Source organism: Nocardioides sp. P4_G10, assembly GCF_056401175.1.
Genome location: NZ_JBFUJV010000018.1, coordinates 1 through 54779 on the forward strand (window position 1 = coordinate 1; position 54779 = coordinate 54779).

Consider the following 54779-nt stretch of genomic DNA (forward strand, 5'->3'; position numbering starts at 1 on the left):
CGCGCAACCAGCGCGAGGAACCGCCCGGTCGCTGCGCCGTAGCGCGAGGAACTGCCCGGTCACCTGAACTGCACCAGGGCGTGCTTGGTACGCCTCACCGCCCGGTCGCCCAGGTGGGGTGATCAGGTGCGATCAGTCAGTCTGCGCGACGACGCGGGTCGGCATAGTCCGACCACTCGTCGCCATCGGTATCGACCTCACTGGTGGGGTGAGTGTCTTCTCCGTGCAGCTCCTTCGCCAGCGCGCCGAAGTCCGTCTCGTGAGTCCGGTACTTCAGGTCGCGGGCAACCTTCGTCTGCTTCGCCTTCGCTCGGCCGCGCCCCATAGGGTCGACCCCCTCGCACACTTGGCCGGGGCTGTCGGAGAGCTGCCCGACGCGCCCGGTCTGATCGGTTACATATCGTGGGGACAACGCTACCTGAGCGGTGGGTGTTCCCGCACACCAAGACCGGGCATTTCGTGCTCGAAGTGCCGAATCTCATCACCAGCCGGGGTGCTGGCCCTCCAGCACGACCCGGCCGCCGTTGTCGGCGTCCGCCCGGGCCTCGCCCGCAACCCAGGCCCGGATGCCGTGTCCGGCCAGCACGGAGATCGCCGTGTCGACCGATTCGGGGGCGGTCAGCGACACCATGCCGACGCCGCAGTTGAGGGTCGCCTCCAGGTCGGCCTGGGGCACCCCGCCCACCCGGCGTACGACGTCGAAGACCGGCTGCGGGGTCCACGTCGAGCGGTCGATGCGCACCGACAGCTCCTCCGGGAGCACCCGCTCGAGGTTGGCGGCGAGGCCGCCGCCGGTCACGTGGGACATGGCGTGCGTCTCGGTGCGGTCGGCGAGGTCGAGGCAGGCCTTGGCATAGATGCGGGTGGGCTCGAGAAGCTCCTCGCCCAGCGTGCGGCCGAAGTCGTCGACCTGGCGCTCGACGGTCCAGCCTGCGCCCCCAGAATCGGTCGAGCCGAGCAGGACGTGGCGGACGAGGGAGTAGCCGTTGGAGTGCAGGCCGCTGGCCTCCATGGCGATCACGACGTCGCCGGGACGGACGCGGCCGGGACCGAGGAGCTTGCTGGCCTCCACGACACCGGTGGTGGCGCCCGCGACGTCGTAGTCGTCGGGGTCGAGCAGGCCGGGGTGCTCGGCGGTCTCCCCGCCGATGAGCGCGCAGCCGGCGACCACGCAGGCCTCGGCGATGCCCTTGACGATCGCGGCGATGCGCTCGGGGACCACCCGGCCGCAGGCGATGTAGTCGGTCATGAAGAGCGGCTCGGCGCCGCACACGACGAGGTCGTCGACGACCATGCCGACGAGGTCGAAGCCGATGGTGTCGTGGACGTCCATCATCTGCGCGATGGCGACCTTGGTGCCGACGCCGTCGGTCGAGGTCGCGAGGAGCGGCCGCTCGTAGCGGGTCAGCGCGGAGGCGTCGAAGAGGCCGGCGAAGCCACCGAGCCCGCCGATCATCTCGGGGCGGCGGGCCTTCTCCACCCAGCCCTTCATCAGGTCGATCGCCCGGTCGGCCGCCTCGATGGAGACCCCGGCGGCGGCGTACGCCCCAGAAGTGGATGCAGTGGGCTGGTCGGTCACACGGAGCTCCTCGGGTGGCGGCGTGCGCATCGGGTGCGGGTCAGGGGTTGTTGAGGACCGGCAGGGCCCGCCCCATGGTGGGCGACTGGAGCGTCGCCTCGAGCAGGTGCTTGCCGAGCAGGCTCTCGTCCGGCAGGTCGATGGGGTACTCCCCCGTGAAGCACGCCTGGCAGAGGCGCTCGGCCGGCTGGTCGGTCGACTCGATCATGCCCTCGAGCGAGATGTAGCCGAGGGTGTCGGCGCCGACGCTGGCGGCGATCTCCTCGGGGGTGAGGCCGTTGGCGATCAGCTCGGCGCGGGTGGCGAAGTCGATGCCGTAGAAGCACGGCCACTTGACCGGCGGGCTGGAGATCCGCACGTGCACCTCGAGGGCGCCGGCCTCGCGGAGCATCCGCACCTGCGCGCGCTGGGTGTTGCCCCGCACGATCGAGTCGTCGACCACGACGATCCGCTTGCCGCGGATCATGTGCTCGAGGGCGTTGAGCTTGAGCCTGATGCCGAGCTGGCGCAGCGTCTGGCTGGGCTGGATGAACGTGCGGCCGACGTAGGCGTTCTTGACGAAGCCCTGCCCGAACGGGATGCCTGACTCGGCGGCGTAGCCGGACGCCGCGGGGGTGCCGGACTCCGGCACGGGCATCACCAGGTCGGCGTCGACGGGGAACTCGCGCGCCAGCCGGCGGCCCATCTCGACGCGCGCCTCGTGCACGTTGCGCCCGGCGATGGTGGCGTCGGGGCGGGCGAGGTAGACGTACTCGAAGACGCAGCCCTTGCGGTCGGGCTCAGCGAACTTGTGGGACCGCAGGCCGTTCTCGTCGATCACGACCATCTCGCCGGGCTCGACCTCACGCACGACGCTGGCGCCGATCGTCGCGAGCGCGGCGTCCTCGCTGGCGACGACCCAACCGCGGTCGAGGCGACCGAGCACCAGCGGGCGGATGCCCTGCGGGTCACGGGCGGCGTAGAGCGTGTTCTCGTTCATCCAGACGAAGCAGTAGGCGCCGCGCAGCTGAGGGAGGACCTCCAGCGCGCGCTGCTCGAGCGTCGTGTCGGGGTGGTGGGCGAGCAGCGCGGTGACGAGGCTGGTGTCGTTGGTCGCGCCCTCGACGCCCTTGATCTCGAGCTCACCGGCGGGGCCGGGGAGGTCGGTGACCATGTCGCGCAGCTCGTGGGTGTTGATCAGGTTGCCGTTGTGGCCGAGCGCGATGGAGCCGTCCGCAGTGGGCCGGAAGGTCGGCTGCGCGTTGTGCCACGTGGACGCGCCGGTCGTGGAGTAGCGCGAGTGGCCGATCGCGAGGTGGCCCTTGAGGGAGTCGAGCGTCGACTCGTCGAAGACCTGCGAGACCAGACCCATGTCCTTGTAGACCAGGATCTGCCGCCCGTTGCTGACCGCGATGCCCGCCGACTCCTGGCCGCGGTGCTGCAGCGCGTAGAGCCCGAAGTAGGTCAGCTTGGCGACGTCCTCGCCGGGGGCCCAGACGCCGAAGACACCGCAGGCATCCTGCGGGCCCTGGTCGTGGGGGTCGATTGCCGTGGTCAGACGGCCGTCGCCGCCCATCCGCTTGCTCATCGGCTGGGGCACGCGTTGAGTCTACGGGCGAAAGCGCCCAGCGCCGCACCGGCGCCGTACGCCGGTCACCATCCGCCGACGAGGACCGAGCGGACGCGGTGGAAGGCGAGGTGCGCGGCAGCCTTGCCGACGGCCGGGAAGGGTACGACGGCGAGCAGGGCGTGGGTGCGCGTCCAGGCCGGGTCCGAGGGGAGCGCGCCCTCCGGGCCGGCGTACATCGGCGTCATCGCCCGCTCGACCGCCTCCTCGAGCCCGATCGGCGGTGTGCCGTGGCTCGGCTTCCACGTGTGGTCGAAGCGGCAGACCATGTCGTGGCCCAGTGACTCGATCAGCGACGTGACCGTGTGGAAGGGCGCGGTCGTGGTGAGGGCGGCGGCGAGCCCGACGAGTCCGGGCGGCACGACCGGCACCGGGACGCGGAGCCGGGCCAGGCCGGCCGCGCGGCCGCACACCTGCAGCAGGTCGGGGTAGGCGATGACGTCCGGTCCGCCGAGGTCGATGGCACCGCTCAGGGACTCGTCGAGGAGCGCGTCGTCAACCGCCCTCAGCACGTCGGAGACGGCGACGGGCTGGACCGAGCTGTGCATCCACGTCGGCACCGGCTGCACGAGGAACAGGGTCGCGACCTGCCGGATGATCTCGAACGAGGTCGACCCCGCCCCGATCACGACGCCGGCGCGCAGCGCGACGGACCCGTCGATGGCCGCCAGGAGGATCCGCTCGACCTCCAGCCGGGAGGCGATGTGGTCGGAGAGCTCCGCCTCCGGAACGTCGGGGACGAGTCCCGAGAGGTAGACGAGGCGTCGTACGCCGCTGTCGGCCACCGCGGCCGCGACGGTCTCGGCGGCCACCCGGTCGCGGTCGCTGAAGTCGCTGCGGTCGAGGGAGTGGACGAGGTAGACGACGGCGTCGACGTCCTCGACCGCCTCCGCCACGGTGGCGGGGTCGGTGACGTCGCAGCGGATCGCGCGGACCCGGTCGTCCCAGCCGAAGCGGTCGGGACGCGGCGGGGACGAGGACGCGGCGACGACGTCGTGGCCGTGCTCGAGCAGGTGGGGGACGAGGCGCGAACCGATGTAGCCGGTGGCGCCCAGGACGAGGACCCTCATGCTTCACCGAGGTGCTTGAGGAGGTTGCGGGAGAAGACGGTGCCCATGTGCTTCACGACACCGGACATGACGCGCTCGACCGCGGGCCGAGCCAGGCCGGGCAGCGGGAGGTTGCAGGCGATCTGCAGGTCGATGCTCACGTCGGTGCCGCCGTCGGCGTGGTCGGTGAGGTCGTAGGTGCCGTTGACGGAGGTCATCTCGTCGGGCCGTTCCGGGTCGTGCGTGAAGACGATCCGGTCCTGGGGGTGCAGCTCCATCACCTCGGTGAACTTCGGCGCCACGGAGAGGCCCAGCACCGGGATGGTGCCCATCCGCCAGGTCCACCGGTCGCCCTCGACGTCGATGCCCGTGACGTAGGGCGTGATCTTCGCGATCAGGTCGGCATCGGTGAGCGCGGCCCACACCTCGCTGCGCGGTGAGCGGAGCACGGCCGTGGAGCGGTCGCGGGCACGGAAGGTCGCCATGGCCGCCACGCTACCGACGGCGGCCACACGCGCGGACCACCCGGTCAGCGGTGAGTGACGCAGGTCTCGGGGCTCGGAAACCTGCGCCACGCACCGCTCGACGAGGCGAGAAGGTCAGCCGCGGGGCAGCTCGCCGAGGTTGCGGAGCAGGAGCGCCTCGGCCCTGACGACCTTCTCGAACTCCGCGAGGTGCAGGCCCTCGTTGGCGCCGTGGGCGCGGGTGTCGGGGTCCTCGACGCCGGTCACCAGCACGCTGGCCTGCGGGAACGTCTCGAGGAACTCGGCGATGAAGGGGATCGAGCCGCCGACGCCCATGTCGACCGGGGCGGTGCCGTCCCAGGCCTCGGCGAACGCGGCCCGCGCGGCGTCGTACGCCGGACCGCTGGCGTCGATCTGCGTCGCCTCGCCGGTGTCGACGACGGTCGTCGTGAGGGTCGCGCCCCAGGGGGTGTGCTTCTCGAGGTGCGCCTGGAGGCACTGGACGGCGTTGGCGGTCGTGTCGCCGGGGGCGATGCGCATGCTGATCCGGCAGCGCGCGGCGGGTACGAGGGTGTTGGAGGCGCCCTCGACCTTGGGGGCGTCGAGGCCGGTGATGCTGATCGACGGCTTGGTCCACAGGCGCTCGACGACCGAGCCGGAGCCGATCCACTCGATGCCCTCGGCGGCGCCGGACTCGGCGCGGAGACGGGCCTCGGGGTACTCCACGTCGGCGGCGGGGCCGGCGTGGAGGCCCTCGACCGCGACGTTGCCGGCGTCGTCGTTCAGCGACGCGATCACCCGGCTGAGCGTCATGATCGAGTCGGGGACGAGGCCGCCCCACATGCCGCTGTGGACGGCGTGGGTGAGCGTGCGGACCTCGACGTCCATCCGGACCAGGCCGCGCAGCGACGTGGTGAGGGCGGGCTCGCCGATGTCCCAGTTGCCGGAGTCGGCGATGACGATGACGTCCGCGGCGAGGCGCTCCTTGTGGGCCTCGAGCAGCTCGACGAGGGTGTCGGAGCCGACCTCCTCCTCGCCCTCGATGAACATCACCAGGTTGACCGGGAGGTCGTCGCCGAAGACCCGGACCGCGCCGAGGTGGGCGGCGATGCCGGCCTTGTCGTCCGCGGCGCCGCGGCCGTAGAGCCGATCACCACGCTCCGTCGGCTCCCACGGCGGGGAGTCCCAGTCGGCGTGGTCGTTCTCGGGCTGCACGTCGTGGTGGGCGTAGAGCAGGACCGTCGGGGCACCCTCGGGACCGGACTTCTTCGCGATCACGGCGGGCGGCGCGCCGTCGTGGGCGCGCACGATCTCGCACTCGAAGCCCTCCGCCGCGAACAGGTCGCGGGTGGCCTCGGCGCTGCGCTCGACCTCGCCGGCGCGGGCCGGGTCGGCGGACACGGACTGGATGCGGACGAGGTCCTCGAGGTCACGGCGGATGCCGGGCATGATCTCGGCGAGGCGGGCGGAGATGTCGACAGTCATCCCGACAGACTAGGACCCCTCGCTCACCCGTCGAGAGACGCCCGGTCGCCGTGCCGGCGCTCCAGCATCAGCTGCCGCTCGCTGTCGGCGAAGCCGAGCCGGCGGTAGATCCCGATGGCCTCGCCGTCGTCGTCCGCGACGATCACGAGCGTCCGCGCGCCGAGGTGCTCGAGGGCGTAGCGCCCCGCCGCGTGCACGGCGGCGGCCGCCAGCCCCTTGCGCCGGTGGTCGCTGTGCGTCTCGACGCTCTGGAATCGCGCGACGCCCTCCTCGGTGGTGAAGACAGCAGCGGTGCTGACGACCTCGTTGTCGACGAGCACCCCGAACCGGGTGCCGCGGCCGGCGTCGATGAGCGACTGCTCCTGCACGTTGCGCCCGCGGGCGAACCGCAGGTGCGACTCCTCGTCGTCGCGCTCCTCGATCGCCAGGCTCAGGCGGGCGCGGCTCTCCCAGTCCGATGCGGACTGCAGCGGGCGGACCTCGGCCTCGACCTCGCGGGGCGGCTGGAGCTCGGACGCGGTGAGCACCGACGCCACGTCGACCACGAGCCCGGCCGCCTCGAAGGCCGCACGTGCCTCCGGGGTGAGGTCGGGGGTGTCGATGCCGATGCTGACGTGGCGCGCCTCGGGGAACTCGGTGTGGAACGCGCCCACGACCTCCCGCTCACCGCCGGGCACGGGCGGCCCGGCGAGAAGGATGAAGTTGCCCCAGTAGTACGTCGGGTTGTCCGGCGTGCGGACCACGAGGTGGGTGCCGCGGTCCTCCACGACGCTGCCGGAGGCGGTCAGCAGGGCGAGGTCGGTGCGGAAGCCGAGCGAGCTCACATTCATGGGGCGCACGCTAGAGGTTGTCGGCGCCCGTGTCGGGGTCGGCCGTCGTGGACGGCGATTCGCCGGGCTCCGGATCGGCACCGGCGTCCCACTGCCAGTCGCGCACCTCGGGGAGGTCGTCGCCGTGGTCGCGCGTCCACTGACGGGCCCGACGCCGCGTGTCGACCATCAGCTGGCGGACGGCGGCGGCGCGCGGCCCGAGGTCGGGCACACGGTCGATGACGTCCATCACCAGGTGGTAGCGGTCGGTGTCGTTCATCATCACCATGTCGAACGGCGTGGTCGTCGTGCCCTCCTCCTTGTAGCCGCGGACGTGGATGTTGTCGTGGTTCGTGCGCCGGTAGGTCAGCCGGTGGATCAGCCAGGGATAGCCGTGGTAGGCGAAGACCACCGGCTTGTCGGTGGTGAAGACGGCGTCGAACTCACGGTCACCCAGGCCGTGCGGGTGCTCGCGCTCGTCCTGCAGGCGCATCAGGTCGACGACGTTGACGAAGCGCACCCGCAGCTCGGGCAGGTGCTCGCGCAGCAGGGACACCGCGGCGAGCGCCTCCAGGGTGGGTACGTCGCCCGCTGCCGCCACCACCACGTCGGGATCCCCGTCGTCGTTCGAGGCCCAGTCCCAGATGCCGAGGCCGCGGGCGCAGTGCAGGTCGGCCTGCTGGCCGTCGAGCCAGTCGAAGCTCGGCTGCTTCCCGGAGACCACGACGTTGACGTAGTGCTCGCTCTGCAGGCAGTGGGACATCGTGGACAGGAGGGTGTTGGCGTCCGGCGGCAGGTAGACGCGCACGACCTCGGCCTTCTTGTTGAGCACGTGGTCGATGAAGCCGGGGTCCTGGTGGGAGAAGCCGTTGTGGTCCTGGCGCCACACGTGCGAGCTCAGCAGGTAGTTGAGGCTCGCGATGCGCGGACGCCACCCGATCTCGCGGGTGGTCTTGAGCCACTTCGCGTGCTGGTTGAGCATCGAGTCGACCAGGTGGATGAAGGCCTCGTAGCAGCTGAAGAGCCCATGCCGCCCGGTCAGCAGGTAGCCCTCGAGCCAGCCCTGGCAGGTGTGCTCGGAGAGGATCTCCACCACCCGACCGGACCGGGCGAGGTGCTCGTCGACGTCATGGAGCTCGCCCGCCCAGACCTTGTCGGTCACCTCGTAGACGGCGTCGAGCCGGTTTGACGCGGTCTCGTCGGGCCCGAAGATGCGGAAGTTGGTGTCGTTGTCGCGGACCACGCCGACGAGCCACTGGCCCAGGACGCGGGTCGGCTCGTGGATGGACGAGCCCGGACGCTCCACCTCGACGGCGCTCTCCCGCCAGTCGGGCAGGCGCAGCGGCCGCTTGAGCAGGCCGCCGTTGGCGTGCGGGTTGGCGCTCATCCGCCGGGTGCCCGCCGGCGCCTGCTGGCGCACCGCCTCCACCGGTCGGCCGTCGTCGCCGAAGAGCTCGTCGGGGGCGTACGAGCGCAGCCACTCCTCGAGCTGCGCGCGGTGCTCGTCGTTGTCCCGGGTGCCGGCCAGCGGCACCTGGTGGGCCCGCCACGTGCCCTCGACCGGCTTGCCATCGACCACCGCCGGGCCGGTCCACCCCTTCGGCGTGACGAGCAGGATCATCGGCCACGGCCGGCGCTCGAGGTCGCCGTCCTCCCGGGCAGCGCGCCAGGTCTCGCGGATCATGTCGTGGGCCTCGTCGAGCGCAGCGGCCATCTGGCGGTGCACGTCGGTGGGGTCGTCGCCCTCGACGGTGATCACGTGGTGGCCGTAGCCGCGCAGCAGGCTCTCGAGCTCCTCGCGCGGGATCCGGGCAGGGATGGTCGGGTTGGCGATCTTCCAGCCGTTGAGGGCCAGGATCGGCAGCACCGCGCCGTCGTTGACCGGGTCGACGAACTTGTTGCCGTGCCAGCTCGCGGCCAGCGGGCCGGTCTCGAACTCGCCGTCGCCGACCACCGCGGTCACGACGAGGTCGGGGTTGTCCATCGCGGCGCCGTAGGCGTGCGAGAGCACGTAGCCGAGCTCGCCGCCCTCGTGGATGGAGCCGGGTGTCTCCGGGGCGACGTGGCTCGGGATGCCGCCGGGGAAGGAGAACTGCCGGAACAGGCTCGACATCCCGTCGCGGTCGTCGCCGATCGCGGGGTACACCTCCGAGTAGGTGCCCTCGAGCCACGCGTTCGCGACCGCCGCCGGCCCGCCGTGGCCCGGCCCGCACAGGATGATCGCGTCGACGTCGCGCTCGCGGATCAGCCGGTTGAGGTGGGTCCAGACGAGGTTGAGCCCTGGTGTGGTGCCCCAGTGACCGAGCAGCCTCGGCTTGATGTCCTCGCGCTCGAGCGGACGCTCGAGGAGCGGGTTGTCGAGCAGGTAGATCTGCCCGACGGAGAGGTAGTTGGCCGCACGGAACCAGAGGTCGAGATCGCGGACCTGGTCGTCGGTGAGGGTGGTCGCCATGGTTCTTCGTACCGGAAACCTGCGCCCGTGTGTATCCCCCGTCGCGGACGAGGCCGGTGCTGCGCCCGCCTAGAGCGGGAGGTAGGCCGAGAGGTCGGTGCGCTCGCCGCTCGCGACGACCAGCCCTGCGTCGACCGCCTCGCCCCACGTCGTACGACCGGTGGCGAGGGCCAGCCAGGTCTCGCCGTCGGTCTCCACGACGGCCGGCGGGGTGCCCCGGGTGTGCCGCACGCCGGGCACGACCTGGACGGCGGCGAAGGGCGGCACCCGGACCTCGACCGACCGTCCGGGGGCGAGCACCTCGAGGCGCGCGAGGTAGTGCTTGACCAGCGCCCGGGTGTCACCGTCGGCGTGGGCCGTCGCGAGCTGGTCGGGGGTGAGGACCTTGAGTCGGGCGGGCACGCCCCGAGGCTAGACCGACCGCCTCACCCGATCGAGTCGAGGACCTCCACGCACGCCGCCCAGGCGTCGCTGTCGGTGTCGATCACGTCGAAGTGGCCGCCGGTGACCTCGACGAGCGTGGCCTCGGCGCCCGCGGCGGTCGCGGCGTCGACGTAGGTCTCGGCCTGGCTGAACGGGACGGTGTCGTCGTCACGGGCGTGCACCGCCCAGACCGGGACGTCGAGGGGCACCTGGGTGAGCGGGTCGGCCTGCTCGTACGTCGCTGCGTCGGGGTCGCCGAGGAAGGCGAGTGCGGCGCCGTCCCCGAGGTCGTCCGCGACCGCCGCCCGCAGGTCGAGCACTCCGGCCTGGCTGACGACGTGGGTGAGGGCCGGGCCGTCGGCCCAGCGGTCGAGGCGCAGGCGCGCGCCTGCCCAGGTGGCGAGGTGCCCGCCGGCCGAGTGGCCGAGCGTGACGACCGGCCCCGTGGCGTCGGCGGCCACCGCACCGATCGCGGCGTGGACGTCGTCGAGGGTCGCCGGGAAGCCGCCGCCGTTGCCGACCCGGCGGTACTCCACGTTGGCCGCCGTCCAGCCGCGCGCCACCAGGTCCTCGGCGAGCGGGGCGCCGTAGTCAGCGCCGTACTGCGCCTTCCAGAACCCGCCGTGCAGGACGATCACCAGCCCGCGACTGGCACCCTCGGGGACGTGGAGGTCGACCCACTGGCTCGGGTCGTCGCCGTAGGTGATGCGCTCGGGTTCGCTGGCCACGCCTCCCACCCTGCCGGACGGCTCGTCGGCGCACCCGGCCAGGACGGCCGACACGCCGACCACCCCCGCAGCAGCCAGCACGGCGCGGCGGCTCGGGCCCGTCACCCGGCGGGCTCGGTGGGATCGGTCGGCTCGTCGGGGTAGGGCTGCACCATCTGCACGAGCAGGTAGGTGCGGCGTTCCGGGTTGCGACCCCGGGTGCGGTCGGCCCACGCGTCGACGAGGTCGTCGATCTCCTCGCGCAGCTGGTGGGCCTCGGCGTCGGTGAGCTTGAGCGCGTGGTCGGAGGTGCTGAAGACCCCACGACCTTCCTTCCGGCTCATGGCGAAGGACCGGTCGACCACCTGGTGCAGCCAGGCGAGCTTGCTGGAGCGGTACACCTCGACGGCCGCCCTCCCGCCGGGCTCCTCCGCCAGCTTGCTCAGCTCGACCCGGTAGCCCCCCGCCGCGGCGGCGCGCCAGACCCGGTCGCGCTTGTCGCGCGCCTCCTCCGGGGCCTCCTCGACGAGGCCGTACTTCGCGAGCTGGCGCAGGTGGAAGCTGGCCTGGTTCGCCGGGATGCCGAGCTCACGGGCGATGTCGGCCGCCCGCGCCGGCCCCGAGGCCTGGAGCTCGTCGAGGACGCGGGTGCGGACCGGGTGGGCGATCGCCCGCAGCACGCGCGGGTCGCTCAGCGGTTGGGGCTCGACCATGACGGCACCCTACCGGAATTGCGCACGCACTATTGCGCAACATTGCTTGCGCAACATATGGTGCGGACATGCCCGGATACCGACAGCTCTCGAGGAACCGCGACTTCACCGTGCTCTGGATCGGCGACACCGTGAGCGAGCTCGGCAGCGCGCTGTCGATGTTCGCCTTCCCCCTCATCGCCTACGCCCTCAGCGGCTCGGCGCTCACCGCCGCCCTGGTCGAGGCCGCCTACCTCGGCGGCCTGTGCGCCACGCTGCTGCCGGCCGGCGTGCTCGCCGACCGCGTGGACCGCAAGCGGATCATGCTCGTCTCCAGCGCCACCGGCTGCGCGGCGTACACCTCGCTCGCGGTCGCGGGGGCGACCGGCAGCCTCACGCTCCCCCACCTCGTCGTGGTCGCCCTGGTCGCGGGCGTGGCCGCCGGCGCGTTCAACCCCGCTCAGCTCTCGGCGATCCGGTCGGTCGTCGCCACCGACGACCTGCCGACCGCCCTCAGCCAGAACCAGGCCCGGCAGCACGTCGCCTCGCTGCTCGGCGGGCCGCTCGGAGGCGCGTTGTACGCCGTCACGCGGTGGCTGCCGTTCGCCGTCGACGCCATCACCTTCGCGGTCGCGTGCGCGACGGTCAGTCGCGTGCGCACCGACCTGTCGGCACCGCATCGTCGGCGCGAGCCGCTGCTCCAGCAGCTCGGCGAGGGATTCCGGTTCATCTGGCGGCGTCCGTTCTTCCGCACACTGACGGCCTGGTCGGCACTGACCAACCTGGTGACCAACGCGATCTTCTTCGTCGTCCTCCTGCGGATGGTCACCGAGGGCGTTCCCGCCGCGCAGATCGGCCTGGTCTCGATGGCCGCGGGCCTCGGCGGCATCCTCGGCTCGGTGCTGGCACCGAGCCTGATCCACCGGATGCCGACCGGTCGCCTGACCGTGCTCATCGGCTGGATGTGCTGCCTGCCCCTCGTGCCGCTGACGGTGTCGTCGAGCGTGTGGACCGCGTGCGCGAGCACGTTCTTCCTGCTGCTCCTCAACCCGGTCGGCAACGCCGGCATCAGCTCCTACCGGATGGCCGTCACCCCGGCCCACCTGCAGGGCCGGGTGGGCTCGACGAGCCAGTTCGCGTCGATGTCGGTGATGCCCCTGGCGCCGCTGCTCGGCGGCTACCTGCTCGAGCACCAGCGCGGCACCACGGCGATCACCGCTCTCGTCGTGGCGTCCGCCCTGCTGGCTGTCCTGCTCACCTCGAGCCGGTCGATCCGGTCGGTGCCGCGCCCCTCGGAGTGGGCCACCCACGAGGAGTCGGAGCCCGTGCTGGCCGCCTGAGCCCGCCGGGGGGTAGTCCAGTGGGAAGTGGCTGCCCGCGAGCATCCAGGACAGCCATTTCCCACTGGACTACCCCGGCTCGCCGGCGCGGGAGAAGCGGGCGCCGACCTCGGCGACCCTCTCCGCCAGCTCGGGCGGCGACTCGACGACGAAGTCCGCGCCGGAGCCAGCCAGCACCATCACCGGCCAGCCGAGGTCGTCGACGTTCATCTCGAGCACACACCCGGTGCCGTCCTCGCTGACGGTCCCCCAGCGGCCCACCTGTGCGGCGAGGTCGGCGGCCGGCATCGCGAGCCGGACGCGTACGGCGTGGCGCTGGGGCATCCGGCGGATGCCCTGCTGCACGAAGGCGAGCGCGTCGTCGGCCGGCAGCTCACGCGGGCGGAAGCGCTGACCGGTGGGCTCGGGGTCGGCGACCCGGTCCAGCCGGAAGCTGCGCCAGTCCGTCCGGTCGCGGTCCCAGGCCACGAGGTACCACCGGCGACCGAGGGAGACGAGGCGCAGCGGCTCCACCCGGCGGTGGCTCACCTCGGCCTCACGCGCGGCGTAGTCGAAGCGCAGCAGCTCGCTGTCGCGGCAGGCCTGCGCCAACGTGGTCAGCACCGTCGCGTCGACGACGGGCGCACCCTCCCACGGCCCGGGGGCGTCGGTCTGGGACGCGACGGCGTCCATCTGCCGGCGCAGCCGCGGCGGCATCAGGGACAGCACCTTCGACAGCGCCTGCACCGACCGGTCGTCGGTCCCGGCGACCGCGCCGGCAGCCGCCGTGCGCAGGCCGACGGCGATCGCGACGGCCTCCTCGTCCTCGAGCAGCAGCGGCGGGAGGGAGCCGCCGGCGCGCAGCTGGTAGCCACCGGCGGCGCCCCGCACGGCGTCCACGGCGTAGCCGAGGTCGCGCAGCCGGTCGACGTCGCGACGGAGCGTGCGAGGGCTCACCTCGAGGCGGTCCGACAGCTCCGGGCCCGGCCAGTAGCGGTGGGTCTGGAGCAGGGACAGCAGCCGCAACATCCGCTCGCTCGTGCTCATGGGCCCAGATTAGATCGCAATGCGGACAGTAACTGACCGCATGGTTCCCTAGCGTCGGGGACATGACCTACCACCACCACACTGGACCGGCGATCGTGACGCGTGGCCTGACCCGCCACTTCACCTCGCGCAAGCAGACGGTCGAGGCCGTGCAGGGCCTCGACCTCGAGATCGGGCAGGGCGAGCTGGTCGCCTTCCTCGGTCCCAACGGAGCGGGGAAGTCGACGACCCTGCGCATGCTGACCACCCTGATCGCCCCCACCTCGGGCTCGGCGAGCGTCGCCGGCCACGACGTCGTCAGCGCCCAGCGCGACGTACGCCGGGCGATCGGCTTCGTCGGGCAGGGCAACGGTGCCGGGCACCGCCAGCTCGGCCGTGACGAGCTGGTCAGCCAGGGCCGCGCGCACGGCCTGTCCCGCGCCGACGCGCGGCGTCGCGCCGCCGAGCTGGTCGAGGACCTCGACCTCACCGCGGTCGCCGACCGCAAGGTCTCCTCCCTCTCCGGCGGCCAGCGCCGCCGGCTCGACATCGCGATGGGACTGGTCCACCTGCCGCGGGTGCTCTTCCTCGACGAGCCCTCCACCGGTCTCGACCCGCAGAACCGCGCCAACCTCCAGGAGCTGATCCGCCGGCTGCACGCCGAGACCGGCAGCACCGTCGTGCTCACCACGCACTACCTCGAGGAGGCCGACGCCCTGGCCGGTCGCGTCGTGGTCGTCGACCACGGCCGGGTGATCGCCGACGACACCGCGGCCCGGCTCAAGAGCGGGCTGGGCGACCTGGTCCGGCTCGGCTTCGGCTCGCCCGGCGACTCCGCCCGGGCCGCTGCCCGGCTGGAGCGGGTGCCCGACTCCCGCGTCGAGGTCGACGGCTCCTCGCTCGACCTGCGGGTCATGGACGGCTCCGCGATGGTCGGTGAGCTGCTCGCCGACCTGGCCGCGGACGGCGTACCCCCGACGCGGGTGGAGGTCGCACGACCCACCCTCGACGACGTCTTCCTCGACCTCACCGGTCGCAGCCTGCGCGAGACCCAGTCCACCGGCACCACCGGATCCACCCCCTCCACCACCGAGTCCGAGAGCGAGGTCGCAGCATGAGCACCTTTGTCACCGACACCTGGAACGTGATGAACCGCGAGCTCAAGCCCGTGTGGCGCGAGCCGATGGCGGTGGTCTTCGCGATGATCCAGCCCCTGGTCTTCCTCGGCCTCTTCGCGCCGCTGCTCCCCGAGATGGCCGACGGCTCGGCGCTGCAGTGGTTCGTGCCGGGCATCGTCGCCATGACCGCCCTGATGGGGGCGTCGTTCACCGGGGCCAACCTGATGGAGGAGATGCAGTCCGGCTCCCACGAGCGGCAGCTGGTCTCACCGCTGGGGCGTCCGGCGCTGCTGGTCGGCCGCGCACTCAAGGAGGTCGTGCCGATGCTGATGCAGGTCGCGCTCATCGTCGCGGTCGTCACGCCGTTCGCCTTCGACCTGCACCTGGGCGGGGTGCTCGTGGCCACGCTGGTGCTGTCGGTCTTCAGCGTCGGGGTCGGCGCGCTGTCGTTCGCGCTGGCGCTCGCGTCGAAGGGCCAGGACTGGATGTTCTGGACGATCCAGCAGACGCTGCTGTTCCCGACCCTCCTCACCGCGGGCGTGCTGCTGCCGGTCGAGGGGGCGCCGCGCTGGCTCGAGGTCATCTCGATGCTGAACCCGATGACGTACGTCGTCGACGCGACGCGCGCGCTCTTCGCCGGCACCTTCCCGGCCGACGTCGTCCTCCAGGGCGTGCTCGGCGCAGGCGTCGTCGCGGCCCTCGGGCTCGTCGTCGGGGTGCGGGCGATGCGCCGCTCGAGCTGACGTCCGAGGCGCGCGATCCCCGATATCCGGGGAACCTCCCGCCTTGTCGGCCGAAACTTCGGCCGACAAGCGGGAACTTCGGCGTCGAAGTCCGCCGGTCAGGAGCCGAGGACCGCCGGGAGGGTCGCGCGCCAGGCGGCCTTGGCCTCGGCGACGGGGAGGTCGAAGGCACCCTCGACCGAGATCGCGTCGCCGCCGGTGCGGCCGATCGGCGTGACGGGCACGCCGTGCTGCTGGGCCAGTGCGACCAGCGCGTCGGCCTGCTCGTCGGTCACCGTCACGAGCGCGCGGGCGGTGGACTCGGAGAAGAGTGCGACGAACGCGTCGTCGGCCACCGTGGCCAGCGAGATCGTCGCGCCGATGTCGCGGGAGAACGTCGACTCGGCGAGCGCCTGGGCCAGGCCGCCGTCGGAGAGGTCGTGGGCGCTGGTGACGACGCCGTCGCGGGCGGCGTCCTGCAGCAGTGTGGCGAGCGCCTGCTCAGCCGCGAGGTCGAGCGCCGGCGGCATCCCGCCGAGGTGGCCGTGCACGACGTGCGCCCACTCGGAGCCGGAGAGCTCGTCCCGGGTCTCGCCGAGCAGGAACACCCGCTCCCCCTCTGCGCCGAAGCCGGTCGGCGTACGACGCGTGACGTCGTCGATGACCCCGAGGACCGCCACGACGGGGGTCGGCAGGATCGCCGTCTCGCCGGTCTGGTTGTAGAGGCTGACGTTGCCGCCGGTGACCGGGATGCCGAGCTCGAGGCACGCGTCCTTGAGACCGCGGCACGCCTCGGCGAACTGCCACATCACGTCCGGGTCCTCCGGCGAGCCGAAGTTGAGGCAGTCGGAGACGGCGAGCGGGCGGGCGCCGCCGGTGGCGACGTTGCGGTAGGACTCGGCCAGCGCGAGCTGCGCGCCCGTGTAGGGGTCGAGCTTGGCGAAGCGGCCGTTGCAGTCGGTGGACACCGAGACGCCGAGGTTGGTGTCGGAGTCGACGCGCACCATGCCGGAGTCGGCCGGCTGGGCCAGGACGGTGTTGCCCTGCACGTAGCGGTCGTACTGGTCGGTGATCCACGACTTGTCGCAGAGGTTGGGCGAGGCGACGAGCTGGAGCAGGGTGTCGCGCAGCTCGGCACCGGACGACGGGCGGGACAACGCCTCGGCACCATCGGCCTGGAGGGCGTCCTGCCAGTCGGGGCGGGCGAACGGCCGCTGGTAGGTCGGACCGTCGTGCGCGACGGACCGCGGGGGTACGTCGACCACGCGCTCACCGTGCCAGTCGATGTGCAGGCGGCCCGAGTCGGTCACCTCACCGACGACGACGGCCTCGACGTCCCACTTCTCGCAGATCGCCATGAACGCGTCGACATCCGATGGCTCGACGACCGCCATCATCCGCTCCTGCGACTCGCTCATGAGGATCTCCTCGGGAGCGAGGGTGGAGTCGCGCAGGGGCACGCGGTCGAGCTCGACGTGCATGCCGCCGTCGCCGGCCGACGCGAGCTCGGAGGTGGCGCACGAGAGCCCGGCGCCGCCGAGGTCCTGGATGCCGGCGATCACGCCGGCGGCGAAGAGCTCGAGCGTGCACTCGATGAGCAGCTTCTCCATGAACGGGTCGCCGACCTGCACGCTCGGCCGCTTGGCCGGACCGGTCTCGTCGAAGGTCTCGCTGGCCAGCACGGACACGCCGCCGATGCCGTCGCCACCGGTGCGGGCGCCGTAGAGCACCACCTGGTTGCCGGTGCCGGTCGCGTTGGCGAGGTGGAGGTCCTCGTGGCGGAGCACGCCCACGCAGAGGGCGTTGACCAGCGGGTTGCCGGCGTAGGTCTCGTCGAAGACGGCCTCGCCGCCGATGTTGGGCAGGCCGAGGCAGTTGCCGTAGCCGCCGACGCCAGCCACGATCCCGGGCAGCACGCGCGCGGTGTCGGGGGCGTCGAGCGGGCCGAAGCGCAGCGGGTCCATCACCGCGACCGGGCGGGCGCCCATCGCGAGGATGTCGCGGACGATGCCGCCGACGCCGGTGGCCGCGCCCTGGTAGGGCTCGACGAACGACGGGTGGTTGTGGCTCTCGACCTTGAACGTCACGGCGTAGCCCTGGCCGATGTCGAGCACGCCGGCGTTCTCGCCGATGCCGGCGAGCATCTTGCCCACCGGCGTCTCCTGCGGGATCTCGCCGAACTGCTTGAGGTGCACCTTGGTGGACTTGTAGGAGCAGTGCTCGCTCCACATCACGCTGTACATCGCGAGCTCGGAGCTCGTCGGACGACGGCCCAGGATCTCGCGGATCCGGGCGTACTCGTCGGCCTTGAGGCCGAGCTCGGCCCAGGGCTGGTCGCGCTCGGCGTCGGTGGCCGCCAGGGCCACCGTGTCGAGGGTGCTCGTCGCGCCGGACGTCGTGAGACTGGCGTTCGTGGCAGGGCGGGACTGCGGGGCGGCGCTCGTGTCGGGCACGGCGCCAATCTACCGGCGCCGCGGACCCGGTCGGCCGCCGGTCCACCAGGTCGCGACCGCCCGGAGGCTAGGTCAGCAGCCCGTCGGCGATGACCTCGAGCATCGGACGCACGGTCGCGAGCTCGAGGTCGGAGGTGTCGGCGATGGTGGCGACCCCGCCGACGAGGCGCGCGACCTGCAGCGGCGTTACGTCGTCGCGTACGGCGCCCTCCGCCCGCAACTCGTCGAGCACCCGCCCGCCCGCCACCTGCAGCACCTCGCACTTGCTGCGGATCGGGGAGGTGTCGTCGCCCATGGCGCCCGTGATCTTGGCCGGGCCGCCCTTGTGCACGCTGATCAGCCGGACGTACTCCTCGAACCAGTGGAGGAGCCGCTCGCGGGGTCCTCCCTCGTGGGCGAGAGCCTTCTCGGTCGTCTCCTCGACGTGGTCGACCCACGCCTGCATGACCGCGTCGATGAGGTCGTCGCGCGTGGGGAAGTGCCGGTAGAGCGTGCCCGGTCCGACGCCCGCCTGCTTGGCGATGAGGTCGAGGGACGCGTCGTAGCCCTGCTCCCGGAACACCTGTCGAGCCACCTCGACGATGCGGTCACGGTTGCGCTGGGCATCGGCACGCACGGAAATTTCCCTTCGGTCTTGCTAAACGGAGACAGTCTCCGTATTGTCGTGGAGGAAGCGGAGGCATCCTCCGGATCTACTGTACCTCGGCCCCACAGGGTCAGAACAGGACTGCACCTCATGTCATCCACCACCTCCCTGCTCCCGCAGGGGTCCCGGCACGAGCTCCCGACCGAGCTGCCGCCGCAGGCCGGCCGCGCCGCCGCCGGCATCGCGATCGTCCTGGTCGCCCAGCTGATGATCGTGCTCGACGCCACGGTCGTGAACGTCGCGCTCCCGCGCATCGACGCCGACCTCGCCTTCGGCCCCGCGTCCCTCTCGTGGGTCCTCAACGCCTACACGCTCGCCTTCGGCGGGCTCCTGCTCCTCGGGGGGCGCCTCGGCGACGTCCTCGGCCGCCGCCGCACCTTCGAGGTCGGGCTCGCCGTCTTCACCGTCGCCTCCGCGCTCGGCGGGCTCGCCCAGACGCCGGGCCAGCTCGTCGCGACCCGCGCGCTCCAGGGCGTCGGCGCGGCCCTCGCTGCACCGAGCGTCCTCGCCCTGCTGACCACGAGCGCGCCCGACGAGGCGGCTCGCAACCGCGCCCTCGCCCTCTTCGGCGCGGTCTCCTCGGGCGGCGCCTCCATCGGCCTCGTCCTGGGCGGCCTGCTCACCGACGTCGGGTCGTGGCGGTGGACGCTCTTCATCAACGTGCCCCTCGGCATCGTCGTGCTGCTGCTCGTCGGCCGGTTCGTCGACGAGACCGCACGTCGTCCCGGACGCTTCGACCTCGTCGGCGCAGCGAGCGCGACGGTCGGCGCCGTGTCCCTCGTCTGGGCCCTCATCGGGGCTCCCGAGCACGGCTGGGGCTCGGCGCGCACCGTCGCCGGCTTCGTCCTCGGCGCCGCACTGCTCCTGCTGCTCGCCCGCACCGAGGCACGGCACCCGCACCCGATGGTGCAGCCGCACCTGGTCCGCAACCGCCGCCGCGTCGGCGCCCTCGTCGCGATGGCGCTGGTCGTCGGCGCGAACCTGTCGATGTTCTTCCTCGTCGTCCAGTACGCGCAGACCGTCCTGGGCTTCGGGCCGCTGATGTCGGGCGTGGCCTTCCTCCCCTTCAGCCTCGGCATCTTCGCGATGTCCCGCGTGACCCCGTCGCTGATCGGCAGGGTCGGTCCGCGCGCGATGGTGATGACCGGCACGGGCGCGCTCACCCTCGGGTATGCCTGGCTCAGCGCGGCGGGCACGGACGGCACCTACCTCGGCACCGTCTTCGGTCCGATGGTGATCGCGGGCCTGGCCACCGGCCTGGTGTTCATGCCCATCACGGTCACTGTCCTCGCCGGCGTCGAGCCCGAGCACGCTGGCTCGGCGTCCGGTCTCCTGCAGACCACCCAGCAGCTCGGCAGCGCCGTCGGCGTGGCCGTCATCGTCTCGGTGTACGCCGCCGGCGCGGTGCCGGGGCAGCTCGTGCCCGGTCTGCAGGCGGCCTTCCTCACCTCGGCGGGCTTCGCCGCGGTGGCGCTGGTCGTCACGGCGGCCCTGCTCCGGGCGCCCGCGACGCAGGTGGTCGAGCTGGTCGACGACCGCGGGCCGGAGGCCGTCGCCGAGGCGGCCTGACCATCGGGAGGAGCTCCGTCGGGGTGGCCGTGCGCCTACCGGCGGGGCTCGTCCGCGTGACCGCCCGGGGTCGGCTGGTGGACGACCCGCACGGCCTGACGCCGCTCGCCGCCGCCGGCGGGCTCGTCGTCGGTGTCCGCCCCGTCCTCGACGAGGTCGAGCTCGAGGACCTCGTCCGTCTCCTCGCCGTCGTCGTCGCGGCGCGAGTCCTTGCCGGCAGCCCTCGCCCGCGCCTCGCGCGCCACCTCCCGCTCGGCCTTGCGGGCGGCACGCTCGGCGCGCTTCTCCTCGAGGGCCGCCCGCTTGGCCTCGCGCACCGCCTCCTTCTCCCGGGCGGCGCGGGCGGCGGTCTCCTCCGACGCCGTGCGCTCCAGACGCGGGGTCTGCATCCGGGCCGGACCGCTGCGGCCGCTCGCCGTGCCGCGCGACATCGACCCGGCACGCGCGGCCATGCCGCCGGCCCCCATCCCGCCGATGGGCGGCGTGCCCGTGAGCGGCCGCTTCGCTCCGCTCCCGCGCCGGCCGAGCAGCCCGCCCGCCGCGGCCGCGGACAGCGACGTCAGTCCTGATGCGGAGAGTCCCGTCAGGTCGGGGACGGACACCGAGACCGGGGCCAGCGGTGGCAGTGCGGTGACACCGGCCTGGGCCGCTCCGGGCACCGAGGTGGACGGCGGCGCGATCGTGCCGACTCCCGACTCCTCGCCCCCGGGCCCGCCGAAGCCCCCGAAGCTGCCCCCGGTGAGCGTGAGCAGCTCGGTGCGCACGGTGACCAGCTCGGCGCGGGTCGACCGGAGCCGGGCGCTCTCCTGGTCGAGCGCGACCGTGAGTCGCTGGCGGATGTCGTCGGTCTCGGCCTGGCCACGGGTGACCTTGCCGCGGTCCTCGTCCTCCGAGGGCTTGAAGACCAGGTGACGCGACTCCCCGACCACCTCGTGGGGCACCGCCGCGACCGTCGTCCAGGCCCGGTCGAGGTCCTTCTGCGACGACGTCATCAGCGTGGCGGACGCGCGGAGGCAGTCGGCGATCCGGTCGGCCAGGGAGGTGAACCGGTCGAGGTGGGCGAGCACCTGCTTGCGGTGCTGCTCGTAGCTCTCGGCCGACGCCGCGTCCCACCCCTCGGTGGCGCGCCGCGCGGCGTCGACGAGCTCGTCACCGCGACGCGACACCAGCGCGCTGACCTCGGTCCACCGCTGGGCGGCGGCCTCGAGCGGCCGGACGTCGGCGCGCAGCTCCCACGGGTTGGCCGGCACGGTCAGCGACCTCCCGGTCCCGGCATCATCCCGAACGGCCCCTCGCCCAGCAGGTGGGTGGCGCGGTCGAGCTCGGCGGCGACCGTGTCGTCGGCGCGCAGGGCGTCGCGGGCGGCATCGACGAGCCCGGCGACGCCCAGCTCGAGGGCGCCGGCGAGCGAGGTCAGGACCTCGTCGGCGTCGGCCAGCGCATCGGCGTAGGACGCCGCGAGGTTGGCGGTGCCGGTCGCGTCGCCGAGCGCCACGCACGCCTCGGCGAGCTCGTCGACGGCGTCGGCCCAGTCCTGCCGCATCGCGTCGAGGACGCGCTCGGACGAGCCCGCCAGCTCGACCAGCCGGGCCGGCTCGACCTGCATCAGGGATCGCTTGCCGCTTGCACTCACCTCAGCGGAATACCCCCGACGGCGGGAGCCAAACACGGTCGCGGTGGACCTGTGGGCAAACATTCCGGCAGGGCCGGTTTCGCCGCGTCGCGTTCGGGGAAGACGATCGAGCACGACCCACCCCCGCCCGCCCTCGCCCGTTCCAGGAGCCGCGATGAACGCCGTGATGACCGTCGACCTCTCCGAGCTCGACGCCTGGTCCGCGCAGGTCCAGCGCGCCGGCGACGACCTCTCCGGCATCGCCCGCAACGGCGGCAACGCGCTCGTCCAGACCGACTTCGGTCCCATCCTCGAGACCATGATGGGCGCCTACAACGCCCTGCTGCCCTCGGTGCACCAGTCGCTGGAGGACAACGGCGCCGGGATGCGCGACCACGCCGAGGCGCTGCGGGCCACCGCCCGCGACTTCACGCTCACCGAGGACGGCGTCGTACGCCGCCACAACGCCACCGGTGTCGACGGCCGCGACGGGTCGAGCAGCTTCTGGGACGTCGCCGACACCACCATCCGGCGGGCCGGGCCCACCGAGAGCAGCCTTCCCCAGATCAGCTTCGGCTTCCCCTACGACACCGTGTGCGACCTGGTGCGGATGCTGACCGGCTTCGACATCCGCGCCGAGCTCGCGGAGAAGATCGGCGGCGACGTCGTCGGTGCGTCGAGCCAGGGCTCGTCCTTCGGTGCGCTCGGCCAGTCGATGCGCGGCGTCGCGTCCAACCTCCAGAGCGGGAGCTCGACGATCTCGCGGACCTGGCAGGGCGGCGCGTCCGACGCGGCCGTCAAGCAGATCGGCACGTGGGTCGGCTCGCTCGACGCCCAGGCCGGCCAGCTCGTCCAGATGGGCCAGACCGTCGTGCAGATCTGCCGCGACGCCTGGCAGACCGCTCTCTCGGTGGTGCAGTGCGTGAAGGCGGCGGTGCAGACCGTCTCCTCCGCGCTGGCGACGATGAGCATCCCCGGTGTCGGCTGGGCCCGCGTCGTCCAGGCCGTCTTCCAGGCCTTCCAGGCGGTGATGAAGGCCTACAAGGCGCTGATGAAGCTCATCAACATCCTCCAGCAGGTGAAGTCGCTCATCGCGACGGTGAAGAACTTCTTCGACGGCGACAAGGCGCCCGTCTCGACGCCCGGCGCCCCCGTCTCCACCGGCGCGCCGAGCAGCGTGACGCGCGACCCGAGCACCGTCACCACCCCGACGGTCGGCCAGCGCCCCGTGCCGGTCGCACCGGCCCTGTCCTAACCTCCCGCCATGGACGATCACCGCAGCCAGGCGGAGATCCTGGCGGCGATCAGTGAAGCGCGCGAGGACCTGACCGCGAGCCTGGCAGACCTCCAGGCCACCGTCGACCAGCTCAACGCGCGCCCACTGCTCACCGACGAGGAGAAGCAGGCGCTCGAGGAGCAGGCCGAGTCGGGCGAGCTCGGCGACGACATGAAGACGCTGGTGAGGAAGATCCGCGGCGGCGAGGACACCTGGGAGCAGGTCTTCTCCGGCCAGTCCCCCAACGGCGCGCTGCTCCAGGGCCACCTGGACCGGATGGTCGAGGAGCACCAGGACGACATCGCGCTGGCGTTCGAGGAGCTCGTCGAGGAAGAAGAGGCCAAGGGCAACTTCCTCCTCGACGACGTGCCGACCGCCGACTGACCCCGGCGAACTACAGGTCTGTAGTTCTGCCGAACGGCTGTTACGTGTGTGACTCATGTGGTTCTCTGGGTCCGCCTGCCCCGCGACACGCCCTTCCCCGCCTGCCTGGAGTCACCCATGCGCCGCGCCCGCCAGACCCGACCTCGTACGCTCGTCCGGACCGTGACGGCCGCCCTCGCGCTGGTGCTCGTCGCACCGCTCGCCGGGTCGTCGACCGCGACCGCCGACGAGCCCGCACCGCAGGCCCGCAAGCTCGCCTCGCAGGGCCAGGTCGCCCTCGCCACCCCGGGCGACTTCACCGGCTACGGCTTCGACCAGTGCGTCGCGCCGGCCCAGTCGGCGATGGACGCGTGGTGGAAGAAGTCGCCGTTCACCGCGGTCGGCATCTACATCTCCGGCGACTCCCGCGCCTGCCGCACCCAGCTCAACCTCAGCTCCACCTGGGTCGCCGCCCAGGTCGCCCGCGGCTGGCGGCTGCTGCCCATCGCCCTCGGTCCGCAGGCGTCGTGCCAGCCGCGCTTCCCGCGCTACAAGGACGACTTCAAGATCTCGCCGAGCCCCACTGGCGGCTACGCCACGGCGGCCGCGCAGGGTGCGACCGAGGCCGACAAGAACGCGGCCGACGCAGCGACGTACGGCATCGGCGCGGGCAGCACGATCTGGTACGACCTCGAGGGCTTCAACCTCAACGACACCCACTGCCGCGAGTCCGCCCTGGTCTTCACGTCCGCGTGGGTCACCCGGATCAAGGCGCTCGGCTACACCGCCGGCTTCTACTCCAGCGCGAGCTCGGGCATCAAGATGCTCGACGACGCCCGCACCCAGCGCCCGGGCCAGTTCGCCCTGCCGGACCGCATCTGGATCGCCCGCTGGGACGGCGCGGCGAACACCTCCACGACCTACATCCCCGAGGACGGCTGGCGGCCCGGCGGCCGGATGAAGCAGTACCTCGGCGGCCACAACGAGACGTGGGGCGGCGTCACGATCAACATCGACAGCAACTTCATCGACCTCGGCGCCGGCTCGCAGCCGCGTCCGGAGGGCCGCTGCCCCGGCACCCGGCTCGGCTTCTGGAAGTACCCCGCGCTCTCGCCGTCGTCCGCGAAGTCCACGCGCGTCAAGGCGCTGCAGTGCCTGCTCACCGAGCAGGGCACCTACTCGGGTCCGGTAAACGGCTCGTACGACGCCGCCACGATCGCCGGCGCCCGCGCCTGGCAGTCCGCCCGCAAGTTCACGCCGAGCAACACCTTCGAGAAGCGGCACTGGACTGCGCTGCTCGCCGCCGGTGCCCGTACGACGGTCAAGCGCGGGTCGGCCGACGAGTCGGTGCACCGGCTCCAGCGGGCGCTCAACGCGGCCGGCGCCGGGCGCTTCCGGGCGACCGGTGTGTTCGACGCGAAGACCGAGGCGGCCGTCCGGACCTACCAGTCACGCCTGAAGATCGGCGTCTCGGGCGTCGCCACCCGCCAGACCTGGAACAAGCTGCAGCAGGGTCGCTGACCCTCGGGCAGCCGTCAGGCGGGCGGGCCGACGACGAGCGCGACGCCCGTCAGGCCGGCCACGGCGACCAGGCCGACGAGCGCACCCTGGGCCGGGCGGCGGACCAGCCAGCCGGTGAGTCGCTCGAGGAGGCCGTGCGGAGCCTCGGAGCGCAGGCGCCAGGAGTCGCCCAGCAGCCCGGCGCGCTCGGCGTACCTCTCGAAGGGCACCGTCGCGAACGGCGGCACCGCAGCACCGAGGCCCAGCGCCAGCCGGCTGACGGGCCACTTCTGGTCGACGAACAGGAGCGCGGTCACCAGGCAGTAGGCGATGAACACGACGCCGTGGACCATGCCGAAGACCTGGACTCCGAGCTCGGTGGTCTCGGTGACGTACTTGAGGAACATGCCGGTCAGCAGCAGTGCCCAGGTGACCGCCTCGGCGACGGCGACGGTGCGGTAGAGCGTGCGGGGATTCATGCGAAGGCCTTCTCGGCGAGGGAGGTGAAGAAGCCGAGCCCGTCGGTGCCGGGACCGGTGAGGTCCTCGACCGCGTGCTCGGGGTGGGGCATCAGGCCGACGACGTTGCCGCGCTCGTTGGAGATGCCGGCGATGTCACGGAGCGAGCCGTTGGGGTTGTCGTCGAGGTAGCGCGCGACCACGCGGCCCTCTCCCTCCAGCATGTCGAGCGTCGGCTGGTCGGCGACGAAGCCGCCCTCGCCGTTCTTGAGCACGATCGTGACCTCCGCGCCCTCGGCGTAGGCCGACGTCCACGGGGTGTCGACGCGCTCGATGCGCAGCCGCTGGTCGCGGCAGACGAACTTGCGGTGGTCGTTGCGGATCAGCGCACCCGGCAGCAGGTGCGACTCGCAGAGGATCTGGAAGCCGTTGCAGATGCCGAGCACGGGCAGGCCCTTGCCGGCCGCCTCGATCACCGACGTCATCACCGGGGCGAAGCGGGAGATCGCGCCGCAGCGGAGGTAGTCGCCGTAGGAGAAGCCGCCGGGGAGCACGACCGCGTCGACGCCCTTGAGGCCGTCGTCGCCGTGCCAGAGCGCGACCGCCTCGTTGCCGCCGATCGTGACGGCGCGACGGGCGTCGACGTCGTCGAGCGAGCCGGGGAAGGTGACGACACCGACCTTCATGCGCGGCCGGCCTCGTGCGCGACCTCGGCCACCGAGTGCTCCTCGACGTGCACCTCGAAGTCCTCGATCACGGGGTTGGACAGCAGCGTCCCGGCGACGTCCTCGATCTGGGCGAGCACCTCGGGGGTGATCTCGCCGTCGACCTGGAGCTCGAACCGCTTGCCCTGTCGGACGTCGGTCACGAGGTCGAACCCGAGCCGGGGCAGCGCGCCGAGCACCGCCTTGCCCTGGGGGTCGAGGATCTCGGGCTTGGGCATGACGTCGACGACGACTCGGGCCACGGGGATGCTCCTGGGTGACAGGGTGGGACGGGCGGTGCCGATTCTACGGAGCCGCCGCGCGAACGCGCCCGGCGGGCATGACGGTGGACGCAGCGGGTACGCAAGGTGCGGCGGCACGGCGCGCGACAGGAGCTCGACATGGCACGGATCGGCATCTCCGGGTGGCGGTACGCCGGCTGGCGCGGCCACTTCTACCCGCCCGGGCTGCCGCAGCGCCTCGAGCTGGCCTACGTCGGCGAGCGGCTGACGAGCGTCGAGGTCAACGGCTCCTTCTACTCCCTGCAGCGGCCCTCGAGCTGGCGGTCGTGGGCCGAGCAGGTCCCCGACGACTTCGTCCTCTCCGTGAAGGGACCCCGATTCGTCACGCACATGAAGAAGCTCAACGACGTCGAGACGCCTCTCGCCACCTTCCTCGCCTCGGGCGTGCTGTCGCTGGGCGACCGGCTGGGCCCGGTCCTGTGGCAGCTGCCGCCCAACCTGGGCTTCCACCCGGACCGCCTGGCCGCGTTCTTCGACCTGCTGCCGCGCACGACGGCCGCCGCGTCGTCGTACGCCGCTGCCCACCACGACGCGGACAAGCTGAAGGAGCCCGCCGACACCTCGACCCCGGTCGACCGCCCGCTGCACCACGTGCTCGAGGTGCGGCACGCCTCCTTCCGCACGGCGGAGTTCTGCGAGCTGCTGCGGGCCCACGACATCGGGATGGTGGTCGCCGACTCGGCCGGCACGTGGCCGATGTTCGACGAGGTGACGAGCAGCGTCGCCTACGTCCGGCTGCACGGCGACACCGAGCTCTACGCCAGCGGCTACTCCGACGCGGCCCTCGACCGCTGGGCCGACAAGGTGCGCGCCTGGGAGGCCGACGGCCTCGACGTCTTCGTCTACTTCGACAACGACGCCAAGGTGCACGCCCCCTTCGACGCCATCGCGCTCCAGGAGCGGCTGGGGATCAGCCCGGCCTGACGTGAGCCGACCCCGCCTCGCGAGGTGGCGGCAGATCGCACGACCAGAGGCACCTCATCTGCGATGTGCCGCCACTCCCGGCCGGTCACCGAGCAGAGTGGCGGCAGATCGCACCTCAGAGGACCCCCAGGCCGCGATGTGCCGCCACCCCCACGAGACCCAGCCGCAGGGCGTACGTCACCCCCGCCGGCGGGCGGCGACGATGACCAGGGCGACCCCGAGGCCGGCGACGAGGGGCCCGAGGATCGCCCAGATGCTCTGGTCGGTCATCGGGCTGCCCTCGAGGTAGCCGAGGCCCTGGAAGGTCCAGACGGCGCCGGTGATCACCAGCACCGCACCGAGCGCGATCCCGAGGGCCCGCATCAGCCGAGCTCGCGCTTGAGGATCTTGCCGGTCGCGGTCATCGGGAGCGCGTCGACGAACTCGACGATGCGGGGGTACTTGTAGGCCGCCATCTGCTCCTTGCCCCACGCGACGAGCTCGTCCTCGGTCACCGTGGCGCCGTCCTTGCGGATGACGACGGCCTTGATCTCCTCGCCGTGGCTCTCGTGGGGCACGCCGATGACGGCGGCGAGCGAGACGTCGGGGTGGGTGAGGAGGACCTCCTCGATCTCGCGCGGGTACACGTTGTAGCCGCCGCGGATGATCATGTCCTTGGACCGGTCGACGATGTAGTACCAGCCGTCGGCGTCCTTGCGGCCGAGGTCGCCGGAGCGGAACCAGCCGTCGACGATCGCCTCGGCGGTCGCGTCGGGGCGGCCGTAGTAGCCCTTCATGATGTTGGGGCCCTTGATCGCGATCTCGCCGATCACGTCCTCCGCGTCCTCGACGTCCTCGCGCACCCCGGGCTCGGAGCTGATCAGCTTCATCTCGACGCCGGGGATCGGCTTGCCGATCGAGCCGACGCGCACGGGCTCGCCGTAGACGGAGAAGCTCGCGACCGGCGAGGTCTCGGAGAGCCCGTATCCCTCGAGGATCGTGACGCCGAAGCGACGCTCGAACTCGTGGTGCACCTCGACCGGCAGCGCGGACCCGCCCGCGACCGCGACCCGCACCTGGTCGGCGACCCGCTTCACGTCGACACCAGAGTCGTCGAGCGCGCCGAGCAGGCCCCAGTACATCGTCGGGACGCCGGCGAAGAAGGTCACGCCCTCCTGCTCCATCAGCGTCAGCGCCGGGCCGGCCTCGAAGCGCGGCAGCAGCACGACGGTGCCGCCGAAGGCGAAGCCGGCGTTCATGATCACGGTCTGGCCGAAGGAGTGGAACAGCGGCAGCACGCACAGCAGCGTGTCGGGGTTGCCGGAGTCGGCCCCGAAGAGCGCGTCGCTGGCGAGCGCGTTGCTGATCATGTTGCGGTGCATCAGCTCGGCGCCCTTGGGCTGACCGGTGGTGCCGGAGGTGTAGAGGACGACGGCGGTGTCGTCGGCGCCGACCTCACGGGACTCGAAGACCGGGGCCTGCCCCTTGAGCGCCTGGCCGAGCGTCTCGGTGCCCTCGATGGGCGAGTCCGCAGCCGGGTCGGCGGTGATGACGAAGAAGTGCTCGCACGAGTCGGTCTGCTCGAAGCCGGCGTGGCCCTCGGCACCGATCGGCAGCTCCGGGGTGCCCTGGAAGCAGAAGTACGCCTTCGCGTCCGAGTCGTCCAGGTGGTAGGCGACCTCGCGTCCCTTCAGCAGCACGTTGAGCGGCACGACGGTCGCCCCGGCCTTGAGGATGCCGTAGTAGACGATCGGGAAGTACGGCAGGTTCGGACAGCTCAGCGCGACCTTGTCGCCCGGCTCGATGCCGCGCGAGACCAGCAGGTTGGCGACCTGGTTGGCGGCCGCGTCGACCTGGGCGTACGTCAGGCGGGTGCCGCCCAGCACGACGGCCGTACGGTCCGGATAGGCCTCGGCGGAGCCTTCGAGGAGCGAGGAGAGGTTCGGCATGGCGCCAACCTACTCAGGGGTGGTCGATCGGTCGACGGGATCGCGCTGCGGGTCTTACCGTCCGCCATGGACTTCCTCGCCAGCACGGCCATCGTCATCGTCGGCGCCGTCGTGTTCCTGCCGTTCGTCGCGGTGGGCTTCTTCGGCGCGCTGGCGACGTCGCCGGGCTGGCGCTTCGGCGTGATGGCGTTCGGCGTCGTCCTGCTGGTGCTGGTGTGGTGGCTCGCATCCGGGCGTGGCGACGGTCAGCCGGCGGTGGTGTTCGGCGGACGGACAGGCGGCAGCGACGAGCTCGCCGACACCGACGGATCCCTCGGTGGCCTCTGGCTGCGCTCGCTGCTCTTCCACGCGGGGACCGGGGTGGTCATCGCGTGGCTGCTGGTGACGCTCATCAACGTGCGCAACAAGACGCGCGCGGGCTGAGGGGACTCAGTCGGCGCGCTGCGCGATCCGGTGGCCGGCGGTGCGGAGGTCGGCGGCGATCGCCCGCTTGGCCAGCAGCCCCGAGCTCCCCGCCGCGACGGCGTACAACCCCGAGCCGGACACCTCGCCGTCGGCGACCACGCGACAGCCGTCGCGGGTGCCGATGAAGCGCAGCCGCAGCGTCGCCTCGACGCCGCGCCATGCGCCGCGCTCGGCCCACGACCGGAACGGCTCGAACTCGACGACCTCCAGGCGCGGTCGTACGCCGACCACGGTCAGCTCGGTCCAGGTCTGCCCGAGGTGGGGCTCCTCGTCCTCGGGCACGTCGACCGACAGCAGGCTCGACTGCCACTCGGGGCGGCGACGCGGGTCGACGAGGTAGGCGAAGGCCTGCTCCGCCGAGTGCGGCAGCTCGATGGTCGCGGTGAAGCGCCTCGTCGTCAGAACGTCTCCCCGGTCAGCAGCTCGTAGGCCTCGAGGTAGCGCGCGCGGGTGCGGTCGACGACGGCCTCGGGCAGCGGCGGCGGCGCCTCGCCGGACGTCCGGTCCCAGCCGGACTCCCCGGTGAGCCAGTCCCGCACGATCTGCTTGTCGTACGACGACTGGGCGCGGCCGGGCTGCCACTCGTCGGCGGGCCAGAAGCGGGAGCTGTCGGGGGTGAGGACCTCGTCGGCGAGGATCGTGGTGCCGTCCGGTCGCCGGCCGAACTCGAGCTTGGTGTCGGCCAGGATGATGCCGCGCTCGCGGGCGATCGCGTGGGCCTTGTCGTAGACCTCCATGGTGAGCATCCGCAGCTCGGCGGCCGAGTCGTCGCCGATCGCCTCGACCACGGCCTCGTAGTCGACGTTCTCGTCGTGGTCGCCGAGGTCGGCCTTGGTGGCGGGCGTGAAGATCGGCTCCGGCAGCCGGCTGCCGTCCTGCAGGCCGGCGGGGAGCGGGATGCCGCAGACCTCGCCGGTGCGGGCGTAGTCGAGGAGGCCGGAGCCGGTGAGGTAGCCGCGGGCCACGCACTCGACGGGGAACATCTCGAGCCGCTCGCACACGACCGCGCGCCCGGCGACGGGTGCGGGCACCTCGGTGGAGACGACGTGGTTGCCGACCAGCCCGGCGAGCTGGTCGAACCACCACAGCGACATCCGGGTGAGGATCTCGCCCTTGTCGGGGATCGTGGTGTCGAGGACGAAGTCGTAGGCGGAGATGCGGTCGCTGGCGACCATCAGCAGCCGGCCCTCGTGCTCCCCCGCGTCGATCCGGTAGAGGTCGCGGACCTTGCCGGAGTGGAGGTGCGTGGTGCCCTCGATCGGAGGGGCTGCGGGGATGTTCAGCTCGGCCACGCGTCGAGCCTAGTGGCCGAGCGCTGCATGAGCAGTGCGAGTCCGGCACCCGCGACGCCCGCGACGGCTGCAGGGACGACCACGACGGGCAGCGGGGGCAGGCCCGGCGCGGCGCTCGGGTCCACGACCATGCCGAGGACGACAGCCACCGCCACCACCAACACGACGCCGACACCGAGGCCGGCGAGGGCGCTGCGCGCCGCCGAGGCCCGACCGGTGCGGGCCATCGCCCGCAACCCAAGGCCCACGGCGAGGCCGAGGAGCACCCCGACGGGCAGCATCGCGAACACCCCCAGGACCGCGCCGAGGACGGGTCCGATCTCCGGTCGTGCCTCGTAGTCAGGCGTCCGGTCGGACGTGTACGACACCAGCTGGCCGAGCGCCACGCCGGCCAGGACCCCGGTCGCGGCACCGCCGATCACGCCGGAGCCGACCCAGCCGAGACCGAGCCAGCCCGGATCGCGAGGCTCAGCAGACACGTCCCCCATGGGCGGACCCTAGCGGTGCAGCCACCAGTTCATCCGGCGCGTCATCCACGGCAGGAAGACGTACGTCATGAGCGGGGTCATCACCGACGTCACCAGCACCACGCGCGGCACCAGCGGCCAGGCCGAGATGGTGCGCGAGGCGATGAAGTTGGCGAGCAGGCTGAGCGGCAGGAAGACCATGAAGATGACGACCATCTGCTTCCACCGCGGCGGCGCGACCGGGGCAGCGCTGAGCGACTCGACCGAGGCCGGCTCGTCGAACCATCCCTCGATGCCGGTACGACGCTCGCGGCGGCGCTCCTCGACGCTGCCGTGCGCCGCCTCGAGCCACCACTCGCGCTGCGGGGAGGCCTCCCACGAGGCGAGGGAGTCGGTGTCGGAGAAGCGGTAGAGCATGTGCCACTCGGTGGAGTGCTCGCTCGGCCGCACCCACCCGGAGCCGAGGAAGCCGTCGAACTTCTCCGCCAGCGACGTGCCCGCCTGCACCCACGCCAGCATCTCGGTCGTGCGTGAGGGGTCGACGTGACGGGTGACGGACACGGTCACGGGGGCGCTCATGGTCTCCAGTCTCGGGCGCGGGCGGCCCAGGGGTGAAGCCGACGCCGACGAGATCCCGGCCACGCCGGCTCAGGTCTGAGGCACCTGCAGGCGCAGATAAGGCGTCTGCCCGATGTGGGGCAGGGGGCCTTAGCCGGAGCGTGGAGGCATCCACCCGCACCCAGCCAGGAGCCCGCCATGAACAACACCGCCATCGACACCACCGCCCGCATCGCCACCTTCCACCGCGCCGACGTCGCCCGCGGGGTCGCCGCGGCCCGAGCCGCCCGTCGTACCCGTCAGCCGGTCGAGCCGGTCGTCACCGAGGTCCCGTCGCCGCGCCGCAACGGGTGGAGCCGCTGGCTCCCCGCACCGCGTCCCGCGGTCTGATGTCGGCCGCGCGTGCCGACGAAGTCGTCGTGGCCATCGGGCCACTCGCCTGCGACCATCGCTTCATGGTCGGGAGGCTCGTCGGCCGCGAGGCCGAGCTGGACCGGATCGCCGGGGCTGTCGTGACCGCCCGCGGCGGCACCAGCCGGTGCCTGCTCGTCACCGGCGAGGCCGGCATCGGCAAGAGCCGACTCGTCACCGAGGCCGTGGGGAGCCTCGGCGAGGCGCTCGTGCTCACCGGGCACGCCGCCGACATGACGACGGGCGAGATCCCGTTCGGGGTGGTCGCCGACACGCTGCGCGACCTCGCGCGGGTCGCCGGCGTCGACGTCCTGCTGCCGGCCGAGCGAGAGGCGCTCGCCCCACTGCTCCCCGGCGCAGCCCCGCGGCTGCAGGTCGAGCGGGTGCAGCTGCTCTCGACCTTCCTCGACCTGCTCGAGCGGCTGGCCCGCGAGCAGCTCGTCGTGTGGGTCGTCGAGGACCTGCACTGGGCCGACTCGGCGACGCGGGACCTGGTCGGGCTCGCGGCGCGGACCCTGCCGGCAGGTCTGCTGATCGTGGCCACGGTGCGCACCGACGACCCCGAGCGCACGCCGGCGGCCGAGGCCACCCTGACGTCGTACGTCGCCGGGCTGGCGCGCACTCCCGGGTGCGACGTGCTGCCGCTGTCGCGCCTGGGCACGGACGCGGTCCAGCGCCAGCTCCGGGACCTGCTGGGATCGCACCCGTCGGCCGAGGTCGCCAGCCGCGTCGAGCGGCTCAGTGACGGCATCCCCTTCGTCGTGGAGGAGCTGGTGGCAGCCGCCGGGCGGCCGGAGCTGACGACGGTGGCGGCGGTCGCGGCCGGGCGGTTGGGCGGCCTCGGCCCCGAGACACGGCGGCTGGTCCAGGCCGCGGCGGTCGGTGACGGCCACCTGCGGATCAGCCTGCTCGAGCAGGTCCTCGACGTCACACCGGAGGAGCTCGACGCGGCGCTGGTCGAGGCGCTGCGCGCCGGGATCCTGACGACGGACCACGAGCGCGACGGGGTGGCCTTCCGGCACGCGCTCCTGCGCGAGGCGGCGGACCGCGAGACCGGGCCCGGGGCGCGGCGCGCGTGGCACCGGCGGTGGGCCGAGGTGCTGGAGGACAACCCGGGCGTGCTCCCGGCCGACCCGGCCCTCCTGGCCGTCGCCGAGCACTGGCACCAGGCGCGTGACGTACGACGTGCGCTGGCCGCGACCGTCGCGGCGCTGCCGGCTGCCGCGCGGGTGTGCCGGCCCGACGAGGAGACGGCCCTCTGGACGCGGATCCTCGGCGCGTACGCCGTCCTTCCCGATGCGTCCGAGGTCGCGGGGATGTCGCTGCGGGATGCCTATGCCCGGGCCCTCCTCGCCTCGGGCATCGCGTCCCACACGGTCAAGCGGGCGTGCATGGCGGCAGCCCCGGTCGACCAGCTCCCCGCAGCGATGCAGCTCATCCACGCCATGGTCGTGTTCGAGCACGGCAAGGGAGAGGCGAACATCTACTCCGAGGACCGCCTCACGGAGATTGCCGACCTCTTCGAGGACAGCGAGCCCGACCTGATGGCCGTCAACGCGTGGAGCAACACGGGCAGCCTGATGACGGCCGACCTCGCCCGCGGGGAGCGCCTCGCGGACCGCGCCAGGTCCGCGGCGCGCGCGCTCGGCGACATGCGGGCGTCGGTGATGGTGGAGTCACGGGACTCCTACCGCGCCCAGGTCAACGGCGACCCGGAGCGCGCGGCCGAACGGCTGCGCGAGGCGCTCGACGTGTTCGGCGACGAGCGCTGGGACGGCGTGTTCCACCTCTGGGGGAACCTCGTCTGGTGCGAGCTGATCTGCGGACGCCACGTGGAGGCGCAGCAGGCCGCGGAGGAGGCGTTGCAGCGACTGACCCACCCCCACCTGTCGGTCAACGTGTGGGAGCACCTCGCGGAGAACGCCGCCATGTCCTGGATCCTCACCGGTCGCTGGCGGCGTGCCCGCGAGCTCCTTCACGAGGCCGAACCGTGGTGGGAGGACGACGTTCGCACCAGCAACGCGCACCTGCACCTCCTCGAGCTGCTGCAGACGGGCCACGCGTCGGGGACCGCGCGGTGGCGTCGGCAGCTGGAGTCGCCCGCGGCCGGCGGCGCTCCGGTGACCGATGCCCGCGGGGTGCTCGCCATGGTCGCCATCCAGGCCGGCGACCTCACCGGCATGAGGGCCGAGCTCGCTCCCCTGTGGGGCATGGACCGCATGCTCATGTACGACGACCAGCTGTGGCGCCTGGTCCTCGTGGCGCTCAGGGCGGAGGCGGACGCCGCGCTCGAGGGTGCCCAGGACGACCAGTCCGCGGCCGCCATGCACGTGCAGGCCGTCGCCGACGCCGCCGCGCAGTTCCGTCGTTACGGCCGGCTCGGTGAGGTCTGGCCCCTCGACCTCGCCGCCCAGATCGACCGGTTCCACGGCCGCGACGCCCGCCCCGCGCTGCGGGCCGCCCTCGAGGGCTGGGAACGGATCGGGCACGTCCCCGACGCGGCTGTCACGCACCTGTCACTGGCGGAGCAGGAGGCGGTCCACGGGGCCCGCGACGCTGCCCGGCGCCACCTCGCGGCCGGACGAGCGGTCGCCGAGCGGCTCGACGCCGCGCCCCTGCTGGCGCGTGCCGACGCGCTCGCGGAGAGGTGGGCGATCGGCCCGCGCGAGCGTCGTACGGACGGCGTGCTGACCGGGCGCGAGGTCGAGGTGCTGCGGCTGGTGGCCGAGGGGATGACCAACGGGCAGATCGGCGTGCAGCTCTTCATGTCGCCCAAGACGGCCAGCGTCCACGTCTCGCACATCCTCGCGAAGCTCGGGGCGGCCAACCGCACGGAGGCCGCGGCGACGGCACGCCGGCAGGGGCTGCTCGGCTGACGACGGGCGTGCCGGGTCCGGTGCTGCGCGCTGGTTGTCCAGACACCGCCCCAGGGGTCTGGCGGAGCATTGTCTAGTGACTTAGTCTACTAAGTGACAGCACCTCACCTCCGGGAGGGACCGTGCCCCGAGCACCACGCCCCGACTTCCTCGTGATCGGCGCCCCCAAGGCCGGTACGACGGCGCTCCACGCCGCGCTCGCGCAGCACCCGGACGTCTTCGTGTCGGACCCGAAGGAACCGAAGTACTGGCTGTGCGACGGCGCGCCGCCACCGGCCTGGCGGGGCCCGGGCGACAAGCACTCGCAGCAGGAGTGGATCTGGCGCGCCGACCGCTACTTCCCGCTCTTCGCCCCGGCGGCCCAGCACCAGGCGCGCGGCGAGAGCACGCCGTTCTACCTGTGGAGCCGCGGCGCCCACCGCCGCATCGCCGAGGACCTTCCCGACGTACGTCTCGTCGCCGTCGTTCGCGACCCGGTGGACCGCGCCTACAGCAACTGGATGCACCTGTGGTCCGACGGCCTCGAGCCGGAGGCGGACTTCGTGTCGGCGTTCGGTCGCGAGGACGAGCGGGTCCGCGCCGGCTGGGCGCCCTTCTGGCGCTACCGCGAGCTCGGGCGGTACGGCGAGCAGCTGGCGCACCTGCATCGCTACGTCGACCCCGAGCGCATCCTTGTGATCCGCTACCGCGACCTCGTCGACGCGCCCGGCGCGACGGTCGACCGGGTGAGCCGGTTCCTCGGGATCCGGGAGGGCCAGGTCGACTCCATCCCGCGCGACAACTCACGCAACTTCGTCCCGCCGGGCTGGCGGCCGCGGTTGTTCGGGCCGGTCGTGCGCAGTGGCGCGCGGCTGGGGCAGTTCGCGCCGCCGCAGGTGTGGCGGGCGGTCCACCCGCTGTCGCTCGGCCTGCTGGGCGACCACCGGGACGCGCACCGCCCCCGCCTCGACGCGATCAGCCGGCAGCAGCTGATCGAGAGCTACGCCGACGACGTCGGGCTGCTCGGCGAGCTCACCGGGCAGGACTTCAGTGACTGGCTCAACCCGGAGAGCCGCGGCTCGTTCGCCCAGCGCTCCGCGACGGTGACCCGTCTCGTGGAGCGCGACGCCGACCCGGTGCGCCAGGTCGGGACAGCGAACGGGGCGGACCGCGGGGTCAGCGCACGCAGGTGACGAGGTCGTGCGCGCCGTCGGGACGCGCGGCCTCGACGTAGTAGCGCACCCGGCCGTCCGGCAGGGGCACGGCGGTGGCGTAGCGGAAGGCGCCATCGGCGTGCGGGGAGGCGATCGGCGGCTGCGCGGCGCGGGTCAGGGCGGTGCCGTCCCAGGTCGCCACCCCGGTGGTCTCGAACCAGTTGGACTCGGCGTCCGGCCGGCCGTCGTACAGCACCGTGCCGTCGGGCAGCACCGCGCTGACCCGAGCGCCACGGGCGTCCCACTGGCCCTCGCGGCCGGCGAGCACCTCGCCGTGGTCCTCCCACTGCAGGCCGTCGGCGCTGGTGAGCCGCCGGGTCGTCATCCGGTCCTCGTGACCGGGCTCGTCGAGGGGGTGGCAGCACAGCCACATCTCGTAGCCGTCCTCGCCCACCGTGATCACCGGGTCCTTGACGCCGGTGTCGCGGTCGCCCTCGTGCACCCGGCGTCGTACGCCGTCGGGCAGCCCCTCGACCGTGTCGGCGGTCAGGCTGTCCACCCACCAGTGCTTGGAGCCGGGGGTGGCGCAGGACAGGTAGAGCCGCCACCCGCCCTCGCGGAGCGGCACGAGCACGGGCCGCTCGAAGGACTCGGCGCCGAACGCCTCGCGCGCCACCTCGGCGACCGGCTCGAAGGTGACGCCGTCCTCGGAGCGGGCGACGACCACCGACACGCCCCGCCCGTCGGTCAGCGGCCGGCGGACCCGCCAGGTCAGCCAGAAGACACCGTCGACGAGGACGGCGCTCGCAGCTCCGGCCCAGTTGCCGGCGCCGGGGCCCGGGGCGGGCACCACGACCTGGACGTCGTCGTAGGTCGGCGGTGCTGATGTCACGGTCGTCATGCCCCCACGATAGTCGACAAGATCACTACAGTTCGAGCACGCGTCCGGCGCGGTCAGCCGGTGACCTGGAAGGAGGAGGCCCCGCTCGGTGCCGCGTCGCGGGCGGCGAGGTCGCGCACCCGCGCCGACGGCGGTCCGTGCCGGCACCACTCCACGAGCGCGTCGACGGCGTCGTCGTCGCCCTCGGCGTGCACCAGCACGCTGCCGTCGACCTCGTTGCGCACCCACCCGACGACGCCGAGCCGCTGGGCCTGCTCCTGGGTGTGCCACCGGAACGCCACGCCCTGCACCTGTCCGGTCACCCGCGCCTGGATCGCCTTCATGGGCCCATCCTGCCCCTCCCGTCGGGCGGTCCTCGGCGCTGGCGCCGGGTGAGAGGCTGGCGCGGATGACCCAGGACGAGCAGGCCGAGCGCACGAGCGGCGACGAGACGGCGTACGAGCCCGACCCCCGTCGCTGGCGGGTGCTCGCGGTGTCCCTCGTCGTCGGCTTCATGTCGCTGCTCGACGTCACGATCGTCAACGTCGCCGTGCCGTCCATCCGGGCCGGGCTCGACACCTCGGCCGCGACCATCCAGTGGGTGGTGTCGGGCTACGCGCTCGCCTTCGGCATGACCCTCGTCGCCGGCGGCCGGCTCGGCGACGCGCACGGCCGGCGCCGGATGATGACCATCGGGCTCATCGGCTTCATCGTCTCCAGCGCCGCCGTGGGGCTGGCGCCCAACGCGGCCGCCATCGTGCTCGCCCGCCTCGTCCAGGGCGCCAGCGCGGGCCTGCTCACCCCGCAGAACTCCGGCCTCATCCAACAGCTCTTCCGCGGCGCCGAGCGCGGCCGCGCCTTCGGGATGTTCGGCTTCACCGTGGCCGTCGCGTCGGCCACCGGGCCGCTCATCGGCGGCCTGCTGATCGGCCTGCTCGGCGAGGAGAACGGCTGGCGCTCGCTCTTCCTCATCAACGTGCCCATCGGCCTCGTGGCCCTGGTGCTGATCCGCCGGCTGGTGCCCGACAACCACGTCGGCGCCGGGCCCGAGGGCGCCGCGAAGGACCCCCGCATCGACCTCGTCGGCGCGGTGTTGCTGGGTCTCACCGTGCTGGCGGTGCTGTTCCCGCTGATCAGCCTCGAGGGCGGCGCCGGCCTGCCGCTGGTGGTGCTGGTCGCCTTCCCGCTGCTGGCGTGGGCGTTCGTGCGGTGGGAGGCGCGGACCGTCGAGCGGGGCCACCCGCCTCTGCTCGACGTGTCGCTGCTGCGGGGCCTGCCCGGCTACGCCAACGGCCTGCTCGTCGGCACCCTCTACTTCACCGGCTTCACCGGGATCTTCCTGGTGCTGTCGGTGCACCTGCAGGAAGGCGAGGGGTTCTCGCCGCTGCAGGCCGCCCTGCTGATGACGCCGTTCGCCGTCGGCGCCGCCACCACCTCGCCGCTCGCCGGGCGGCTCGTCGGCACCCTCGGCCGGCGGGTGACCCTGGTCGCGCTCGGCGTGATGATGACCGGCACCGCGCTCGCCGCGTGGCTGGTGACCTCGCCCACCGACACCCTGTGGTGGACCCTCGCGCCCGCGATGTTCCTCGCCGGCGTCGGCGGCGGTGGGGTCATCTCCCCCAACTTCACGCTCACCCTCGCCGAGGTGCCGCCCGACATGGGTGGCGCGGCGGGCGGTGCCCTCCAGACCGGGCAGCGGATCGGCTCCGCCCTCGGCGCCGCACTGCTGATGACCGTCTACCAGGCCGTCGGCACGGTGACCTCAGCGCCGATGGCCGCCCGCGCGGCCCTGCTCGCGGCGCTCGCGGTCCTGACGCTCGCCTTCGCCGCGGCCGTACGTTCCTGGCGGCTCGGCGACTGAACACCATGAAGGCGCCGCTCCAGTGATCCCCGGCTGACCGGGGATCGCTGAGCTTGTCGGCCCGTGCACGGCCTGACAAGTTCAGCGAGAGCCTGACAACCCCCGACGGAGCGGAGGTCGCCGCCCGGTCAGAGGATCGCGCCGGGCGAGTACGCCGCTGCGGCAGGGTGGGCGGCCGCGAGGGCCTCGATCCGGGCGACGACCGCGCGGGTCTGGGCCACGGCAGCGCCGGTGAACTCGATCGGGTCGGCGACGAGCGCGTCGATCTGCTCGCGGGTCAGGCCCAGCCGCTCGTCGGCGGCCAGCTTGGCGAAGACGTCGTTGTCGGCCTGGCCGGCGCGCATCGCGAGCGCGGTGCCCACGGCGGCCTCCTTGATCGCCTCGTGGGCGGCCTCGCGGCCGACGCCGTTGCGGACGGCCGCCATCAGCACCTTCGTCGTGGTGAGGAACGGGAGGTAGCGGTCGAGCTCGCGCTGGATGACCGCCGGGAACGCGCCGAACTCGTCGAGCACGGTGAGGAAGGTCTGGAAGAGCCCGTCGGTGGCGAAGAACGCGTCGGGCAGCGCGACGCGGCGTACGACGGAGCAGGAGACGTCGCCCTCGTTCCACTGGTCGCCGGCGAGCTCACTGACCATCGAGAGGTGGCCGCGGACGATGACGGCGAGGCCGTTGACCCGCTCGCACGAGCGGGTGTTCATCTTGTGGGGCATCGCGGACGAGCCGACCTGGCCCTCCTTGAACCCCTCCGTCACCAGCTCGTGTCCGGCCATCAGCCGCACGGTGGTGGCGAGGTTGGACGGGCCGCTGACCAGCTGCACCAGCGCGGAGACGACCTCGAAGTCGAGCGAGCGGGGGTAGACCTGGCCCACGCTCGTCAGCACCTGCTCGAAGCCCAGGTGTCGGGCGACCCGCTCCTCGAGCTCGTCGAGGCGCGAGGCGTCGCCGTCGAGCAGGTCGAGCATGTCCTGGGCGGTGCCCATCGGCCCCTTGATGCCGCGCAGCGGGTAGCGGGCGAGGAGCTCCTCGATCCGCTGGACGGCGATCAGCATCTCGTCGGCGACGGTCGCGAAGCGCTTGCCGAGCGTCGTGGCCTGCGCGGCCACGTTGTGCGAGCGACCGGCCATCACGGTGGCCTCGTGCTCGGCGGCGAGCCGGCCCAGGCGGACCAGGGTGGCGACGGCGCGGTCGCGCACCACCTCGAGCGAGCGGCGCAGCTGCAGCTGCTCGACGTTCTCGGTGAGGTCGCGCGAGGTCATCCCCTTGTGGATGTGCTCGTGCCCGGCAAGAGCGGAGAACTCCTCGATGCGCGCCTTCACGTCGTGGCGGGTGACGCGCTCGCGCGCGGCGATCGAGTCGAGGTCAACCTTGGCGACGACCGCCTCGTAGGCCTCGACGACGCCGTCGGGAACCGCGATGCCGAGGTCGCGCTGGGCCCTGAGCACAGCGATCCAGAGCTGCCGCTCGAGGACGATCTTGTGCTCGGGCGACCAGATCTCGGCGAGATCAGCACCGGCGTAACGGGTGGCCAGGACGTTGGGGACGCTCACGGCTCAGATCATCCCATCAGCGGGCGCCCAGCCGTCCCACGGTGCCCACCAGCGGTCGCCGCGATCGAGCAGGTCCGCGACCTCGGCGGCGGCGGCGAGCGTCGCCAGCAGCTCGTCGTGGGTGATGCGCCCGGACGCCAGGCTGGGGGCGAGGTCCTGCACGTCCTTCCACCGCCACGCGCCGTCGGGCGCGATCACGATGTCGAGCTGGAGGTCGTTGACCGCGACGCCGTCGGCGGTGCGCACGACGGGCGTCTCGAAGTTGACGTACCAGGAGAGCAGGCCGGAGGCGTCGAAGAACTTCCACACCGAGTACCAGTCACCACTCCGGCGCAGCTTGAGCACGGTCGTGCCGGTCCAGGCCTCGAGGTGCCCCCACGGGTGCGGCACCGGGTGCGGCGGGAAGACCATCGGGGTGCCGTCGACCTGGACCGTGGCGAGCACCGTCCCGTCGTCGCCGACGACACGCTCGTCCCACGACGCCCACTCGGCGTCGTGCAGCACCTCGCGGACGCGCACGTCGGACCCGCACGCGAAGGGGTCAGCCACGGGACGCGGCGCCCTCGACCACACCGAGCGGCTCGGCCGCGATGTCGCGGCGCCACTGGGCGCCCGGGAAGCTGACGCTCGAGATGCCCTCGTACGCCTTGGCGCGGGCGTCGGCGACGTCCGACCCGGTCGCCCGGACGGCGAGCACCCGGCCGCCGGCGGTCACCAGCCCGGCGTCGGTCCGCGCGGTGCCGGCGTGGACCACGTCGACGTCGTCCTCGACGGCAAGCGTCTCGGTGCCGACGATGACGTCGCCCGTGCTGGAGCCCTCGGGGTAGCCGGCGCTGGCCATCACGACCGAGACCGATGCGCCGTCTGCGAACGTCGGCGCCGGGACGGCCGCGAGGTCGCCGTCGGCGGCCGCGCGCAGCAGTGTGCCGAGCGGGGAGGTCAGCAGGGCGAGCACGGGCTGCACGTCGGGGTCGCCGAAGCGGCAGTTGAACTCGATGACCTTCGGGCCGGCTGCGGTCAGCGCGAGCCCGACGTACAGGCAGCCCACGAACGGCGCACCGCGCTGCTGCATCTCCGCCAGCGTCGGCGCGACGACGTCGGCCATCACGGTGTCGACGATGCCGTCGGGCAGCCAGGTCAGCGGGGCGTACGAGCCCATGCCGCCCGTGTTGGGCCCGCGGCCGCCGTCGAAGATGCGCTTGAAGTCCTGCGCCGGCAGCAGCGGTCGCCCGACGGTGCCGTCGCAGACGACGAAGAGGGAGAACTCCGGTCCGTCGAGGAACTCCTCGACGACGACCCGCCCGCACCCGGCCGCGTGGGCCAGCGCCTCGTCGCGGTCGGTGGTGACGACGACGCCCTTGCCCGCGGCGAGCGCGTCGTCCTTGACGACGTAGGGGGCCCCGAACGCGTCGAGCGCCGCGGCGACCTCGTCGGGCGTCGCGCAGGTGTGGGAGCCGGCGGTCGGCACGCCGGCGGCGGCCATGACCTCCTTGGAGAAGGCCTTGGACCCCTCGAGCCGGGCCGCGTCACCGGAGGGACCGAACACCGCGACCCCGGCCGCGCGCACCGCGTCGGCGACACCGGCGACGAGCGGGGCCTCGGGCCCGATGACCACCAGGTCTGCCCCGATCGAGGTGGCGAGCGCGGCGACGGCCGGGCCGTCCATCGGGTCGACGGGGTGCAGGGTGGCGACCTCTCCGATGCCGGGGTTGCCGGGCGCGGCGTGCACCTCGGTGACCGCCGGGTCGGCGGCGAGGGCGAGCGCGAGGGCGTGCTCGCGGCCGCCGGTCCCGACGACGAGGGTCCTCACCCGTGCACCACCACGGTCTGCTCGCGACCCGGTCCGACCCCGACGCCCCAGATCTTCGCGCCCGACATCTCCTCGAGCGCCTGGACGTAGACCTGGGCGTTCTTGGGGAGCTCGTCGAAGGAGCGGCAGCCGGAGATGTCGCTGTTCCAGCCGTCGAAGTACTCGTAGACCGGCCTGGCGTGGTGGAACTCGGTCTGCGTCATCGGCATCTCCTCGACCCGCTGCCCGTCGATCTCGTAGGCCACGCAGACCGGGATCCGGTCCCAGGAGCCGAGGATGTCGAGCTTGGTGAGGAAGAACTCGGTGAGGCCGTTGACCCGGCTCGCGTAGCGCGCGACGACGGCGTCGTACCAGCCGCAGCGGCGGGTGCGTCCGGTGGAGACGCCGATCTCGCCGCCGAGCGTCTGCAGCTGGATCCCGTCCTCGTCGAAGAGCTCGGTCGGGAACGGGCCGGAGCCGACCCGGGTCGTGTAGGCCTTGATCACGCCGATCACCCGGTCGATGCGGGTGGGGCCGATGCCCGCGCCGACGCAGACACCGCCGGCGACCGGGTTGGAGGACGTGACGAACGGGTACGTGCCGTGGTCGACGTCGAGCATCGTGGCCTGGGCGCCCTCGAACAGCACTGTCTGGCCGGCGTCGAGCGCCTGGTTGAGCAGCAGCGAGGTGTCGCACACCATGGGCTGGAGCCGGTCGGCGTAGGAGAGCAGCTCCTCGACGACCGCGTCGACCTCGATGGCGCGCCGGTTGTAGACCTTCGTCAGCAGGTGGTTGCGCACGTCGAGCGCGGCATCGATCTTCTCCCGCAGGATCTTCTCGTCGAAGAGGTCGGCGATCCGGACGCCGACGCGGTTGATCTTGTCGGCGTAGGCCGGGCCGATGCCGCGGCCCGTGGTGCCGATCTGGTTCTTGCCGAGGAAGCGCTCGGTGACCTTGTCGATGGTGGCGTGGTAGCTCGCGATGACGTGGGCGTTGGCGCTCACCTTCAGGTCGGCCACCTCCACCCCGCGGGCGAGGAGCCCGTCGAGCTCGCGGAACAGCGCCTCCGGGGACACCACCACGCCGTTGGCGATCACCGAGGTGGCACCGGGCGTGAGGATGCCGCTCGGCAGCAGGTGGGTGGCGTACTTCTCACCGTCGATCACGATGGTGTGGCCGGCGTTGTGGCCGCCGCTGGTGCGGACCACGAAGTCGATCGGGTCCGTGGTGGCCAGCAGGTCGGTGGCCTTGCCCTTGCCCTCGTCGCCCCACTGGGCTCCGAGCACGACGATCGCGGGCATCTCAGCCCTCCCTCTGTCATTCGGCAGAAACGGTCGGTGCAGGAAAAATGCAGGAGCCCCGGCACAAGGCACCGGGGCTCTTGCGACGCCACGCTATCGCACAGGGGTCGGCTAGGGTCCGGACGTGCGCTCCCTGCTGGTCATCACCAATGCCGACGCCGGCACCTCCGACGAGGAGCGGCTCGCCGAGGCCCTCGTCGTCCTCCGAGAGAAGGCCTCCGTCGAGGTCGCCAAGACCTCCAACCCCGGCGAGCTCGACGGCGTGCTCCACCGCGCCGGCGGTCGTACGGTCGTCGTGGCCGGCGGCGACGGCAGCCTGCACGCGGTCGTGACGGCCCTGCACAAGCGCCGCGAGCTCGACCAGACGACCCTCGCCCTCCTGCCGATGGGCACCGGCAACGACTTCGCCCGCGGCAACGACATCCCGCTCGAGATCGAGGACGCGGCCCGGCTCGTGCTGGCGGGCGAGCCCCGCAAGGTCGACCTCATCGTCGACGAGACCGGCAACGTCGTGGCCAACAACGTGCACGTCGGGGTCGGCGCGCAGGCCAGCCGCAAGGGCGCGAAGTGGAAGACCCGGCTGGGGGCCGTCGGAGTCGGCAAGGTCAACCTGGGCAAGCTCGGCTACCCCATCGGGGCCCTCCTGTCCGCGTTCCACCCGCCCAGCTGGCGCCTGCGCGTCGAGCTCGACGGCGAGGTCGTCAACGACGTCGACCGGCCGGTGCTGATGGTCGCCATCGGCAACGGCGGCAACGTCGGCGGCGGCACCGAGCTCAACCCCGACGCCGACACCGAGGACGGGCTGCTCGACGTGATGATCAGCCGCGCCGTGAAGCCGAGCGCCAAGCTCGGCTACGTCATGCGGCTGCGCAAGGGCGAGCACGACCAGCGCGACGACGTCGTCACCCTGCGCGGTACGTCGGTGAAGGTGAGCGGCGACGAGTTCTGGCTGTCGGCCGACGGCGAGATCTCCGGGCCCGAGCGCAGCCGCAGCTGGCGCCTCGAGCGGGCGGCATACACGATGATCCTGCCGCGCTGACCTCACGCTGACCTCACGCTGACCTCACGCTGACCTGACGCTGCTCCGCCGAGCCGCCCGCGGTCAGAGCCAGCCGCGCCGGACCGCCTCGACGCCCGCCTGGAAGCGGGTGTCCACGCCGAGCTCGGTCATCAGGGCCGCGATGCGGCGCCGGACGGTGCGCAGGCCGATGCCCAGGTTGCGAGCGATGACCTCGTCGGTCGTCCCGGCCATCAGCTGCTCGAGCAGGAACTGCCGTCCGTCGGGGCTCACCCGGCCGGCCTCGAGCTCGGGCATCGGCGCGGCCCGGTCCCACAGCGACTCGAACCACATCGTCAGGGCCGCGACGATCGAGCGCTGGCGCACGTGCACACGCGGTTCGTCGGTGAAGCCGATGGGCTCGGGGATCACGGCGTGGGTGTCACCGAAGATGAACAACCGGGTGCGCACCTCCGAGATGATCCGCACCTGCTCCCCCAGCCCGGCGCGCACGCGCAGCGCCTCGGGCGCCTCGGTCAGCGCGCGGGCGGGGTAGATCGCCCGGGAGCGCCGTCCCGTCGCCATCGCCTCGGCGAGCAGCTCGCTGACCTGTGACTCGCGCGGCATCGCCCAGGCGTCGGGGCGCAGCCACAGCATGTCGCCGCGGCTGGTGCGCAGCATCAGCTGCAGGAGCTCCAGCGGGTTGCCGCCCGAGCTCAGCTCGCCGTCGAGGGGATGGACCTCGGTGACGTGGCGCGGGTCGGGGCGCGTGGTCGAGGCCACGAGGTGCGGCACCGCGCTCGACAGCTCGGCCAGCATCGCCGCCGACGACGCCGCCGACCGCGCCTGGCGCAGCACGAGCTCGGAGACCGCCTCGGCCAGCGCCGGGACCACGATCCGGTCCTCGGACACCACCACCAGGCCGCGCTCGAGCAGCGGGGCGAGGCTGCGCATCAGCTGGTCGGGCCGCTGCTGCACCAGCTGCGCGACCCCGGTGACGGTGTGACCGGACACGGGGGCCAGGCGGAAGTAGAGCTGTTCGGTCCGCCGGTCGAGGCCGAGGGCCGCGAGGACGGAGGACGGGTCACCGGGCATGGTGGCAGTTTAGTGCCACCGGCACTCAGGATCCGCGTGGCAGCGAACGGCCAGTCGATACTGTCTGCGCCGGTCGCCGCGGGGGTGTGCGGCTGGCCGCTCCTCGGAGCACGGCGTCGGAGCCGCCACGGGGGTCGGCTCCGGCGCCCATCGGCGTCCCCTAGCCTTGCCCGCATGGCGCGAGGACGGCAGGGGCAGGGCGATCCGGTCGACTGGGTGACGCGGGCGGCGGACGACGCCGTACGCCACGCGGGCGAGGGCAACCTGGTGACGGTCGCGTCCGGTGCCTCCCCGAGCGGGCCCATCCACCTGGGCAACCTGCGCGAGTTCATCACCCCGCACTTCGTGGCCGAGGAGCTGCGACGCCGCGGCGTGCCGGTCCGCCACCTCCACTCGTGGGACGACTTCGACCGGTTCCGCAAGGTGCCGGCCGGCGTGCCCGCCGAGTGGGCCGACCACATCGGGCGACCGCTCACCGCCGTGCCCGACCCGTGGGAGTGCCACACCAGCTGGGCCGAGCACTTCAAGGCGCCGCTGCAGGACGCGCTGCGCGAGCTCGGCGTCGAGATGGAGGAGATCTCCCAGACGCAGATGTACACCTCCGGCGCCTACCGCGAGCAGGTCCTCGAGTCCGTCGCCCGCCGCGACGAGATCGAGGCGGTGCTCGCCAAGCACCGCACCAAGAAGGTCGCCCCCGCCGAGGACGCATCCGAGCAGGAGGCCGCCGACCTCGCGGACTCGGTCGCCAACGAGGACGACGAGGAGGGGGACCCGTCCGCGACCTCCACCGCCGACGCGATCGCCCGCTTCCCCTACCGCCCCTACTGCCGCCAGTGCGGGCGCGACACCGTCACCACGACGGCGTACGACGACGCCACCACGACGCTGACCTACACCTGCTCCTCGTGCGGCTTCGAGGGCACGACCAACCTGTCCACCGACAACGACGGCAAGCTCGTGTGGAAGGTCGACTGGCCGATGCGGTGGGCCTACGAGAAGGTCAACTTCGAGCCCGCCGGTCGCGACCACATGACCCCCGGCTCGTCCTACACCGTCGGCACCGAGATCGTGTCGTCGATCTTCGACTGGCGCGCCCCGGCCCGGGTCATCTACGCGTTTGTCGGCTTCGCCGGCGTGCAGAAGATGTCGTCGTCGGCGGGCGGCGTGCCGACGGCCACCGACGCGCTCCGCATCCTCGAGGCGCCGATGCTGCGCTGGCTCTACGTCCGCCGCGCTCCCACGCAGGCCTTCGACATCGACTTCGGCGCCTCCGTCGTGCGGCTGTACGACGAGTGGGACGCGCTCGGTCGCAAGGCCGCCGACCCGGCCAAGTCCGACGTCGCGACGCTGGCCTGGCACCGCGCCTCCGAGACGGCGTCCACCGGCCGGCTCCCCTCCCCCGCGGTGCCGGTCCCGTTCCGGACGCTGTCGTCGGTCGCCGACGTGACAGCGGGATCGGCCGACCTCATCTCGCGGATCATCGAGTCCTCGGGCTTCCCGCACGACTCGGTCGCCGACCTCGAGCCCCGGCTGACCAAGGCGATGCAGTGGACGGCCGAGCACGTGCCCGCCGACGAGCGCACCACCGTGCGCGAGACGCCGGACACCGAGCGCCTGTCCTCGCTCAACGAGGACGAGGAGCTGTGGCTTCGGATCTTCCTCGACCGGCTTCCCGACGACGGCGACCTCGACGCCGTCACGTCGGTCGTCTACGGGGTGCCCAAGGTCGCGCGCGGCCTCGGCCTCGACGACGCCCCCACCGACCAGGTGAAGGCGGACCAGAAGGACTTCTTCCGGCTGCTCTACCACCTGCTGGTCGACGCCGACCGCGGCCCCCGCCTGCCCACCCTGGTGCTGGCGCTCGGCCCGGCGAAGGTGCGGCAGCTGCTCGGCGCCTGAGCCGTGTGCCAGTTCAGCGGCGGAAGCCGACGGGGTCGCCGAGGTAGTGCTCGAGGTCGGCGCGCACGGCGTCGCTGATCGTCCACGCAGCCTGGGCACGGTGGTCCCACAGCACGTTGACGCACTCCCAGACCGCGGCCGGGCCAACACCCGTCTCGACCCGGAGCTCGGCGGCCACGGTGAAGGACGAACGGCCGATCCGCGAGACCCACAGCGAGGCCAGGAACGGCTGGTAGGGCACGAACCGCATCTCGGAGTGGTACTCGATCGTCTGCGAGGCGACCAGCTCGGACACGCCCGGGTCGGTGCCGTGCAGCAGCCCGGTCGCACCGGCGGGAAGGCCCGGGAGGAAGGCGAACCGGAGGAACTCGTAGCGCGCCTCGTCGAGCACCCGGACCGCCTCGACGTTGTCCACGTGACCGGCGAGGTTGATGTCGCGGTAGCGCGCCTGGATCTCGGTCGTGAAGGTCTGGCCCATGGGGCAAGTCTGTCCGACACCCGCCTAGGGTTGGCCCATGACCTCCGGTTTCAACGGCGGCGACCTGATGGCCGGTCCCCCGCCCACCCACCTGCCCGCCGACCCCGCCGACGCCGAGCTCGCCGGGGGTGACGCCCCCGCGACCGTCGTACGCAGGCGCCCGGACTCCCCGGCCGCCTGGGCAGCCCTGGCGCAGCAGGCGCAGGACGCGGGGGCCGACGACGTGACCGTCTACGCCTACGCCCGTGTCGGCTACCACCGCTCGCTCGACCGGCTGCGCCGCAACGGCTGGAAGGGCAACGGCCCGGTGCCGTGGGAGCACGAGCCCAACCGTGGCTTCCTGCGCTCGCTCGCGCTCCTCGCCCTCGCCGCCCGGGCGATCGGCGAGACCGACGAGTGGGAGCGGTGCTCGACCTTCCTCCGCGACTCGAGCCCGGCTGCGGCCGACGCGCTGCTGGGCTGACGCCTGACCGCTCGTCGCGCCAGACCGACCGCTGGTCGCGCCACCCCGAAGGGGGGGTGACGGTCGTCACCGCGCGAGTAAGGTCGCGCGGGTGAATTCCGGGAACACACCACCCAAGTCGCGCCCCGAAGAGGGCGTCCCCCCGACCGACAAGGGCAAGATGGCGCTCGCCGCCGTCCTGCTCGCGATCCCCATCATCGCGCTCCTGTGGGTGCCGTCCTACAGCAAGGACGCGCCGGAGCTGTGGGGCTTCCCGTTCTTCTTCTGGTACCAGTTCCTCTGGGTCTTCATCTGCTCCGCCCTCACCTTCGCGGCCTACCGCCTCACGCTCTCGGCCCGCGGGCTGACCTCCCACAAGGTGGGTGAGGACCGATGACACCCCACGTCATACCCGAGGTCACCCTCATGGCCGCCGACACGAGCGGCGTCAACGGCGTCGCGCTCGCGGTGCTGATCGTCCTGTTCCTGATCGTGACGGTGGCCGGCTTCATGGCCAGCCGCTTCATGCGCGCCGACTCCATGGAGTCCCTCGACGAGTGGGGCCTGGGCGGCCGCAAGTTCGGCACGTGGATCACGTGGTTCCTGCTCGGCGGCGACCTCTACACCGCCTACACGTTCGTCGCGGTGCCTGCGGCGATGTTCACGACCGGCGCGGTGGCGGGCTTCTTCGCGGTGCCCTACACGATCGTGCTCTACCCGATCATCTTCATCTTCATGGCGCGACTGTGGTCGGTGAGCCACCGGCACGGCTACGTCACGACCGCCGACTTCGTCCGGGGCAGGTACGACGACCGCGGGCTGTCTCTCGCTGTCGCGATCACCGGCTTCGTGGCCACCATGCCCTACATCGCGCTGCAGCTCGTCGGCATCCAGGCGGTCCTCGAGGTGGCCGGCCTCGGCGGCGGCGACAGCATCATCGCCAAGGACGCGCCCCTCTTCATCGCCTTCGCGCTCCTCGCGGCCTACACGTACTCCAGCGGCCTCCGGGCGCCGGCGGTCATCGCGTTCGTCAAGGACATCCTCATCTACCTCGTCATCATCGTGGCGATCGTCTACCTGCCCGGCCAGGTCGGCGGCTGGGACGCCATCTTCGGCGCCGCGCAGGACAAGATGGCGACCACCAACGAGGTCACCGGCAAGCCGACGGGGGCCTTCATCCCGGGTGCCGGCCAGTACTGGGCGTACGCCACCCTCGCCCTCGGGTCGGCGATGGCGCTGTTCATGTACCCGCACTCCGTGACGGCCTCGCTGTCGTCCAACTCGCGCAACACGATCCGCCGCAACGCGGCCATCCTGCCGGCGTACTCCTTCGTGCTCGGACTGCTGGCGCTGCTCGGCTGGGTCGCGATCGCGGCGGGCACGCAGCCCATCGGGCTCGACGGCGAGCCCAACGCGCAACTGGTGATCCCGCAGCTGTTCGAGGACATGTTCCCGTCGTGGTTCGCGGGCGTGGCCTTCGCCGCCATCGCGATCGGCGCCCTGGTGCCGGCCGCGATCATGTCGATCGCCGCGGCCAACACGTTCAGCCGCAACATCTACAAGGAGTGGCTGAACAAGGACGCGACGCCGGCGCAGGAGGCCAAGGTCTCCAAGCTGATGTCGCTGCTGGTGAAGGCGTTCGCGCTGATCTTCGTGCTCACGCTCGACAAGCAGAACGCGATCAACTTCCAGCTCCTCGGCGGCATCTGGATCCTGCAGACGTTCCCGGCCGTGGTGTTCAGCCTCTTCACCCGCTGGTTCCACCGCTACGCCCTGCTCGTGGGCTGGGCGGCCGGCATGGTCTACGGCACGATCGAGGCCTACCAGGTGATCAACCCGGTGACCGGCAAGCACTTCGGCGGCTCGCTCGGGATGATGCCGGGCATCGGCGAGATGGGCTACATCGCGATCACTGCGTTCACCATCAACGTCGTGCTCGCGATCGTCCTCAGTGCCGTGCTCAACGCGATGAAGGTGTCCAACGGGCGCGACGAGACCATCGCGTTCGACTACTTCGCCGACGCCGACGACCCGCGCGTGCAGAAGGACCTCGCCGAGCACGACACGCACGACGACCCCTACGGCGACCCGGACGACATCCGGGGCAACGCGGGGGCGCGCTAGCGGCGTACGCCACCACCGCCGTCACGCGAGCGGTGCGTGAGGGGGCGTCCGGAGACGGCTCCTCCTCGCGCACCGCTCGTGGTGCGTCGCGGCACGGAATCGATGTCGGCCCGCGGGTGTTCACTTGGATCGTGACCGCACCGACTCGGACCGAGGCGCCCATCGACGAGACCAACGCCTGGCCGGCCCTGTGGGCGCTGTGCATCGGCTTCTTCATGATCCTGGTCGACACCACCATCGTCAGCGTGGCCACCCCGGCCATCATCGAGAACCTGCAGGCCGGGGTGAACGAGGTCGTCTGGGTGACCAGCGCCTACCTCCTGGCCTACGCCGTCCCGGTGCTGATCACCGGCCGGCTCGGCGACCGCTACGGCCCGAAGAACCTCTACCTCGTCGGGCTGACGGTCTTCACCCTCGCCTCGCTGGCGTGCGGCCTGACCACCACGATCGAGGGGCTGATCGCCGCCCGCGTCGCACAGGGACTCGGCGCGTCGATGATGACCCCGCAGACGATGTCGGTGATCACCCGCATCTTCCCGATCGAGCGTCGCGGCTCCGCGATGGCGCTGTGGGGAGCCGTCGCCGGCGTCGCCACGCTCGTCGGCCCGATCCTCGGCGGCGTGCTGGTCGACACCCTGGGCTGGGAGTGGATCTTCTTCGTCAACGTGCCGGTCGGCGTCATCGCGTTCGTCCTGGCCTGGCGGCTCGTGCCGAGCCTCGAGACGAGTCGGCACCGCTTCGACTGGCTCGGCGTCGCGCTCAGCGGGGTCGGCATGTTCCTGCTCGTCTTCGGCATCCAGGAGGGCGAGCAGTACGACTGGTCGACCATCACCGGGCCGATCACCGTGTGGCGCCTCATCGTGGGCGGCGTCGTGGTGCTCGCCGCCTTCGTGTGGTGGCAGCACCGCAACCGCAACGAGCCGCTCGTGCCGCTCAGCCTGTTCGCCGACCGCAACTTCTCGGTGTCCAACCTCGCGATCACGACCGTCTCGTTCGCCTTCACCGCGATGGGCTTCCCGCTGATGCTGTGGGCCCAGCTCGTCCGCGGCTACTCCCCCACCGAGGCCGGCCTCGTGCTGGCGCCGATGGCGATCGTGTCGATCCTCGCCGCGCCGCTGGCCGGGCGGCTGACCGACCGGGTCCACCCGCGCGTGCTCACCCTCGGCGGCTTCGTCGCGCTCGGCGTCGCGCTGCTGGTGCTCAGCCTCGTGCTGGCGCCCGACACCCCGCTGTGGCAGCTCGTGGTGGTGTTCTCCCTCATGGGCCTCGGCAGCTCGTTCCTCTGGGGCCCCCTCGCCACCACCGCCAACCGCAACCTCGCCCCGCAGCGCGCCGGCGCCGGGTCCGGGGTCTACAACGCGACGCGCCAGGTCGGCGCCGTGCTCGGGTCGGCCGCGATCGCCGTGCTCATCGACGCCCGCCTGGTCGCCAACGGGCTGACCTTCTCGCCGTCCGAGGGAGCGGCGGGCGGCGGCGCGCTGCCCGCGCAGGTGGCCGCGCCCTTCACCGACGCGATGGCGCAGTCACTGCTCCTGCTGCCCGCCRTGCTGCTCCTCGGCCTCGTCGCGGTGCTGTTCTTCGAGCGGCCGCGCCACTTCGCCGCCCGCCCGGACGCGCGCGAGGAGGCACCGGTCGCCGCGGCCGGACCCGCCGCCTGAGCGGGTCGTCGTACGTCTTGCTCGCGCCGTACACGCAGACGAGCGGTGCGTGAGCCACCTTTCCCGACGTGGGAATGTGGCTCACGCACCGCTCATCGGAGGATCAGCCGCCCAGTGACGTCCCGGCGGAGCGGAGGTTCTGGCAGGCCTCGACGATGCGCTCGGCCATGCCGGCCTCGCCGGCCTTGCCCCAGGCGCGGGGGTCGTACTGCTTCTTGTTGCCGACCTCGCCGTCGACCTTCAGCACGCCGTCGTAGTTGGCGAACATGTGCGCCGCGACGGGGCGGGTGAAGGCGTACTGGGTGTCGGTGTCGACGTTCATCTTCACCACGCCGAAGTCGACGGCGTCGCTGATCTCCTGCGCGGTCGAGCCCGAGCCGCCGTGGAAGACGAGGTCGAAGGGGCGCGCGTCGGAGCCGAGGCCGAGCTCCGCGGCGGCGGCCTCCTGCGCGGACTTGAGGATCTCGGGGCGCAGCTTGACGTTGCCGGGCTTGTAGACGCCGTGCACGTTGCCGAAGGTCAGGGCGGTCATGTAGCGACCGCGCTCACCGGCGCCGAGCGCCTTGATCGTGGCGATGGCGTCCTCGGGGGTGGTGTAGAGCTGGTCGTTGATCTCGTTGGCGACGCCGTCCTCCTCGCCGCCGACGACGCCGACCTCGATCTCGAGGACGATGTTGGCCGCGGCGCACTTGGCGAGCAGCTCCTCGGCGATCTGGAGGTTCTCGTCGAGGGGCACGGCCGAGCCGTCCCACATGTGCGACTGGAACAGCGGCGCCTCGCCGCGGGCCACGCGCTCGGCGGAGATGTCGAGCAGCGGGCGGACGAAGCCGTCGAGCTTGCCCTGGGGGCAGTGGTCGGTGTGGAGCGCGATGTTGACCGGGTAGTTCTTCGCGACCTCGGCGGCGTAGGCCGCGAACGCGACGGAGCCGGTGACCATGTCCTTCACCGACGGGCCGGACAGGTACTCCGCGCCGCCGGTCGAGACCTGGATGATGCCGTCGGAACCGGCGTCGGCGAAGCCCTTGAGCGCGGCGTTGAGGGTCTGGGAGGACGACACGTTGATGGCCGGGTAGGCGAAGGACTTCTCCTTCGCGGCGTCCAGCATCTGTGCGTACATCTCGGGAGTGGCGATGGGCATCTGGAGATCTCCTCTGAAGCGGTCAGGCAGGCGCTCACAACCCTAGTGGCTACCCGCGAGTCCGCCCCGGGCCGACCGGTCGTCTCACCACCTGACCGGCGGGTGACAACCGGCGCCGCCTCCGGTCCGTCTCCCCGGGTGGAACACTCACCCGCGGGGGGACGCAGCATGAGCACCGACATCGACTGGCAGCACGAGCTCGACAGCTCGTTCGGCACGGGCAACGACGTGGAGGTTGCCCGCTACATCGCGGCGGGACGCACGGCCGTACGCCGACGGCGCGCGACCGCGGTCGTCCTCGCCGCCGCCGTGGTGATCGGGGGAGGCACCGCGTGGGCGTCCGGCCAGGGCTCGGCGGTGCGGGGCGACGCCCCCGTCGCGACCCAGGGCTCGGACAGCCAGCAGGAGGTCACCGAGCCCGACGGCGTCTCGGAACGGCTGGACAAGCGGATGAAGAAGCTCGATCGGATGAGGCGGCAGGCCGAGAAGCCCATTTTCCTCGGCGAGCCCGCGACCCTCGACGCCGACGGCCTGGTGCTCGCCCCCGGAGCCGGGCCGGTGCTCGAGCGAGTCGAGAACCCGATGGGCTACACCGCGGCACAGGGCCAGTCCCTGGGCATCCGGGTGAAGTTCGAGGGGCGGGAGAAGTACTCACTCCTGACCAGGGAACCCGACGGAGGGACCTCGATGGGCACGAACGACGCCACCGGGGACTTCGCCGGGTGGCTCGAGGGGCGGGTCGAGAGCCAGCGCACCCTGGACGTCGCCAACGGGGTCGTCGACGGGCCACCCGCCGCCCCCGAGACCGATCCGAGCAACTGGCTCCGCCTGCAGGGCGACAGCAGTGTGGTCGGAGCCAAGGGCGTGGTGGTGCTCGAGGTCGACGCCGACCCCGACCTGGGCGACTTCGCGCTGGGCGCCGACCGGACCGGCGCCGTGCGCGTGCTGGTGGACGAGCGGGCCAGGTTCGCGGCCTACCGCGTGATCAACGGTGAGCTCGAGGTGGTTGCGGCGCCAGGGTCCTTCGACTCCATGACCGCGTTCCTCAGCTGGGCGCGCCAGCAGAACTCCTCCGGCGAGGGCATGCGATGAGGGGCACCGACCGCGACGCGGCCTTCAGCGAGTTCGTCGCCGCCCGGCAGGCCCACCTGCGCCGGATCGCGTACGCCCTGTGCGGCGACT

General features: G+C 72.4%; 55 protein-coding genes (1 of these 55 running past the window's edge). 21 read left to right on the plus strand and 34 right to left on the minus strand.

What is annotated here, in order from left to right; all coding sequences use genetic code 11:
• Positions 1-136: 136 nt before the first annotated feature.
• The 11 genes from AC1DP1_RS17225 to AC1DP1_RS17275 form a co-directional block, all read right to left on the minus strand.
• Entirely contained in the window at positions 137-325 is a 189-nt protein-coding gene (locus AC1DP1_RS17225; RefSeq protein WP_191193375.1) for a DUF3073 domain-containing protein, read from the minus strand.
• A 156-nt stretch (positions 326-481) separates the two neighbouring features.
• Positions 482-1579, minus strand: a complete 1098-nt coding sequence (gene purM, locus AC1DP1_RS17230) for a phosphoribosylformylglycinamidine cyclo-ligase (RefSeq protein WP_477507863.1) — start codon at positions 1577-1579, stop codon at positions 482-484.
• Positions 1580-1619: 40 nt separating this feature from the next.
• Entirely contained in the window at positions 1620-3146 is a 1527-nt protein-coding gene (gene purF, locus AC1DP1_RS17235; protein ID WP_477507934.1) for an amidophosphoribosyltransferase, read from the minus strand.
• Between the two features lie 65 nt (positions 3147-3211).
• Positions 3212-4255, minus strand: a complete 1044-nt coding sequence (locus AC1DP1_RS17240; RefSeq protein WP_477507864.1) for an NAD(P)H-binding protein — start codon at positions 4253-4255, stop codon at positions 3212-3214.
• Complete coding sequence (locus AC1DP1_RS17245) at positions 4252-4719, minus strand: SRPBCC family protein (protein ID WP_477507865.1); 468 nt, start codon at positions 4717-4719, stop codon at positions 4252-4254. The genes AC1DP1_RS17240 and AC1DP1_RS17245 overlap by 4 nt, the downstream gene beginning before the upstream one ends.
• A gap of 114 nt (positions 4720-4833) precedes the next feature.
• Positions 4834-6183: a M20/M25/M40 family metallo-hydrolase gene (locus AC1DP1_RS17250; RefSeq protein WP_477507866.1), complete on the minus strand. Its 1350-nt coding sequence runs from the start codon at positions 6181-6183 to the stop codon at positions 4834-4836.
• Between the two features lie 23 nt (positions 6184-6206).
• Complete coding sequence (locus tag AC1DP1_RS17255) at positions 6207-7013, minus strand: GNAT family N-acetyltransferase (RefSeq protein WP_477507867.1); 807 nt, start codon at positions 7011-7013, stop codon at positions 6207-6209.
• 10 nt (positions 7014-7023) lie between these two features.
• Entirely contained in the window at positions 7024-9444 is a 2421-nt protein-coding gene (locus AC1DP1_RS17260; protein WP_477507868.1) for a phosphoketolase family protein, read from the minus strand.
• 69 nt (positions 9445-9513) lie between these two features.
• Complete coding sequence (locus tag AC1DP1_RS17265) at positions 9514-9846, minus strand: sterol carrier family protein (protein WP_457189618.1); 333 nt, start codon at positions 9844-9846, stop codon at positions 9514-9516.
• 23 nt (positions 9847-9869) lie between these two features.
• Positions 9870-10595: a prolyl oligopeptidase family serine peptidase gene (locus tag AC1DP1_RS17270; protein WP_477507869.1), complete on the minus strand. Its 726-nt coding sequence runs from the start codon at positions 10593-10595 to the stop codon at positions 9870-9872.
• Between the two features lie 101 nt (positions 10596-10696).
• Positions 10697-11287: a winged helix-turn-helix domain-containing protein gene (locus AC1DP1_RS17275; protein ID WP_477507870.1), complete on the minus strand. Its 591-nt coding sequence runs from the start codon at positions 11285-11287 to the stop codon at positions 10697-10699.
• A gap of 68 nt (positions 11288-11355) precedes the next feature.
• On the opposite strand from AC1DP1_RS17275, the gene AC1DP1_RS17280 reads away from it, so the two are divergent.
• On the plus strand, positions 11356-12606 hold the full coding sequence (locus AC1DP1_RS17280) for an MFS transporter (protein WP_477507871.1): 1251 nt from the start codon (positions 11356-11358) through the stop codon (positions 12604-12606).
• A 69-nt stretch (positions 12607-12675) separates the two neighbouring features.
• Here the strand turns inward: AC1DP1_RS17280 and AC1DP1_RS17285 are convergent, their stop codons facing one another.
• Entirely contained in the window at positions 12676-13632 is a 957-nt protein-coding gene (locus tag AC1DP1_RS17285; protein ID WP_477507872.1) for a helix-turn-helix transcriptional regulator, read from the minus strand.
• 62 nt (positions 13633-13694) lie between these two features.
• Here AC1DP1_RS17285 and AC1DP1_RS17290 point away from each other — a divergent pair, with 62 nt between their 5' ends.
• On the plus strand, positions 13695-14729 hold the full coding sequence (locus tag AC1DP1_RS17290; protein WP_477507873.1) for an ATP-binding cassette domain-containing protein: 1035 nt from the start codon (positions 13695-13697) through the stop codon (positions 14727-14729).
• Positions 14726-15472 (plus strand): ABC transporter permease, encoded by a 747-nt coding sequence (locus tag AC1DP1_RS17295; protein WP_477507874.1) that lies wholly within the window; start codon positions 14726-14728, stop codon positions 15470-15472. Before AC1DP1_RS17290 ends, AC1DP1_RS17295 begins: the two co-directional genes overlap by 4 nt.
• 98 nt (positions 15473-15570) lie before the next feature.
• Here AC1DP1_RS17295 and purL read toward each other — a convergent pair whose 3' ends face one another.
• Together purL and AC1DP1_RS17305 are read right to left on the minus strand one after the other, a co-directional pair.
• Positions 15571-17817, minus strand: coding sequence for a phosphoribosylformylglycinamidine synthase subunit PurL (purL, locus tag AC1DP1_RS17300; protein WP_477507935.1), 2247 nt, complete (start codon positions 17815-17817; stop codon positions 15571-15573).
• Between the two features lie 154 nt (positions 17818-17971).
• Complete coding sequence (locus AC1DP1_RS17305; protein WP_477507875.1) at positions 17972-18520, minus strand: TetR/AcrR family transcriptional regulator; 549 nt, start codon at positions 18518-18520, stop codon at positions 17972-17974.
• A 120-nt stretch (positions 18521-18640) separates the two neighbouring features.
• Between AC1DP1_RS17305 and AC1DP1_RS17310 the strand changes: the two genes are divergently transcribed.
• Complete coding sequence (locus AC1DP1_RS17310) at positions 18641-20119, plus strand: MFS transporter (RefSeq protein WP_477507876.1); 1479 nt, start codon at positions 18641-18643, stop codon at positions 20117-20119.
• Positions 20120-20154: 35 nt separating this feature from the next.
• Here the strand turns inward: AC1DP1_RS17310 and AC1DP1_RS17315 are convergent, their stop codons facing one another.
• Positions 20155-21369, minus strand: a complete 1215-nt coding sequence (locus tag AC1DP1_RS17315; RefSeq protein ID WP_477507877.1) for a hypothetical protein — start codon at positions 21367-21369, stop codon at positions 20155-20157.
• Positions 21370-21371: 2 nt separating this feature from the next.
• Positions 21372-21725 carry a hypothetical protein gene (locus tag AC1DP1_RS17320; protein WP_477507878.1) on the minus strand — a complete coding sequence of 118 codons (354 nt, stop codon included), beginning with the start codon at positions 21723-21725 and terminating at the stop codon, positions 21372-21374.
• Positions 21726-21906: 181 nt separating this feature from the next.
• Between AC1DP1_RS17320 and AC1DP1_RS17325 the strand changes: the two genes are divergently transcribed.
• The 3 genes from AC1DP1_RS17325 (at position 21907) to AC1DP1_RS17335 (ending at position 24891) form a co-directional block, all read left to right on the plus strand.
• A complete protein-coding gene (locus AC1DP1_RS17325; protein ID WP_477507879.1) occupies positions 21907-22986 on the plus strand; it encodes a hypothetical protein in 1080 nt (359 codons plus the stop codon).
• A 9-nt stretch (positions 22987-22995) separates the two neighbouring features.
• Positions 22996-23391, plus strand: a complete 396-nt coding sequence (locus AC1DP1_RS17330) for a hypothetical protein (protein WP_477507880.1) — start codon at positions 22996-22998, stop codon at positions 23389-23391.
• Positions 23392-23553: 162 nt separating this feature from the next.
• A complete protein-coding gene (locus AC1DP1_RS17335) occupies positions 23554-24891 on the plus strand; it encodes a glycoside hydrolase domain-containing protein (RefSeq protein WP_477507881.1) in 1338 nt (445 codons plus the stop codon).
• A gap of 14 nt (positions 24892-24905) precedes the next feature.
• Here AC1DP1_RS17335 and AC1DP1_RS17340 read toward each other — a convergent pair whose 3' ends face one another.
• The 3 genes from AC1DP1_RS17340 to purS are packed head-to-tail and all read right to left on the minus strand — an operon-like array spanning position 24906 to position 26295.
• On the minus strand, positions 24906-25349 hold the full coding sequence (locus AC1DP1_RS17340; protein WP_300047569.1) for a DUF3817 domain-containing protein: 444 nt from the start codon (positions 25347-25349) through the stop codon (positions 24906-24908).
• Positions 25346-26014 (minus strand): phosphoribosylformylglycinamidine synthase subunit PurQ, encoded by a 669-nt coding sequence (gene purQ, locus AC1DP1_RS17345; protein ID WP_477507882.1) that lies wholly within the window; start codon positions 26012-26014, stop codon positions 25346-25348. The genes AC1DP1_RS17340 and purQ overlap by 4 nt, the downstream gene beginning before the upstream one ends.
• The gene (gene purS / locus AC1DP1_RS17350) at positions 26011-26295 is read right to left on the minus strand and encodes a phosphoribosylformylglycinamidine synthase subunit PurS (RefSeq protein WP_300047571.1); all 285 of its coding nucleotides are present in this window, start codon (positions 26293-26295) and stop codon (positions 26011-26013) included. The genes purQ and purS overlap by 4 nt, the downstream gene beginning before the upstream one ends.
• A 138-nt stretch (positions 26296-26433) precedes the next feature.
• Here purS and AC1DP1_RS17355 point away from each other — a divergent pair, with 138 nt between their 5' ends.
• Positions 26434-27258, plus strand: a complete 825-nt coding sequence (locus tag AC1DP1_RS17355) for a DUF72 domain-containing protein (RefSeq protein ID WP_477507883.1) — start codon at positions 26434-26436, stop codon at positions 27256-27258.
• A gap of 177 nt (positions 27259-27435) precedes the next feature.
• Here the strand turns inward: AC1DP1_RS17355 and AC1DP1_RS17360 are convergent, their stop codons facing one another.
• Both AC1DP1_RS17360 and AC1DP1_RS17365 read right to left on the minus strand, forming a co-directional pair.
• Positions 27436-27621 (minus strand): hypothetical protein, encoded by a 186-nt coding sequence (locus AC1DP1_RS17360; RefSeq protein ID WP_457189650.1) that lies wholly within the window; start codon positions 27619-27621, stop codon positions 27436-27438.
• Positions 27621-29186: a long-chain-fatty-acid--CoA ligase gene (locus AC1DP1_RS17365; RefSeq protein ID WP_477507884.1), complete on the minus strand. Its 1566-nt coding sequence runs from the start codon at positions 29184-29186 to the stop codon at positions 27621-27623. The genes AC1DP1_RS17360 and AC1DP1_RS17365 overlap by 1 nt, the downstream gene beginning before the upstream one ends.
• Positions 29187-29252: 66 nt before the next feature.
• On the opposite strand from AC1DP1_RS17365, the gene AC1DP1_RS17370 reads away from it, so the two are divergent.
• Positions 29253-29609: a hypothetical protein gene (locus tag AC1DP1_RS17370; RefSeq protein ID WP_477507885.1), complete on the plus strand. Its 357-nt coding sequence runs from the start codon at positions 29253-29255 to the stop codon at positions 29607-29609.
• Positions 29610-29615: 6 nt separating this feature from the next.
• Here AC1DP1_RS17370 and AC1DP1_RS17375 read toward each other — a convergent pair whose 3' ends face one another.
• From AC1DP1_RS17375 to AC1DP1_RS17390, 4 genes are read right to left on the minus strand one after another with little or no spacing between them, the layout of a single operon-like run.
• Complete coding sequence (locus AC1DP1_RS17375) at positions 29616-30161, minus strand: SRPBCC family protein (RefSeq protein ID WP_477507936.1); 546 nt, start codon at positions 30159-30161, stop codon at positions 29616-29618.
• Positions 30050-30943, minus strand: coding sequence for a phosphoribosylaminoimidazolesuccinocarboxamide synthase (locus AC1DP1_RS17380; protein ID WP_477507886.1), 894 nt, complete (start codon positions 30941-30943; stop codon positions 30050-30052). The genes AC1DP1_RS17375 and AC1DP1_RS17380 overlap by 112 nt, the downstream gene beginning before the upstream one ends.
• Complete coding sequence (locus AC1DP1_RS17385) at positions 30931-31431, minus strand: hypothetical protein (protein WP_477507887.1); 501 nt, start codon at positions 31429-31431, stop codon at positions 30931-30933. Before AC1DP1_RS17385 ends, AC1DP1_RS17380 begins: the two co-directional genes overlap by 13 nt.
• Before the next feature lie 9 nt (positions 31432-31440).
• Positions 31441-31989 carry an antibiotic biosynthesis monooxygenase gene (locus AC1DP1_RS17390; RefSeq protein WP_477507888.1) on the minus strand — a complete coding sequence of 183 codons (549 nt, stop codon included), beginning with the start codon at positions 31987-31989 and terminating at the stop codon, positions 31441-31443.
• 177 nt (positions 31990-32166) lie between these two features.
• Between AC1DP1_RS17390 and AC1DP1_RS17395 the strand changes: the two genes are divergently transcribed.
• From AC1DP1_RS17395 to AC1DP1_RS17405, 3 genes are all read left to right on the plus strand, one after another.
• On the plus strand, positions 32167-32358 hold the full coding sequence (locus AC1DP1_RS17395; protein WP_457189662.1) for a hypothetical protein: 192 nt from the start codon (positions 32167-32169) through the stop codon (positions 32356-32358).
• Positions 32359-32423: 65 nt separating this feature from the next.
• A complete protein-coding gene (locus tag AC1DP1_RS17400) occupies positions 32424-35255 on the plus strand; it encodes a helix-turn-helix transcriptional regulator (RefSeq protein WP_477507889.1) in 2832 nt (943 codons plus the stop codon).
• Between the two features lie 122 nt (positions 35256-35377).
• Positions 35378-36427 (plus strand): sulfotransferase family protein, encoded by a 1050-nt coding sequence (locus AC1DP1_RS17405; RefSeq protein WP_477507890.1) that lies wholly within the window; start codon positions 35378-35380, stop codon positions 36425-36427.
• On the opposite strand, the gene AC1DP1_RS17410 is transcribed toward AC1DP1_RS17405, so the two are convergent.
• Together AC1DP1_RS17410 and AC1DP1_RS17415 are read right to left on the minus strand one after the other, a co-directional pair.
• Positions 36411-37289 (minus strand): hypothetical protein, encoded by an 879-nt coding sequence (locus tag AC1DP1_RS17410; RefSeq protein ID WP_477507891.1) that lies wholly within the window; start codon positions 37287-37289, stop codon positions 36411-36413. The genes AC1DP1_RS17405 and AC1DP1_RS17410 overlap by 17 nt on opposite strands.
• A 53-nt stretch (positions 37290-37342) precedes the next feature.
• Positions 37343-37612, minus strand: a complete 270-nt coding sequence (locus AC1DP1_RS17415) for an acylphosphatase (RefSeq protein WP_457189670.1) — start codon at positions 37610-37612, stop codon at positions 37343-37345.
• Between the two features lie 65 nt (positions 37613-37677).
• On the opposite strand from AC1DP1_RS17415, the gene AC1DP1_RS17420 reads away from it, so the two are divergent.
• Positions 37678-39129 carry an MFS transporter gene (locus tag AC1DP1_RS17420; RefSeq protein WP_477507892.1) on the plus strand — a complete coding sequence of 484 codons (1452 nt, stop codon included), beginning with the start codon at positions 37678-37680 and terminating at the stop codon, positions 39127-39129.
• A 128-nt stretch (positions 39130-39257) separates the two neighbouring features.
• Here the strand turns inward: AC1DP1_RS17420 and purB are convergent, their stop codons facing one another.
• From purB to AC1DP1_RS17440, 4 genes are read right to left on the minus strand one after another with little or no spacing between them, the layout of a single operon-like run.
• Positions 39258-40676: an adenylosuccinate lyase gene (gene purB, locus AC1DP1_RS17425; RefSeq protein WP_477507893.1), complete on the minus strand. Its 1419-nt coding sequence runs from the start codon at positions 40674-40676 to the stop codon at positions 39258-39260.
• Positions 40677-40679: 3 nt separating this feature from the next.
• The gene (locus AC1DP1_RS17430; protein ID WP_477507894.1) at positions 40680-41225 is read right to left on the minus strand and encodes a ribonuclease FAU-1 family protein; all 546 of its coding nucleotides are present in this window, start codon (positions 41223-41225) and stop codon (positions 40680-40682) included.
• Entirely contained in the window at positions 41218-42486 is a 1269-nt protein-coding gene (purD, locus tag AC1DP1_RS17435; RefSeq protein WP_477507895.1) for a phosphoribosylamine--glycine ligase, read from the minus strand. The genes AC1DP1_RS17430 and purD overlap by 8 nt, the downstream gene beginning before the upstream one ends.
• Complete coding sequence (locus AC1DP1_RS17440) at positions 42483-43766, minus strand: adenylosuccinate synthase (RefSeq protein WP_457189680.1); 1284 nt, start codon at positions 43764-43766, stop codon at positions 42483-42485. Before AC1DP1_RS17440 ends, purD begins: the two co-directional genes overlap by 4 nt.
• A gap of 124 nt (positions 43767-43890) precedes the next feature.
• Between AC1DP1_RS17440 and AC1DP1_RS17445 the strand changes: the two genes are divergently transcribed.
• Positions 43891-44805, plus strand: coding sequence for a diacylglycerol/lipid kinase family protein (locus tag AC1DP1_RS17445; RefSeq protein WP_477507896.1), 915 nt, complete (start codon positions 43891-43893; stop codon positions 44803-44805).
• Positions 44806-44868: 63 nt separating this feature from the next.
• Here AC1DP1_RS17445 and AC1DP1_RS17450 read toward each other — a convergent pair whose 3' ends face one another.
• Positions 44869-45858, minus strand: a complete 990-nt coding sequence (locus tag AC1DP1_RS17450) for a helix-turn-helix transcriptional regulator (protein ID WP_477507897.1) — start codon at positions 45856-45858, stop codon at positions 44869-44871.
• Positions 45859-46032: 174 nt separating this feature from the next.
• On the opposite strand from AC1DP1_RS17450, the gene lysS reads away from it, so the two are divergent.
• The gene (lysS, locus tag AC1DP1_RS17455) at positions 46033-47757 is read left to right on the plus strand and encodes a lysine--tRNA ligase (protein WP_477507898.1); all 1725 of its coding nucleotides are present in this window, start codon (positions 46033-46035) and stop codon (positions 47755-47757) included.
• 13 nt (positions 47758-47770) lie between these two features.
• Here lysS and AC1DP1_RS17460 read toward each other — a convergent pair whose 3' ends face one another.
• Positions 47771-48235 (minus strand): acyl-CoA thioesterase, encoded by a 465-nt coding sequence (locus AC1DP1_RS17460; RefSeq protein WP_477507899.1) that lies wholly within the window; start codon positions 48233-48235, stop codon positions 47771-47773.
• Positions 48236-48272: 37 nt separating this feature from the next.
• Between AC1DP1_RS17460 and AC1DP1_RS17465 the strand changes: the two genes are divergently transcribed.
• The 4 genes from AC1DP1_RS17465 (at position 48273) to AC1DP1_RS17480 (ending at position 52459) form a co-directional block, all read left to right on the plus strand.
• Positions 48273-48698 carry a DUF3151 domain-containing protein gene (locus AC1DP1_RS17465; RefSeq protein ID WP_477507900.1) on the plus strand — a complete coding sequence of 142 codons (426 nt, stop codon included), beginning with the start codon at positions 48273-48275 and terminating at the stop codon, positions 48696-48698.
• A 91-nt stretch (positions 48699-48789) separates the two neighbouring features.
• Positions 48790-49074, plus strand: a complete 285-nt coding sequence (locus AC1DP1_RS17470) for a DUF3311 domain-containing protein (RefSeq protein WP_477507901.1) — start codon at positions 48790-48792, stop codon at positions 49072-49074.
• Positions 49071-50801, plus strand: a complete 1731-nt coding sequence (gene mctP, locus AC1DP1_RS17475) for a monocarboxylate uptake permease MctP (RefSeq protein ID WP_477507902.1) — start codon at positions 49071-49073, stop codon at positions 50799-50801. Before AC1DP1_RS17470 ends, mctP begins: the two co-directional genes overlap by 4 nt.
• Positions 50802-50932: 131 nt before the next feature.
• Entirely contained in the window at positions 50933-52459 is a 1527-nt protein-coding gene (locus AC1DP1_RS17480; protein WP_477507903.1) for a DHA2 family efflux MFS transporter permease subunit, read from the plus strand.
• Positions 52460-52562: 103 nt separating this feature from the next.
• Here the strand turns inward: AC1DP1_RS17480 and fbaA are convergent, their stop codons facing one another.
• Entirely contained in the window at positions 52563-53597 is a 1035-nt protein-coding gene (gene fbaA / locus AC1DP1_RS17485) for a class II fructose-bisphosphate aldolase (RefSeq protein WP_477507904.1), read from the minus strand.
• 168 nt (positions 53598-53765) lie between these two features.
• Here fbaA and AC1DP1_RS17490 point away from each other — a divergent pair, with 168 nt between their 5' ends.
• Positions 53766-54689: a hypothetical protein gene (locus AC1DP1_RS17490; protein ID WP_477507905.1), complete on the plus strand. Its 924-nt coding sequence runs from the start codon at positions 53766-53768 to the stop codon at positions 54687-54689.
• Positions 54686-54779, plus strand: the beginning of a protein-coding gene (locus tag AC1DP1_RS17495) for a SigE family RNA polymerase sigma factor (RefSeq protein ID WP_457189701.1). Its footprint extends 398 nt past the window's final position; the window shows 94 of its 492 coding nt (coding positions 1-94); the start codon lies at positions 54686-54688; its stop codon lies off the right edge, out of view. Before AC1DP1_RS17490 ends, AC1DP1_RS17495 begins: the two co-directional genes overlap by 4 nt.

What these genes read in the sequence shown, in the direction of transcription:
- AC1DP1_RS17250 (WP_477507866.1), bottom strand. Translation starts at nt 6,183, where the DNA reads ATGACTGTCGACATCTCCGCCCGCCTCGCCGAGATCATGCCCGGCATC.
- AC1DP1_RS17385 (WP_477507887.1), bottom strand. Translation starts at nt 31,431, where the DNA reads ATGGGGGACGTGTCTGCTGAGCCTCGCGATCCGGGCTGGCTCGGTCTC.
- AC1DP1_RS17260 (WP_477507868.1), bottom strand. Translation starts at nt 9,444, where the DNA reads ATGGCGACCACCCTCACCGACGACCAGGTCCGCGATCTCGACCTCTGG.
- AC1DP1_RS17490 (WP_477507905.1), top strand. Translation starts at nt 53,766, where the DNA reads ATGAGCACCGACATCGACTGGCAGCACGAGCTCGACAGCTCGTTCGGC.
- AC1DP1_RS17295 (WP_477507874.1), top strand. Translation starts at nt 14,726, where the DNA reads ATGAGCACCTTTGTCACCGACACCTGGAACGTGATGAACCGCGAGCTC.
- AC1DP1_RS17285 (WP_477507872.1), bottom strand. Translation starts at nt 13,632, where the DNA reads ATGAGCACGAGCGAGCGGATGTTGCGGCTGCTGTCCCTGCTCCAGACC.
- AC1DP1_RS17240 (WP_477507864.1), bottom strand. Translation starts at nt 4,255, where the DNA reads ATGAGGGTCCTCGTCCTGGGCGCCACCGGCTACATCGGTTCGCGCCTC.
- AC1DP1_RS17340 (WP_300047569.1), bottom strand. Translation starts at nt 25,349, where the DNA reads ATGAATCCCCGCACGCTCTACCGCACCGTCGCCGTCGCCGAGGCGGTC.
- AC1DP1_RS17450 (WP_477507897.1), bottom strand. Translation starts at nt 45,858, where the DNA reads ATGCCCGGTGACCCGTCCTCCGTCCTCGCGGCCCTCGGCCTCGACCGG.
- AC1DP1_RS17390 (WP_477507888.1), bottom strand. Translation starts at nt 31,989, where the DNA reads ATGAGCGCCCCCGTGACCGTGTCCGTCACCCGTCACGTCGACCCCTCA.
- fbaA (WP_477507904.1), bottom strand. Translation starts at nt 53,597, where the DNA reads ATGCCCATCGCCACTCCCGAGATGTACGCACAGATGCTGGACGCCGCG.
- AC1DP1_RS17355 (WP_477507883.1), top strand. Translation starts at nt 26,434, where the DNA reads ATGGCACGGATCGGCATCTCCGGGTGGCGGTACGCCGGCTGGCGCGGC.
- AC1DP1_RS17245 (WP_477507865.1), bottom strand. Translation starts at nt 4,719, where the DNA reads ATGGCGACCTTCCGTGCCCGCGACCGCTCCACGGCCGTGCTCCGCTCA.
- AC1DP1_RS17325 (WP_477507879.1), top strand. Translation starts at nt 21,907, where the DNA reads ATGAACGCCGTGATGACCGTCGACCTCTCCGAGCTCGACGCCTGGTCC.
- AC1DP1_RS17395 (WP_457189662.1), top strand. Translation starts at nt 32,167, where the DNA reads ATGAACAACACCGCCATCGACACCACCGCCCGCATCGCCACCTTCCAC.
- purF (WP_477507934.1), bottom strand. Translation starts at nt 3,146, where the DNA reads ATGAGCAAGCGGATGGGCGGCGACGGCCGTCTGACCACGGCAATCGAC.
- lysS (WP_477507898.1), top strand. Translation starts at nt 46,033, where the DNA reads ATGGCGCGAGGACGGCAGGGGCAGGGCGATCCGGTCGACTGGGTGACG.
- AC1DP1_RS17465 (WP_477507900.1), top strand. Translation starts at nt 48,273, where the DNA reads ATGACCTCCGGTTTCAACGGCGGCGACCTGATGGCCGGTCCCCCGCCC.
- AC1DP1_RS17225 (WP_191193375.1), bottom strand. Translation starts at nt 325, where the DNA reads ATGGGGCGCGGCCGAGCGAAGGCGAAGCAGACGAAGGTTGCCCGCGAC.
- purQ (WP_477507882.1), bottom strand. Translation starts at nt 26,014, where the DNA reads ATGAAGGTCGGTGTCGTCACCTTCCCCGGCTCGCTCGACGACGTCGAC.
- AC1DP1_RS17415 (WP_457189670.1), bottom strand. Translation starts at nt 37,612, where the DNA reads ATGAAGGCGATCCAGGCGCGGGTGACCGGACAGGTGCAGGGCGTGGCG.
- AC1DP1_RS17440 (WP_457189680.1), bottom strand. Translation starts at nt 43,766, where the DNA reads ATGCCCGCGATCGTCGTGCTCGGAGCCCAGTGGGGCGACGAGGGCAAG.
- AC1DP1_RS17330 (WP_477507880.1), top strand. Translation starts at nt 22,996, where the DNA reads ATGGACGATCACCGCAGCCAGGCGGAGATCCTGGCGGCGATCAGTGAA.
- AC1DP1_RS17420 (WP_477507892.1), top strand. Translation starts at nt 37,678, where the DNA reads ATGACCCAGGACGAGCAGGCCGAGCGCACGAGCGGCGACGAGACGGCG.
- mctP (WP_477507902.1), top strand. Translation starts at nt 49,071, where the DNA reads ATGACACCCCACGTCATACCCGAGGTCACCCTCATGGCCGCCGACACG.
- AC1DP1_RS17360 (WP_457189650.1), bottom strand. Translation starts at nt 27,621, where the DNA reads ATGCGGGCCCTCGGGATCGCGCTCGGTGCGGTGCTGGTGATCACCGGC.
- AC1DP1_RS17310 (WP_477507876.1), top strand. Translation starts at nt 18,641, where the DNA reads ATGTCATCCACCACCTCCCTGCTCCCGCAGGGGTCCCGGCACGAGCTC.
- AC1DP1_RS17410 (WP_477507891.1), bottom strand. Translation starts at nt 37,289, where the DNA reads ATGACGACCGTGACATCAGCACCGCCGACCTACGACGACGTCCAGGTC.
- AC1DP1_RS17370 (WP_477507885.1), top strand. Translation starts at nt 29,253, where the DNA reads ATGGACTTCCTCGCCAGCACGGCCATCGTCATCGTCGGCGCCGTCGTG.
- AC1DP1_RS17255 (WP_477507867.1), bottom strand. Translation starts at nt 7,013, where the DNA reads ATGAATGTGAGCTCGCTCGGCTTCCGCACCGACCTCGCCCTGCTGACC.
- AC1DP1_RS17280 (WP_477507871.1), top strand. Translation starts at nt 11,356, where the DNA reads ATGCCCGGATACCGACAGCTCTCGAGGAACCGCGACTTCACCGTGCTC.
- AC1DP1_RS17365 (WP_477507884.1), bottom strand. Translation starts at nt 29,186, where the DNA reads ATGCCGAACCTCTCCTCGCTCCTCGAAGGCTCCGCCGAGGCCTATCCG.
- AC1DP1_RS17290 (WP_477507873.1), top strand. Translation starts at nt 13,695, where the DNA reads ATGACCTACCACCACCACACTGGACCGGCGATCGTGACGCGTGGCCTG.
- AC1DP1_RS17460 (WP_477507899.1), bottom strand. Translation starts at nt 48,235, where the DNA reads ATGGGCCAGACCTTCACGACCGAGATCCAGGCGCGCTACCGCGACATC.
- AC1DP1_RS17400 (WP_477507889.1), top strand. Translation starts at nt 32,424, where the DNA reads ATGGTCGGGAGGCTCGTCGGCCGCGAGGCCGAGCTGGACCGGATCGCC.
- AC1DP1_RS17275 (WP_477507870.1), bottom strand. Translation starts at nt 11,287, where the DNA reads ATGGTCGAGCCCCAACCGCTGAGCGACCCGCGCGTGCTGCGGGCGATC.
- AC1DP1_RS17320 (WP_477507878.1), bottom strand. Translation starts at nt 21,725, where the DNA reads ATGCAGGTCGAGCCGGCCCGGCTGGTCGAGCTGGCGGGCTCGTCCGAG.